The following is a 57,671-nucleotide window of genomic DNA, read 5'->3' as shown; positions in this document are numbered from 1 at the left end:
CGCACCTGAACTCGGCATTGATCATTGAAGCTATGCCAGAGGTTAAGGAAGCAAGAACTAAACTAGAAGCATTCGGTAAAACTAAACAAGCGGATGTAGAGAAAATGATCTCTGAATACCAAACTAAACTGGCGTCAGCTGAAGCAAAACAAAAAACGTTGAGCGAAGCTAACAAAGAAACTGTTGGTAAAGAACTTCAGGAATTAGGTGCTCAATTACAAGATCTTCAAAAACGTATCGAAGATGCAAGAGCAAAAGCTCAACAAGAAATGGAAGCTAAAAATGCGGAATTGTTTAACCCTATTCAAGTGAAAGCTGATGCAGCAATCAAAGCTGTTTCTAAAGAAAAAGGTTTCGCTTACGTATTTGATACTGCTAACCAGGCTTTAGTGTACTGGGATGGTGGTGATGATATTACTGCAGCTGTTAAAGCTAAATTGGGTATCTCTGCAACTGCAGCTCCAAAGAAATAATCAGAAATAAAATATATAAATTGCGGGATGGGGTGATCAAACTCCATCCCGCTTTTTTTTTACCATGAATACGACACAATCTATAGGCATTTTTGATTCTGGTTATGGTGGTTTAACCGTGTTTAAATCTATAGCCAGACAGCTGCCGCAATACAATTATATTTATCTGGGGGATAATGCCCGTTCTCCTTATGGAGATCATTCCTTTGAAACGGTTTACCAGTACACTTTAGAATGCGTAGAATGGTTGTTTGAGCAGGGATGCCCGCTGGTGATCCTCGCCTGTAATACGGCTTCTGCGAAAGCGCTACGCAGCATCCAGCAAAAGGTGCTTCCGCTAAAGTATCCCAATTACCGGGTATTGGGCGTCATCAGGCCAACCGCTGAGGTGGTAGGTCAGTATACTTCTAATCAAAAGATAGGGGTAATGGGAACCCGTGGTACGGTGAACTCGCTTTCCTATGTGTTGGAAATTAATAAGTTTTTTCCGGAGGTTGAAGTGCAACAGCAAAGCTGTCCGATGTGGGTGCCCTTGATCGAAAATAATGAACATCTCAATCCAGGTGCGGACTATTTTGTACAAAAGTACCTGGACGAGTTGCTGCAAAAAGACGCGGATATTGATTGCATTCTCCTTGCCTGTACACATTATCCTTTACTGATCCCTAAACTTCAGGCCATCCTGCCCCCGGGTATTGAACTGCTCGGACAAGCGGATATTGTAGCCAATAGCCTGGATTTATATTTGCAAAACCATCCGGAGATTGCCGCAAAGATTGCGCAGGAAGGTAGCCGGAAGTTTTTTACTTCGGGAGATACCGCTGCTTTTGATCAGCATGCCTCCATCTTCTTTGGGGAGGAAATCCAGTCGGATAAAATGCAGCTTAAACTTTTATAAAATACTTTGTTCAGGCAATATGAACATCTTCTATTGCCTGTTAAACGCTTTAAACAGTATTTAATTAGCCGATTATAATCTCAATGAAAGATTGTATTTCTTTCTAGGTTCTGAAAATTATTAACGGTAAATTTGCGGCTCAAATCACACACGAATGAGCGACTCGATTAAGCACGAATGCGGTATTGCCTTTATCCGCCTTTTAAAACCTCTCTCATACTACCAGGAAAAATACGGTACCACTCTTTACGGCCTTAATAAGCTTTACCTTTTAATGGAAAAGCAACACAACCGTGGACAAGATGGCGCAGGTATTGCCACCATTAAACTTGATGTTAAACCAGGACACCGCTACATCAGCAGGTACCGGTCTATGGCTCAAAATGCGGTTTCTGATATTTTTGGATATGTACAAAGTAAATTTGTAGACATTCAGAATGAAACGCCTGAGCTAATGCAAGATTCTGAATGGTTGAAAACCAATGTTAGTTTTATCGGAGAAGTTCTATTAGGTCACCTTCGCTATGGTACACATGGTCAGAATAGTATTGAAAATTGTCACCCTTTCCTACGTCAGAACAATTGGATGACCCGTAATCTTGTGATTGCAGGTAACTTCAACATGACGAATGTGGAAGAGTTGTTAGAGCAACTTTATGAGCTTGGACAACATCCGAAAGAAAAAGCGGATACGGTAACAGTTCTGGAGAAAATCGGTCATTTCCTTGACGATGAGAACCAGGAGCTTTTTGATGCTTACAAGAAAGAAGGATTAGATAACGTAGAAATTACCCACAAAATCTCTGAAGGTTTGGATATTGCTAAAATCCTTCGTCGTTCTGCAAAGAACTGGGATGGTGGTTATGCAATTTCTGGTATCGTTGGTAATGGTGATGCTTTTATCCTTCGTGATCCTTCGGGAATTCGTCCGGCATTCTATTATGCTGATGATGAGATCGTAGTTGCTGCTTCTGAAAGACCAGCTATTCAAACTGCTTTCAATATTCCATTTAAAGATGTGCAGGAAATTAAACCAGGGCATGCCTTGATCGTTAAGAAAAACGGTACGGTAACTCAGGAAGTTTTCAGAGAGCCTCAGGAAAAAAGAGCTTGTTCATTTGAGCGTATTTACTTCTCCAGAGGATCTGATGCAGATATCTATAAAGAAAGAAAACATTTAGGCGCATTATTGTGTGATCAGATTCTGAAAGCCGTTAGTGCAGACCTTAAAAATACCGTATTCTCTTTTATCCCGAATACTGCTGAAGTTTCTTTCTACGGTATGGTAGAAGGCTTACACAGCTATATCAGAGGTGTACAAAAAGATACCTTGCTGACTCGTAAAGAGCAATTAAGCGATGAAGAACTGAATGAATTGCTATCCATGAATCCAAGAGTGGAGAAACTGGCAATTAAGGATGTAAAACTAAGAACGTTCATTACTCAGGATGCTGACAGAGGTGATATGGTAGCGCACGTTTATGACACTACTTATGGTGTGATCAAGAACGGTACCGATACTTTAGTAGCTATTGATGACTCGATCGTTAGAGGAACAACCTTGAAACAGAGTATCATCAAGATCATCGACAGACTACACCCTAAGAAGATCATTATCGTTTCTTCTGCTCCACAAATCCGTTACCCTGATTGCTATGGTATCGATATGTCTAAAATGGGAGAATTTGTTGCTTTCGAAGCGGCAATTCAATTGTTGAAAGCGCGTGGTATGGAACACATCATCGAAGAGGTTTATCAGAAATGTAAAGCTTCTCTGTTGTTGCCAAAAGAAGAGATCGTGAACCATGTGAAAGACATCTACAGACCTTTCACCCAGGAAGAGATTTCTGCACAAATCACGAAGATCATTACCCCTGAAAATATCAATGCAGAGGTAGAAGTAATTTATCAGACTTTGGATAATCTACACGTAGCTTGTCCGGATCATACTGGTGATTGGTATTTCTCTGGAAATTACCCAACACCTGGTGGTAACAAAGTTGTGATTAAAGCTTTTGTGAACTGGAAAGAAGGAAACAACCAAAGAGCTTACTAATTAAGCGCTTTAATAAAATACAAATCCCCGCCTGGCTTATTGCCTGGCGGGGATTTTTTTATTTATAATGTTTTAATAAGACTTCTATAAATAAGCGGATGGCAAAGATGATGATGACCGCCCCCGCAATCCGGTTTAGGTTTTGTATGGTCTTCTCTTTGATGCGGTACCGGAGCTTGGCTGCATAATAAGTTTTGACGCCATCTACGGTTAGCTGTGTGGCCATGGCCACAATAAAGAAGACCACTTTCTCCGACATCGTTAAATGGAGCTGCACCGAAATGATGCCCCCCACCATAATCCAGAACATCAAGGTAGTAGGAGATAAGAGGCACATTAAAAAGCCTTTAAGGATGTAGCCGCGCTTTTTAATCTTCGCGATCTCGCCTACATCATAACTTACTTTTACCTTGTTGAAAAGGTAATACAGCCCGATCCCAAATAAAAAGAGGCCTCCAACGATGCCTATATATTGAAAGTATTCTGATTTATAGTCTACAAATTGCGCACTGAAAATGGTAAGCGTGATAAAAATTATGTCACTAAAAATCACACCCACCGCAAGAGAAAACCCGGCTTTGAAGCCTTTCTCAATGCTCGTTTTAATCATGGAAAAGAATACAGGACCCGTTAAAAACGAAAATAATATACCTGCACCCACCCCCTGTAATATTGCTTCAAACATTCACCTAACTTCTAAAATTATGCTAATATGCGATTTTATGAATAAACCCCGCCTTATTATTTTTATAGATTCCCCGGCATAGCCCGCCAATATCCCCCTTGAAAGGCGGCCGGGAAAGTACCAGTGTGTAAACATTACACTTTAGCAAACAGTTTTTTTTATTTAAGTTTAGCGCACCAAAATAAGTTACTTACGATTATATGGAACAACAATCTAAAAAAAATTATGGCACCGCTTTGTACACAATTATTACTGTGTTCTTTTTCTGGGGCTTTGTTGCTGCTTCAAATGGTATTTTTATCCCATTCTGCAAAGCGCATTTTAATCTGACTCAATTCGAGTCTCAACTTATTGACTTTACATTTTACGGTGGATACTTTATTGGGTCGCTGTTGTTGTACTTCGCTTCTCAAGCCAGTAAAGTAGATATTCTGAATAAAATCGGTTACAAAAAAGGGATTATCGCCGGATTGCTTATCTCTGCAATTGGTGCATTGATCATGATTCCCGCGGTTCATTCCGGATCTTTCATCTTTATACTATTTACCTTTTTCGTGATTGCCCTGGGTTTCTCCCTTCAGCAAACTGCGGCTAACCCTTTTGTGGTGGCTTTAGGTGCGCCTGAAAGTGGTACACACCGTTTAAACCTTGCCGGTGGGATCAATAACCTTGGTGGTTTAATGGGCCCTGTGATCGTGAGTGTGGTTTTATTCGGTACAGCAAATGATGCCATCCCGAAAGCAGTAGAAATCAGCTCTATTAATAACTTATACCTGATTCTTGCGGGTCTGTTTATCGCCGTAGCGATTTTCTTCGCACTGTCTAAGTTGCCTAAAGTAACGAGTGATGAAAAAGTAGAAGCAAGTCCTAAACCTAACGGTCCATTGGTCGTGATGATCCTGGGTTTCTTAATGGTTGCCGCTGCAGGTCCTTTAGCAAATGCTACTTGTATTCCTTCTCCGGTATTTGTGTACTCTTCTTTAGCCATCATTCTTGGTGCTTTACTGTTTGCTTATACCGTTAAAAAAGATAACCCTGAGAAATGGGGTGCCATGCAATATCCACAATTGGTATTGGGAATGCTGGCGATCTTCATGTATGTAGGTACAGAAGTAACGATTCAAAGTAACCTGGGTGCTTTATTAAACCTGAAAGAATTTGGTGGTTTAGCAGAATCTGAGATCAAACAATACATTTCTCTATACTGGGGAAGTATGATGATTGGTCGTTGGACAGGTGCGATATCGGCTTTTAGCATGTCTAAAACCTTAAGAAATATCCTGACTGTAATTGTGCCTTTCGTGGCTTTCGGTGTGATCTTAGTGGTAAACCATTTCACCGGAACTGATGTAGGTAACTTATATGTATATGGAATCTGTATCGCGGTAATGATTGTTGCCTTTTACCTTGGACAAGAGAAACCGGCTAAAACACTGGCGATTTTCGGAACTTTAGGTGCGATTTCTATGGCTATCGGTTTATTAACCACTGGTCATGTTGCGATCTTTGCTTTCGTAAGTGGTGGCTTGTGCTGTTCAATCATGTGGCCTTCGATCTTTGCTTTGTCGATCACCGGACTAAACAAATACACCAGTCAGGGTTCTTCATTCCTGATCATGATGATTTTAGGTGGTGCGATTATTCCGCCAATTCAAGGTGAACTTGCTGATGCGATTGGTATCCACAGTTCTTATATTGTTCCTGCAATCGGCTTTGCTTACCTGGTATTCTTTGCCTGGAGAGTGAGTGCAGTGCTGAAAAGCCAGGGTATTAATGTAGAAAATATTGAGGCCGAAGGAGGTCACTAATTATATTTAACCGGAAAGCTTCCCATTTATTCAATGGGAAGCTTTTTATTTATACCTATATGAGTAAAAAGAGTTTCGATCAGATTTATATGAATTTAGCAGTAGATCTTGCTGCCCGTTCCCATTGCGTAAAGGCGCATGTTGGTGCGGTGCTGACAAAAGATACACGCATTATCTCTATCGGTTATAACGGGCCACCCCCCGAAACACACAATTGTGATGAAGAATGGCCGGAGACGGGCTGCGACAGAGATTCGAGAGGCAGTTGTTCTCTTGCCCTTCACGCTGAGGAAAACGCGATTTTATACGCTTCCAAAAACGGAGCTAAAGTAGAAGGCGCTACCTTATATACCACACTTTCCCCTTGTATCGCCTGTGCGAGATTGATTTTATCCTCCGGAATTAAGAAGGTTTTATTCAAAGATTCTTATGCAGAATACAAAGGATTGGCTAGTGATGAGGGCGTAGATTTTCTAAGAAGGTTCGGCGTGGAGGTAATTAAGTACCAAATCGAGGTTAATTGACATTCTGTCTTGTACCAGCAGGTAACTTTTCTTAACTTTGGCCATGCTAGAAAAAATCATAATTCTCGATTTTGGTTCCCAATACACGCAGCTAATTGCCCGCAGGGTACGTGAGCTTAATGTGTATTGCGAAATTCATCCTTTCAATAATATTCCTGAAATCACATCAGACGTAAAAGGTGTTATCTTTTCAGGTAGTCCTTTTTCGGTTCGTCAAGCAGACGCTCCACAGATTGACCTGACTAAATTCCACCTTAAATTCCCTGTATTGGGCGTTTGTTATGGTGCGCAATATATGGCGCAACAACTTGGTGGTGAGGTTCAGGCTTCATCAACTCGTGAATACGGCAGGGCTAACCTGAATTTCGTTGCTAGCGGAAGTAAATTACTTAAGAATATCAATCTGGATTCTCAGGTATGGATGTCTCATGGAGATACCATCACTAAGATTCCTGAAAACTTTGAACTGATTGCAAGTACCGACAGCGTAAAAGTTGCGGCTTATCAGATTAAAGATAGCGAGACCTATGGCATTCAGTTCCACCCGGAAGTGACTCATAGTACTGACGGAAAGCAATTATTAGAAAACTTCCTGGTAGATATCTGTGGATGTCAGCAGAACTGGACTTCTGAAGCTTTCGTTGAAACGATCATTGCAGATTTAAAAGAAACTATTGGCGACGATAAAGTTGTACTAGGCCTTTCAGGCGGTGTAGACTCTAGTGTTGCTGCGGTATTATTGCACAAAGCAATCGGTACTAACTTACACTGTATTTTTGTTGACAACGGTTTACTTCGTAAAGACGAATATGAAAGTGTATTAGAGCAATACAAACACCTTGGTTTAAATATCAAAGGCGTAGATGCTAAGGACCGTTTTTTAAGCCAATTGGCTGGTGTTACTGATCCTGAGTTGAAACGTAAAGCAATCGGACGTGTATTTATCGAAGTTTTCGATACAGAAGCACACCTGGTTGAAGATGTGAAATGGTTGGCTCAAGGTACCATTTACCCTGACGTAATTGAATCGATCTCTGTAAACGGAGGCCCTTCAGCTACGATTAAATCTCACCATAATGTTGGTGGATTGCCTGATTTCATGAAACTAAAAGTAGTGGAACCATTGAAAACTTTATTTAAAGATGAAGTGAGAAGAGTGGGTACTTCATTAGGTTTGGAGCATTTCATCATTGGCCGTCACCCTTTCCCTGGTCCGGGATTAGCCATCAGGATTCTTGGTGAGGTAACTCCTGAGAAGGTAGCTATCCTTCAGGAAGCGGATGCAATTTATATCAATAACTTAAAAGAAGCAGGTTTATACGATAAAGTATGGCAGGCAGGAGCAATCTTCCTTCCGGTTCAATCTGTAGGCGTAATGGGTGATGAACGTACTTACGAGAATGCCATCTGTCTTCGTGCAGTGGAATCTGTAGACGGTATGACTGCCGATTGGTGTCATTTACCATATAACGTACTCGCCAAAATTTCTAATGAAATTATTAACAAAGTAAAAGGAATAAACCGCGTAGTATATGATATCAGTTCAAAACCACCCGCTACAATTGAGTGGGAATAAGTATTGGCTGATCATTTGTATTGCTTTCTTATTTTCGGCATGTTCGCCGAAAATAAGAAAGTCTGCAAATAAAAAACCCGATGGCCAGGGTAAAGATAAAGAAATAGAAAAGCCTACTGAGCGGTTTACACAGGCTAATATTTCTTTGCTGATCCCTTTCCGTCTCAATGAAATTAACCTGAAGTCGGCTACCAAAGCCGGGGTTGATAAAGCAGCAATGGCCATAGACTTTTACCAGGGTTTTAAACTGGGAATAGATTCTGCGGCAAGTTTGGGCTTAAACTTCAAACTAAGTGTCTTCGATACCCGTGATAACAATACGCAGATTGATGCGCTGATCGACAGGGGTACTTTAACCTACAGTAATCTGGTAGTCGGACCTGTGTTTCCTCAGGGAGTTAAGCACATTACTCCTTATTCTATTGCCAGAAATATGCCGGTACTATCACCACTGGCTGCTACGCATCCTTCTGAATTTAACAATCCTAACCTGATCTCGGTAGTCAATAATATAGACCTGCATGCAGCGAAAATTGTGAATTATGTGGCTAAAACATTTCAGCCGGAAAACACGATTGTGGTGTTGATCAATCCGAAATCAAGTAGTGATGAAGTGCTGGCTAAGCCTTTAAGAGAGGCTTTTGCTGCCCATAAAAAGGCTTTTACGCTACAGGAATATCCTTCGGTGTATAGCCTGGAAACGAAGATGCAGAAAGGTAAAAAGTACGTGATCATCGTGACTACTTCTGATCGTAAGTTTGTGGTTCCTACTCTGGACAGGTTGGTAAAGATTAAAAACAAGGGTTTTGATATTGATTTATTCGGACATCCGGACTGGATCAAACAGAATTATAATGTGGATAGGTTACAGGCTTTGAATACGAGTATCACCGCCTCTTATCATGTCAATTACCGGAGTCCGGCAACCATACAGTTTATTAAAAAATACAGGTCAGCATTCAGATTCGAACCTTCTGAATATTCTTTTAAAGGGTTTGATATTGGCTTTTATTTCGGTAAATTATTTGCTGAACACGGGGCTGATTACTTAAAGTACCTGACTAAAGAGAAATACGAAGGACTACACAATTCCTTTGATTTTTACCACGATGAAAAACTCGGTTATATCAATACCAGTTTAATGCTTTTACGCTATAAGAATTTTGCTATAAATATTGTAGAATGAGAATAGAACACCAGATCCGGGCATTTGAGCAGATTTTTAAAAGCTACGATGGGCTTTTGCCATTACATCGGTTTTTACACCTCTATTTCAAACAGAATAAAAAGATGGGCTCTTCGGATAGAAGATGGTCCAGCCGTTATATATATAGTTTTTTCAGACTGGGAAAGGCCCTGATGAAAGAACCGCAGGTATTGCGTTTGGCAATTGCTGATTTTCTATGCAATAATACCCCTGGCCTGGTGGTGGATACGCATCTGCCAAAATTGGCTGATCAAATCGAATTGCCATTGAAAGCGAAGCTGGCGCTGATTCAAGACGCTTTTCCGGCCTTCAAACTGGCAGATGTTTTTTCTTTCCATCAAAATTTAAGTGCCGCAGTAGAACAGGAAGATTTCTTTGAATCTTTCTTTATACAGCCGGATTTATTTTTAAGGGTAACGAAAGGACACATGAAGGCTTTACTAACCGCTTTGAACGCACATGAAGTGCCGGTAAAAGAGCTTAGTGAAACGACTTTAATGCTGCCAAATGGCACGAAACTGGAAAACGTATTCCCCAATCAGAAGTTTTATCAGGTTCAGGATCTTTCTTCTCAAAAGACAGGTTTATTTTTTGAACCTAAAGCGTATGATCGCTGGTGGGATTGTTGTGCCGCCTCAGGGGGTAAATCCCTGCTGCTACACGATCTGGAACCTACGGTGCAGCTCGTGGTGAGTGATGTTAGAGAAAACAGCTTAAACAACCTGGATGATCGTTTTCATGAAGCAGGAATTAAGAAGTATCAAAAGAAAGTATTAGACCTGTTGCAAAACAACGATCTGGACTTACATGATTATGAATTTGATGGGATTGTACTTGATGCTCCTTGTTCCGGATCAGGTACCTGGGGACGTACACCAGAAATGTTGTTCTACTTCGATGAACATAAAATCAATATGTATACCCGTTTACAGAAGGGAATTGCCGCCAATGTGGTCAAATACCTGAAGGTGGGGAAACCATTGATCTACATCACCTGTTCTGTTTTTAAACAGGAAAATGAAGAAGTAGTCCGCTTTCTGGAAGAAACGCTTCCGCTGAAACTGGAGAAAATGGAAGTCATTAAAGGATATAAAGATGCTGCGGATACGATGTTTGTAGCTCGTTTGATTAAAACGGAAACCATATAACACTCAATATAAAATGGCCCCTGAATTGTTTAAATTCAGGGGCCATTTTTATGTCTGGAGGTTTGGTTACTTACAAGCCTGTATTGTTTCTGAATAGTTTAATGGCAATGGCCAGTAAGATGATTCCAAATGCTTTTCTCAACACATTTAGTCCGGCTTTACCAAGCAGGCGCTCTAAACGGTTGGTGTTTTTCAATACGAAATAGACAAATATCATATTGATCATAATGCCCGCAATGATGTTTTGTGTGGCATATTCTGTTTTTAATGACAATAAGGTAGTCATGGTTCCTGCACCTGCAATTAATGGGAAGGCTAGCGGGACGATCGATATGGTTTCCGGAACATCTTCCTTAAAAATGGTGAGTCCAAGGACCATTTCCATCGCAATGACGAAGATCACAAAGGAACCGGCAATTGCGAAGGATTCTACATCCAGACCGATTACTTTTAATAAGGTTTCTCCCGCAAAAAGAAAGATAATCATCAATGCTGTAGCCACAATAGTTGCTTTTTCAGATTGAATATGACCGGCTTTTTTTCTAAGTTCTATGACTACCGGGATGGCACCAAGGATATCAATAATCGCGAACATGATCATTGAACAAGAGAGGATTTGACTGAAATTAAATTCCATAGCAGCTGATTTATGCTGCAAAGGTATAGTATTTTGTAATAAAATGGTGACCTGCTGTGAAAACAAAAAGTCCCGGGTTCCTTTGCGGAAACCCGGGACTTTTGTTTATAAATGCCTGTCCTTTTAGTAAAGGAGGCTTATACTTTGGCTTTCACGTTTTTAGAAGTGGCCGCACGGTATACGTAAATGAAGATATGTACCACAGCAAATATCAGGGAGAAGTAGTACAATCCAGTATCAGTTCCGTTGGTGGTATGGTGGTGAATGATCGCCACAATAATCAACAAGACCGCTAAGGCCAAACCGATGTAAGAAACTACTTTATTACTTCTGGCCAGCGTTACCGGATTATTGTCGGACAATAAACTGTTTTTGATTCCGTAGAACAAATACACGTTTACACCGATAATCATCCATACCAATAAACGAACCCAGGTATCCAATGGAAGGAAAATCATCATTCCCAAACAAACCACTACACCTAAGATCGGGATAAGCGGTACCATTGGTACTTTAAATGCTCTTGGAAGATCCGGCATACGTTTTCTCAGGATAATGATACCAATACATACCAGAATAAAGGCAAACAGGGTACCGATACTGGTCATTTCACCCACAACTCTTGCCGGAACAAAAGCAGCGAATAAACTTACAAATACCATGAATAAGAGATTGCTCTTCGCAGGAGTACTGAATTTAGGGTGAACTTTAGAGAAAACAGCTGGCAATAAACCATCTCTACTCATCGAGAAGAATACTCTGGATTGTCCAAGTAACATCACCAGGATGACAGAAGAATAACCACCTAAAATGGCAAGGATAATCGCTTTGTTTAACCATGGATATGCTGGCGTTACAATTCCTGCTGCATTTTTAACACCCATATTGTCAATCGCTACAGCAACCGGAGCAATACCATCCTGACCTTTGAATAGGTCGTAGTTGGCAACACCTGTCATTACGTGTGCAAATAAGATATAAAGAATAGTACAGATGAATAGCGAAACAAGGATACCGATTGGCATATCTTTCTTCGGATTTTTAGCTTCCTGTGCTGCAGTAGATACTGCATCGAAACCTATATAAGCGAAGAACACAATACCCGCTGCTCTGATGACACCACCCCATCCGTTTTCAAAGAAACTGGCATGACCTGGTTTATCCGCAGGGATAAAATATGGAGAATAATTGTCTGCATTGATGTATTTCCAGCCTAAGAAGATAAAGATGAATACGATCACCACCTTAACGGCTACAATAACACCATTGATGATGGCCGATTCTTTAGTTCCTCTGATTAATACCATTGACATTAATACGATGATAAATACGGCAGGTAAGTTGAACATACCATTAACGATCGTTCCATCGGCAAGTGTAGCGGTGTCAAATGGCGACATCACTACCTGTGCGGGTAGGTGAAGGTCATAATATTCGAGAAACTTGACCAGGTATCTGCTCCAGCTAATAGAAACTGTAGCGGCACCAACCGCATATTCCAATACTAAATCCCAACCAATAATCCAGGCTACTAACTCGCCCATGGTGGCATAAGAATAGGTATATGCACTTCCTGCAACAGGGATCATGGAAGCAAATTCTGCATAGCATAATCCTGCAAATCCGCAACCTATTGCTGCAATAATAAAGGAAATGGTGATTGCCGGGCCGGCATTATTGGCCGCTGCTGAACCTGTAATGGAAAATAATCCAGCACCGATAATGGCCCCAATACCCAAAGCAACCAGATTTACGGGGCCAAGGGTCCTTTTCAGTGCCCCTTCTCCGCTTTCGGAAGCTTCTTTTGTAAGTAAGTCGATTGACTTTCTAAAATTCATAGTTTAAAGTTTAGTAAAAGGTTGTCTATAGTCTTTTTGGTTTGTAATCTGATTGTCAAACCTAAATAAAGATGTTTAAAAATAAAAGGGATTTTTATTCAAAATCCCTTTTATTAGTAACAATCGTGAAATTATGGTTTGACCGGGATCGTATCCAGCAGGTTCTTTAAAGTGTCAATCTGCTCTAATCCGTTCCCATCTATCGTTTTCATCACCCGGATTTCTTTGATGACTTCCTGTTGCGCTTTAATTTTTGGCATACCACTTATCGCAATATAAGGAGCAATAACAAGCGATACAATAGACATTAGCTTAATTAAAATGTTCATAGAAGGTCCTGAGGTATCTTTGAAGGGGTCACCTACCGTATCACCGGTAACAGAGGCTTTATGTGGTTCAGATTTTTTATAGAACATCTCCCCGTTAATTTCTACTCCTTTTTCGAAAGACTTTTTAGCATTGTCCCAGGCACCACCTGCATTACTCTGGAAAATTCCCATCAGTACACCGGAAACGGTAACACCTGCCAGTAAACCACCCAACATTTCTGCGGAACTCACTGAAGGAAACACCCCTTTAAAGCCGAAACCTACTATGATCGGTACCAATAAAGCAATTGCACCCGGCAACATCATTTCACGAATAGAGGCTTTGGTAGAAATGGCTACGCATTTTTCATACTCAGGTTTGGCTTTGTATTCCATAATCCCGGGGATTTCGCGGAACTGACGACGCACTTCCTGAACCATTTCCATCGCTGCTTTTCCTACCGCTGCAATACATAAGGCAGAAAAGATAAATGGAATCATGGCCCCAACAAACAAGGCGGCCAGTACCGGTGCTTTGTAAATGTCGATGGCATCAATGCCTGCAACACCCACAAAAGCGGCAAACAAGGCCAGTGAGGTTAGTGCAGCCGAAGCAATAGCAAATCCCTTACCCGTGGCGGCAGTGGTGTTTCCTACGGCATCCAGGTTGTCTGTACGCTCACGAACCTTTGGAGGAAGCTGGCTCATCTCTGCAATTCCACCGGCATTGTCGGCAATCGGGCCAAAGGCATCAATGGCAAGTTGCATGGCTGTAGTGGCCATCATACCGGCAGCAGCAATAGCCACACCATATAAACCGGCAAAAGCATAAGAGAAGATAATTCCGCCTGCCAGTACCAGGATAGGGGCTACGGTAGATTTCATCCCGACCGATAATCCGGCAATAATATTAGTAGCATGTCCTGTTCCGGACTGTTGAATAATTGATTTGACAGGGCCTTTACCCATTGCGGTGTAATATTCTGTAATGATACTCATGAGTGTACCCACCACCAGACCGACCAGAATGGCACAATAAACATCCATTTTAGTGAAATCTACGCCACGAAGGTGCAATTTTGGAGGCAGCATAAACATCACGATGAAGTAACAGGCAATCGCCGTAAGGACGATAGAACTCCAGTTGCCCAGATTTAAGGCGGTTTGTACATTAGAATCTTCGCCTTTAATACGTACAAACCAAGTGCCTACGATAGAGAAGAGGATCCCCAAGCCGCAGATGACCATCGGCAACAAAACCGGTGAAAAGCCATTCAGCTGATCCAGGGCCAGGCCATTTAGTTTGTCTACTACAATTTCCTGTCCCAATACCATAGTTGCCAGGATGGTGGCCACATAAGAACCGAATAAATCGGCACCCATACCCGCTACGTCACCAACATTATCACCTACATTATCGGCAATGGTAGCCGGGTTCCTGACATCATCTTCCGGAATTCCCGCTTCTACTTTACCCACTAAATCTGCACCAACATCGGCCGCTTTGGTATAAATACCACCACCAACACGGGCAAATAAAGCGATAGATTCTGCGCCTAAGGAAAAGCCGGTCAGTACTTCAATCGCTGTTTTCATTTCTGTACTGTTGGCAGAAACGACATTAAATACCTGTAGAAAAACGATAAATAAACCTCCTAAACCTAATATTGCCAATCCGGCAACGCCTAATCCCATCACTGTTCCGCCGGTAAAGGATACCTTTAAGGCCATAGATAAACTGGTTCTGGCGGCTTGTGTAGTCCTCACATTGGCTTTAGTGGCGGCTTTCATACCGATATATCCTGCAGTAGCAGAAAATACAGCACCAATAATGAAAGCAACCGCAATGATCCAGCTGGAATGTAAGGGAACGCCATTGATCTCATGAATGTTTCCGGACCAGGCGAGTAATGCGGCAGTAAAGACCACGAAAATGCTGAGTACTTTCCACTCGGCTTTCAGAAAGGCCATGGCGCCATCGGCTATATAGCCGGCAAGTTCCTGCATTTTCGCATCACCAGCATCTTGTTTGTTCACCCAGGCACTTTTTATGGCCATTACGAGGATGCCAATTAAACCCAGCAAGGGAATAAAGTAAATTAGATTTTTTTGTAAGAACTCCATACTTAGTTTAAGTTTATTTGGTTATTTAGTTGATTTACTGGGTATAGATTACTCCCTAGGATGGAGTTGCGCGTTCACAGATCAGATAGAGCTACGTAAAATTAACAGTGTTCCTTTAAAAAGCAAATTTTTAATGAACTGATTATTAAGGTTTTTTTATGAAAAATAATTTAATGTTTCGAAAGGCTTTACACCTCACCGCTTTTTAATTTTTTTAAATATATTAGCACAAACTAACCAAACAAAATGAAAGCATCAAATTGAACCACAATTAATTGTATGCCTGAATTTTGAAAACCAACAACCAAACCCTAAGGACTCTTCGAAGGGGTTAAGAACAAAAAAATGGAAAAAGAAAGTCAAGATGGCTCTTTCAAAAGAGAACTTGGATTATTAGATGGTACCATGCTGGTCGTAGGATCAATGATCGGCTCCGGTATTTTTATTGTCAGTGCGGATATTGCCAGACAAGTAGGCTCTGCGGGATGGCTGATCCTGATCTGGGTACTAACCGGACTGGTTACGGTAATCGCTGCCGTGAGTTACGGGGAGCTGAGTGCCATGTTTCCGAAAGCAGGTGGGCAATATGTGTACCTGAAAGAAGCTTACAATAAACTCATTGCTTTTCTCTATGGCTGGAGCTTTTTTGCGGTGATACAGACCGGAACGATTGCCGCGGTAGGTGTGGCTTTTTCTAAGTTTTCCGCCTATTTATATGAACCTTTAAGTGATACTAATATTCTCTGGCAATTACAAACGGGAACGGCTGCTAACGGAACACCGGAGTATTTTGCGTTGAATGCCGCACAGCTCGTCTCTATTGTGACCATTGTTTTCCTGACTTATCTCAACAGTCGTGGGGTAAAAGACAGCAAAACCTTGCAGACTTTCCTAACCATCATTAAAATATTATCATTAGCTGGCTTAATTGTTTTTGGTTTTACCCTGGGGGCAAAAACAGAAATATGGAATGCCAACTGGGCTGATGCCTGGAGCCTGAGGTCTATGAACGTAGAAACCGGTTCCTGGGTAACTATTGGTGGTTCTGTGCTTTTTGCCGCTATTTCTGCTTCTTTAGTCGGTTCTTTGTTTTCCAGTGATGCCTGGAATGGCGTTACTTTTATTGCAGGGGAGATCAAAAACCCGAAACGCAATGTCGGACTTAGCTTGTTTCTGGGGACTTTCATTGTTAGTGTGATTTATGTATTGGCCAATTTGATGTATGTGGCCGTGATTCCTATGAATGATATTGCCACCGCCAAATCTGATCGTGTAGCCGTAGTTGCTGCCCAGCATATTTTTGGAAATGCCGGAACCATCATCATCGCTTTGATGATCATGATTTCTACGTTTGCCTGTAATAACGGGCTGATTATGGCAGGAGCGAGGGTGTATTATACGATGGCTAAGGATGGTCTTTTCTTTAAGAAAGCCGCCGGCTTAAATAAGGCGGGCGTGCCTGCCTGGGCCTTATGGATTCAGTGTTTTTGGGCTTCAGCCTTATGCCTGACCGGTAAATATGGCGCACTCCTTGATTTTGTCATGATCATCGTGATGATCTTTTATATCCTGACGATTCTGGGTATTTTCATCCTGAGAAGAAAGATGCCCAATGCCGAACGTCCATACCGTGCTTTCGGTTATCCCGTATTACCAATGTTGTACATCATCTTCGCGACCGTTTTTTGTGTGTCTTTACTGATCACCAAAATGAGTACCTGCGGTTGGGGTGTAGTCATTATGCTGGCTGGAATTCCGGTGTATTATCTTACGAAACAAAAGCATAAAGACCTTGATCTGGTAAATTAAAACGATAAGATACTGTTGCTGCGGGTAGAATTTGATATTTTTGGACAATAATTAAGTACTATGGAAGAGGATGTAATCCTGAAAATCAGTTACCGGATAAAAGAAATCAGAAAAGAAAGAGGCATCACCATTCAGGAGTTAGCAGATCGTGCAGGAGTAAGCAAGGGCTTGATTTCTCAGATTGAAAATAACCGGACTGTGCCTTCCCTGATGGTTTTGATTGACATCATCAAATCACTTGATGTGGATTTAAACCAGTTTTTTAAAGATATTTCCGATAGAGCGAATAAAGCACCGGTAATAGTCAAAAGAAAGTCTGAATATGAATCATTTGAAAAGGAGCAGGCGCTGGGATTTTTATACCAGCGGATCCTCACTAAATCTATCAAAAATTCTACGGTAGATATTGTATTGCTGGAGCTGGAACCAAATGCTTCGAGGCCTATGGTGAGGACCGAGGCTTTTGAATACAAATACATCCTGGCAGGAAGTGTGAAATACCATTTTGAAGATCAGGATATTGAATTGTCAGCAGGCGATTCTTTACTTTTTGACGGCCGCTTAGCCCATACCCCAACAAATATCGGGAAGGATAAAGCGATCATGCTCATCGTTTACTTCTTTGAGGAAGTAAAGGCTTAATCTCCTGCTAAATCTGGCCCCTTCTTTAGCTCCCTCTGATTAGATTATGGGAGATAAAGAAGGGTATAGACAAACAGGATACTTATGGCCAGTAAAATGAGTATATTCATTTTATGCGCAAAGTTCAGCGTGTAGCCCATCGATCTTTCACGTTTAGGTACAATTAACCGGGAGTCTTGTGGGTTCCAATAGATGAATCCCATCTTATAATTTACCAGATTGTCTACAGGGTCTAAGTCCATTTTTGAGCAGGTTTTTAAGTGTTATCTTATAAATATATGGTTTTCAGTTAATTTATAAAACTCTGCTATAAAAATAATTACAATTTTTAAAAATAAATATACTCCTGTTTATTTCATTATTTCTCCTTCCTTACCTTAGTCTTTGTTTTTTTTATAAGAACCTTTTTCGCGTCTTTTGCGGAGGTCTGGTTCTCAGGCGCTGCTCCTTTTGCTTTTCGATCGGATTCGGCCATTTCTTTCTCCCTGGTTTTCTCTTCGCGATTTTTCATAACGGTATTTTTTAGTGTCAAATCTTTATAGATAAACAAGTGAAAAATAATTTGGTTTATTTCGGGTCCCCGGCAAAATTCAGTAGAACACGCAAAATCGGAGGAAGACAGTCTTGTATCAAAACAAAATATCTGCTGATTTGTAGTTATATCACGTAATTAAGAACAAAATACATTTCCATGGAAAAAATGATTCAAGCCCTATTCAATACAGAAGTAGAGGCATTTAAAGGTTTAAAGGCGTTGCAGGAATTAAACCTGACCAACGATATTTCAGTTGGTGAAACCTATATATTAACACGTGATGAAGATGGAAAAGTAAATATCCGTTCGGCAAAGAATGAGTCGACAGGAAATGGAGCCCTTACTGGTGGCGTGATTGGTGGTTTAATAGGGTTATTGGCTGGTCCGCTTGGATTTATCGTTGGCCTGGCTGGTGGAATGATTGCCGGCTCTGCAGGAGAAACCCTGAAAGCTGAGGGCGTATCAGATTACCTGGATCAGATTTCTGCGAATATTCCTGATGGTAAGTCTGTTTTGATTGCCCACGTTTGGGAAAATTGGGAAACACCTGTGGATGCTTTATTAGGTCCATTGAGTGTAGAGCTGAAACGTTATAATCTGGACGAGAAAGTTTTTGTTCCGGCAAGAACTGAACTGGATAAACTGAAAGCAGATATAGAGGCCGCAGAAGCTAAACTGAAAGAAGTAACGGAAGCTGAAAAAGCCGATTGGGAAAAGACGCTGGCGAATTTGAAAGCCAAACGTGCCGCTTTGGAAGATAAATTAAAAACCCATAACGAACATCAGGAGAAACAGTACGAAGAGTGGATCAACACATCTCCTGCAGAACAGCAAACAGAAGATGCGGAGAAACAAGCAAGACTTGAAACTAGAATTAAGGAGCAGAAAACGCGCCTTGATGCGATAAAAAAAGATAAATAAGTATTAAAAGCGGGCTTTAAGCGGCCCGCTTTGGTTTTTCTATATTCATTAATACGACTGCAAAAAGGATCAGGACTATGCCCCCGAACTGCATTAGATTAACCGGTTCTTTTAAGATAAAATGCGCCATTAGTACCGAAACCGGTATTTCCACGGCTGCGATAATAGTGCCCAGTCCGACTCCGGTAAGGGGCATCCCCATGGTAAAAAGTAAGGGTGGAAGGATGGTTCCGAAAAGTGCAAGAACGATTCCCCATCGCCAAAAGATGTCAAAGGAGAAATCCATGTTCAGGGAAGCATGGAAAATCAGCATAATGATGATCAGGCCACCAATGACCAGATACAGACTTCTTCTAATCACCGGCAAATGAAGCGCAATCCCATTAGACGCGTAAACGGTAATGGTGTAAGCTAATGCCGCCAGCATGCCGAAACCTACACCACGCCAGTCTAAAGTAACCGAAGATTGTAATAGGTTGGTTGCCAGTATCGTTCCGCCGATGATGATCAGGACGGAAATAATCTTTCGGTTTCCAGGTCGCTTTTTATGTAGGAACATTTCCAGAATCACCCCCATCCATACCGTTTGCATCAATAAAACAATGCCCACACTAACGGGGATATACTGAACAGATAAGTAATAGAACATGCTGGTTAGCCCCATGGCCGTGCCGGCAAACATTAATTTCAAGAGACTTTTCCAGTTGGATGTTGGCTTGCTTCCTGCTGTGGCTGCTACGCTGGACGCAGAGGCGGCTGCGTTTGTGGCTTGCTCCTTACTAAACAGCTTGCTGAACATACTGATGAGTAATAAACCAATCACGCCTATGGTAAACTGCGAGATGGTCACTTCTGCTGTGGTAAAACCTTCCTTATAAGACATTTTGACAAATGTTGCCAACATTCCATAACTCGCTGAACCCAGCCCCACTAAAATACTTCCTTTAATTAAGTTGTTTTTCATCAGATCCCTCTACTAATTGCTGCAAAGGAAGGGCTTTTTTAACCAGGAAATGTCAACATAGGTTGAGACTTTTACAATTCTGCTCTGATCCTGCTAAGTTGTGTTGGGGTAATGCCAAGATAGGAGGCGATATGGTGCAGTTTTAGTCGCTGTAATAAGAGCGGATGACTTTGTTTAAATTCTGCATACCGTAATCCGGCAGTTTCATGTTTCAGGCTGATTTCTCCGATTTCTTTTTCAATTACCCAATGTTGTTCCAGGTAATGGATATAAAACCTGGCGATGTCCGGAAACGCTATGGTTAGCAGACGAAAACCTTCAAAAGGGTAGCTGATGATTTCGGTAGGCTCTAAGGCCTGGATAGTAAATTTACCAGGTTCCTTTAAGAGCATGGCACTGGTGGAGGCCACCAGCGTTTGTTCAGGGAAGAATTTCTTGATGACGGTAGCGCCTTCTTTATCGGTATAGAAATAAGATAACAGTCCTTTTTGTACGAAAGAAACCCTTTTAGGGATACTGCCTTCCATCAACAAATATTCCTGTCTGGCTAGTTTCTGCGTACTCAGCAATTGCTGCCAGGCCTCCTTTGCAGCAGTTGAAATCGGCGTATAGCTGTTGATATATTTCCAGAATTCTTCCATCTTTTTATGCTTCGTTTAGCAGTTTCTGGAAGCGTTCCACAAACTGACCAACATGAAAACCATCCATTAAACCATGGTGAACATGGATCGATACTGACATGGTCTTTTTTCCTTCAGATTCCATCATTTTACCAAAGGAGATCTTCGGATTACTATCTGCCAGGGTAAAGCTTCTGGCATGCGACATGGATGTAAAATCTAGCCATGGCAGGGCCGAATAATGGATCACGCATTCTCCCGAGCCGGCAGGGAATAGTGAGGTGCTGTTTTTTACGGTTTCTATTTCTTTTTCCGCGATCACCTGGAACTCAGAAAAATCTTCGCGGTAATCCATATAAGAGAAGCCGAAAGATCCGTCCGCTCTGCCAACTGTTGGCGAGGCATTGACCTGATCAAAGATCCAAACCTGATCTTCCACAATACGGTAACGGAAGCAAGGAATCTGATTTGCGGCAAGTAATGATTTATGCAGGTAATGTAGGAAAAAAGAAATGCCTTTTGCTTTTGCTGTGGCATAGGCAATAGTACAGTCAACTTTGACGGTTACGCCAAAAAAGGGCTCTTCAAACTGGCTGAAGAAATGAAAATGGTCTTTTCTTGACCAGGTATTTAAGTCTAAAATTTGTGTCATGGTACTCAGGGAATAAAACGCTGATGCTTTAAAACAGGTCAAATATCGGTGTTTTGTCCAAAACATCCGGATTGTCATGCGGAATTAAGTTTATAGTTTGTTTAATGTCAAATTAGGTTCTAAAACCATTGTTCCTATGCTGATCAATGAAACTATTAGTTAATTTACGGATAACCTATATATTAATATCTTATGATTACAATCATTGTCGCAACAGATTTTTCCGATGTCGCAGAGAATGCAGTAGCTTATGCTGCAGCTGCCGCAAAACACAGCAAGGCCAGGCTGATTTTATTCAATTCTTATGCCCTTCCTCACCATGCTTCAAATACGATTTTAGCAGCTTCCAGTGTTCAGAAGTTAATTGACGATAACAATAGCCATTTGCAGGAGCGCGCATTTGATATCGCCAAAAACTACGGGATAGAAGTTGGTTTTGAAACCCGGTTTTCTTTTGTTAGGGATGAGTTGAGTGATGTGATTAAAAAGTATGAGGCTGACCTGCTCATTCTTGGAATGGGCTCTAAAACCCTGGAACAAGACCTGATTGGAAATACCACAACTGCCGCAATTAAGCAATTGAAGTTTCCGGTGATCGCCGTTCCGATCGGAGCAAAATTTGAAGGATTGAAAAAAATCTTATTTGCCTGTGATGTGCTTCGTGGTGTACCCGCGCAAATTCTGAAACGAATTCAGGAATTAGCCATCAGCCTGAATGCAGAGGTAGAAGTATTCCATGTGAATACTGCGATTCAAGAGTTACAATCCGGAGAACGTAACTTAACAGAAAAAGATGCCATTGGAAATGGCTTGGCGGGAGTGAGTTATTACTATAAAAACGTGAAGTCTAATGCCGTAATTAAGGAGATTGCAAAAGAAATTAAGGCATTTGATGCGGACCTTCTGATCATGATCCCTAATAAATATGGTTTCTGGGCCTCATTGGTACACCGTAGTAAAACGAGGGTAATGGCTTCCGGACTGGAAATTCCACTGTTCTCTATTCCACTTTAATTTTCATCAAACCAGCTGGTTTTAAAATAGAAATATATTCATACCCTACATAGATATGATGCAAATATTTTGCATCATATCTATGTAGGGTTTATTGTGTAGCTTAATTTCTTAGAAGCCTGAAATTTAAACCGCTTATTTGTGCAAAATTTATGCAAATTACTCCGGGATTGATATATTTGGTAAATTAGTATATTAATCAATTTCTCATGACAACATCTGCTCAAGACCGCTTTATAAAGTTAGGCTTAACCTTACCACCTGCCCCAAAACCTTTGGGAATCTATAAACCTTACCTGATTGATGGTAAATATTTGTACCTCTCTGGTCATGGTCCTGTCCAGAATGATGGTTCTTTAATTATCGGACGTGTTGGCGACGATATGGATAAAGATCAGGGAAAACTAGCTGCCCGTCAGGTTGGCTTAACCATGCTTTCTACCATTGTAACCAATCTTGGAAGTCTAAACTCCATCAAACGTGTCATTAAAGTATTGGGAATGGTAGGCTGTACTCCGGATTTCGGAAGTCATCCTTACGTGATCAATGGCTGTAGCGAACTGTTTGAATCGGTATGGGGTGCTGAAAATGGAATCGGTGTAAGAAGTGCAGTAGGGATGGGTTCTCTTCCTGATCATATTCCTGTAGAAATAGAAGCTTTATTTGAATTGGTTTAAGCTAATTTAGTACTCATGAATGCGACTCCACGTATTACCTGTTTTGGCGAACTTTTACTGCGTTTCAATACGCAAATGGGTTTGCGCTTTGTACAATCTAACGCTTTAAACATCCATGTTGCCGGTGCAGAAGCAAATGTTGCCGTGTTATTGGCCAGGTTAGGCCTGGACAGTAGGATGGTGAGCAGGGTTCCTGATCATGACCTGGCAGAAATGGCGCTTGGAGAATTGCGCAAGTATGGCGTAAATACCAGCGGAGTAGCTAAAGGAGGAGAACGATTGGGTACTTATTATGTAGAAAATGGCAATCATCTGCGCCCAACGCAAGTCATTTATGACCGTTCCGGTTCTGCTTACGCCCAATTGAAAACAGGTATGATCGATTGGGAAAAACAATTCGCAGAGACTACTTTATTTCATTGGTCGGGCATCGCGGCAGCATTATCTGGTAGCGCTGCGGAGGTTTGTAATGAGGCCATCGAACTCGCGTATAAAAAAGGAATCACCATTTCTGCAGATTTCAATTACCGCAGGAAGCTTTGGAATTATGGACTGGAACCAAAAGAAGTGATGCCGGATTTACTCCGCTATTGTAAAGTAGCAGTCGCAGATCTCGACAGTGTGGCCATTTATTTTGGCATCGATACGAAAGAAGGCCTGACTTACCGCGCCCGCTTTGAGCATTGCTTTTCACTTATCAAAGAAAAAATGCCCTTGCTCAACACGTTTGCCATGAGCTTTAGAGTGGTAGAGGGATTAAACCATGTTTATTTTGCCGGTGTAGCCCATGAAGGGGAATTTTATTATTCTACCATTCATGCCCTGCCATTCGTAACTGATCAGATTGGTACGGGTGATGCCTTTACTGCCGGATTGCTTTATGGGCTTTCTTCCGGTTTTAGTCCGGAAAAAATGATCGAATGGGCAACAGCATGTGGCGTCATGAAACAAAGTATTCATGGAGATTGGGCGCTGATCAATAAAGAAGAAATTGAAGCGTTTATAAAGAGTGGAATCTCCACAAAAATCAATAGGTAGAATAGCTATCAAACCTTAAAATATGGAAAACTGGCAGGAAATCTCTAATCTGGATCAATACGACACCCCCTTATTTGTGGTGTATGAAGACCGTGTTAAATATAATATTGAAATGGCACTTGCCTTGGTCTCCGGAGATTTATCCAGATTCCGACCGCACATCAAGACGCACAAAATGGGGGAGATGTTACAGATTTTCTCCGGCTATGGCATTCATAAAATCAAGTGTGCCACCATTGCCGAAGCAGAACTGGCCGCTTTAAATGGGATGACAGATATCATGATCGCTTATCAGCCGGTTGGATTTAAAATCCATAGAATGATGAACCTGATTAATACTTTTCCGGACTGTACATTTTCCTGTCTGGTAGACAACCTGGAGACCGCAAAAGAAATTGCTGCGGTAGCAAAAGAGGCAGGGTCTGTAGAAAATAAGGAAATACGCGTTTACCTGGACCTCAATACCGGGATGAACAGAACTGGTTTTCCGGTAGCAGAAAATGTGGTTGCTTTTGTGATGGCCTTAAAAGAAATCAGCGGCTTAAAGTTTATGGGCTTACACATTTATGATGGCCATATCCATGACCCTGATCCGGCTGTTCGTGCCGCGCGGGCAAAACCAGCGATGGATAAAGTGCTTGCCGATGCGGATGAACTGATCAAAAGCGGCTTTGCTGATCTAAAGATCGTGGCTGGTGGTTCCAATACCTTTTCTTTTTATTCGGGAATAGAAAGCGTAGAATGCAGCCCCGGAACCTTCGTTTTTTGGGATGAGAACTATAACAGGTTAATCCCTGAACTGAACTTTAAACCTGCTGCGGTATTGGTATGCAGCGTAATTTCTCTACCTGCACCTGGAATTTTATGTGTAGACCTGGGCTATAAATCAGTTTCCTCGGAAAATCCGATAGAGAAGCGGGTGGTTTTTCCATGGAATGATGACCTGACGCCAATCGGGCATTCTGAGGAACACCTCACTTTGAAACATATCGGACCAACCGATTATAAGGTCGGGGACCGGATTTACGGCCTCCCTTACCATGTATGTCCTTCCTGTGCGCTATATGAAGAAGCACAGGTGGTCAATGATCATCATCAGATCGAAAAAAGCTGGAGAATTAAAGCCAGGGATAAAAAGATCTCTATTTAACTATAGAAAAGTCAGGTTCGGATTAGTCCTTTTATAAGGGTCAAGTAATGGGGCATTCGGTGGAAGCTCCGTTACAATATAATCCACTTCTGATAAGTTGGCAATTTTGATCTTCATCGTAGAATTCAGTTTCTCGGAGATAGACACGATGGCCACCTTATCAGAAGAAGCCAGCATGGCTTTCTTTACCTGTACTGTATCCCAGTCAGAATCTGAAAAACCACCTTCAATATCCAATGCGTTGGTGCCCAGGATGCAAAGGTCGGTTTTAAGGTGTGAGAGCTGATTGAATACATCCCCGCTAAAGCACATCTGGCTATACGTAGAAATTTGTCCGCCAAGCATAATCGTCCTTACATTCGGTTTGTCCAGCAATTCTACCGCAGATAAAACACTCGCAGTTACAATCGTGATCCTCAGGTTTCCCGGAATCAGTTTAATAAATTCTCTGATCGTGGTGCCGCCACCCAGCAACAGCAACATGTCTTTTTTCAATAAAGGCAAGAGCTTCTGTGCAATGGTGATCTTATCGTCCTGCGAATAGGCTTTTTGCTCAGAAGTATGGTGATAAGCACTGGCCATCGCCCCACCTTTTACCTTGATCACCAAATTTTCTTTTTCCAGCTCATTAATGTCTCTTCTGATGGTATCTTCGGAGACATTGACGATCAATGCCAGGTGTTCAAATGTGGCGCGGGTATGGATGTTAATTTCTTTAACAATGAGCTGCTTGCGCTGTGCTTTTGTTAGTGGGGCTGCTTGTTGGTCGGTAGTCATTACTGATGGTATAATTACAATAATACGTCTTAATTATAAAAAACAAATAATTTTATGCCTATGGCAATTGCTTCGGGCTTGCTGTCCAGTTCTCGTTAGGCTGGATAGAACCGGATTTTCCGCCCCTTCCTTTGCTGTCGAATGTGCGGAACCTGATCAATCCTTTAGCCGGAATAGGTTTGGTATAAACGGGACTGTCTTTTGTAGGTTCCGTCTGATCTGTGGTATAGCGAATCGTTAGTCCCGGAAACTGTATATTCAGGTGTACCAGGCCATCTTTAACCACAGCACCAGGAGTAGGGAGTCTGTAGTTCAAATCCTCAAATGCGGCATCAATTCTAGGCAGTTCTTTTTTACCAACCACATTGACAAACTGAGACCAGGCACGGTTATACAACTGTTTTCTTTTGATAGAATCCGGCTCATTTGCCCAATCAGGGTCAGTAGCCCAGGCTCTTTCGGCCAATCCCAGCAGTTTAGGCATAATCATATATTCCAGATCTTTAGGACCTTTGATGGTTTCGCTCCATAACAGGCCTTGTAAACCAACGATATTTGCCTTTCCTTTAGCCGTTAAGCGTTCTTTGGAATCGTAAAATCCTTCTTTTAAGGTGTTTCCGAATTTGTCTTTATTGGAATTCAGGAAAGAATTGAAAGGGATAAAGTTGAAAGCTTTGTCGATATCAGCATATTCTCCCCAATAATAACCAGGTTCATCGAAAGACTTTTGGTAGGCCATGTCGAAATAGAAATTACTAACACCACCCAAAATCACCTTATAGCCAACATTAGCCAGGCGGTAAGCCAGATCTTCTGCACCCCATCCGATGATGTTATTCCATACATTGAGGTGGATGTTTTTATCGGCAAGACCAGGGTTTACGACATAAGATTTCTTTCCGGCGGTCACTACAGGCTGCATACCTACTTCTTCCCAGCCGGATAAATACAAATTCCTTTGTTTTAACATCTCGTATAACCGGGTGTAGAAATACGCCCATAAACCATTCACATCTTTCAGTTCGGGATGCGCTTTTACAAAAGCTAAGCTTGTTGGAGAGGCTTCCCATGCACCATCAGGAACCTCATCGCCACCAAAATGTATGGTTTGTAATGGGGCATCTGCCGCTTTATACATGGCGATGATCTCATCACTTACTTTTTCCATGAAATTATAGGCAGAAGGAAGTGCCGGATCAATCACATTGTCCTTCCAGTTTTGCACCGAACGGTAAGTAGAGCGGTCGTTCAGGTCTTGTAAAAGATATTCGGTAGCGGCTTTTGGGTCACCGGCTTTCATGAGTCTGTGGTAACGTGCTTCCATCGAACGGATGGCTGCCCTGGCGTGTCCAGGGGCTTCAATTTCTGTGATCACTCTGATGTGACGTGAATTGGCGTGTTTTAGAATCGCGATAAAATCAGCAGTACTATAATGACCAGTGCCATGTGGATTGTTCAGAAAGGGGCCAGAGCCAAAGGAAGGAATCAAATGATTGGCATTACTATCTACCGGATGTGCTCTTTTTGAACCCAGTTCAGTAAGCTCAGGTAAACCTTTAATTTCGAGTCTCCAACCCTCATCATCATTTAAATGGAAGTGTAAAACATTGAGTTTATACATGCCCATTAAGTCCAGCAATTTGATGATTTCTTCTTTTGTCTGGAAGTTTCTCGCTACATCAATCATCAATCCTCTGAAAGAGAAACGGGGATGATCCTCGATCAGCGCGTTCTGTACCTGGATATTGGCAACTTTTACGCCTCTTTTTTGAGGAGGAAACATACTGAATAAGGACTGAATCCCATAAAATATACCAGTAGGATCAGCAGCACTGATGGTCAGGTTGTTTTGGTCGATTTTCATCGCATAACCTTCTTTTGCCAAGGATTTATCCAGCTTTAACAGGATCAATTTTCCGGCAGGAAGTTTAGCATTTACTGCTTTCTTCGGACTCAATAATAGACCTAGTTTCTCTTTTAAAAAGCTGTTTTCTTTGCTGAATAAAGGATCTGATGATATTTTTACGGTTCCATCAAGAATAAAAGTACCGGATTTTTTCTCATAAGCAACCGGAGTAGGGAAGACTTTTTGAAGTTCCTTTTCCGGAAGATTAGCGATGCTTTTATTCTCTTCATAGATGAGTTGAGGCGTGATGGCAGGAACACGATCCTGTTTATTTCTGGCAAATTGTGCCGGACTGGTAGAAGGAATAGCCTTTACATTGGTGATAGGGATTGGTTTTTTCGGATCATTATCGTAGACCAGGTAAAAACCTTCAGGAGCATCCGTGAAATTTACCGCCCAGTCGCTGGAAGCAAATTCAATATTTACGGAAGCCCCGTTACTAATAGGAACGAATTTAGTAGTTGGGCGGAAATAATATAAATCACCATTCACATGAACGAGCTCTACTTCTCCGCTTACTGTTTTCGCGATAATCCTTCTTGCAAAATTGAAATATAACTTCCAGTTTTTGTTCGCTAAAGGAACCGGACCGTTATTTTGAACGTTCAGTACCGATAGGAACTGACCTGCACCAGCATGGCTGTTTTCTATTATCTGCCAATTAATTGCAATGTTTTTTGCATTTACGGCGTCTTTTTGAACTTGCGCAGTAGCGAAGAAAGCCAATAAAAGCATTGGCAATTGTAACAGTAGTCGTCTCATTTTTGTGCCTATTAATTAGCCTAATATAGAGTTTCCATCATTAATTTGCAAACAGAAGAACTTCTTGTGAATAAATTAATTGAGGAGCAGAAAGTTAATTATTTAATTGTTATGTTTGAAACGCGTGTTTTGTTGCAAAAAATATGCAAACCAAATGTACAGGTATGATTTTCGGAAACAAACGGAATGATCAGGGTAGCTATTTAAAGTCATGCTTTAAAATGACCCTGGTATTAGGATTACTTTTTTCAGGTACGGCGATATATGCCCAGGATTCTCTGTTTCAAGTGATTCCAGAACCGGTGTATGCTAAAAGTACCGGGCAGAAAATGATTATCCGCCCGGAAATGACCATGGAGTATCCGGAATCTTTGGCAGCTAATGCAGCCTTGATCAACGAAGCCATTCGCTCTTATACCGGTTACCTGCTCCCTTTAAAGCCCTTGTCCGAAAATGCGCTGGCATCGACCAACAAACTCGCAGAGAGCAACAAACCAGGAAAAAAACAGCGCAGTCCCCAACAGTTGATATTGTCGGTAGATTCTGTACAAGTTAAAATGAAAAGTGGTTACCAGCTTTCTATTCAGAAAGATCAGATTTTTATTATTGGTCATGATCCTGCCGGTGTGTTTTATGGCATACAATCGCTGATCCAGTTATTGTCCCGCTCTGAAAATAATGTTTTGTCTCTGCCTCAGGGAATAATCAGGGATTATCCGCGTTTTAACTATAGAGGTATGCACCTCGATGTGGGCAGACATCTCTATACGGTTGATTTCCTGAAAAAGTTTATCGACCTCCTCTCGCTGTATAAATTCAATGTTTTTCACTGGCACCTGACGGAAGATCAGGGCTGGCGGATAGAAATAAAAAAATATCCTAAGTTGCAATCTGTGGCTGCCTGGCGGTCGGGAACAATTATCGGCCATAAAAAAGAAACGCCACACACTTTTGACGGCCAGAAATATGGTGGATATTATACGCAGGAGCAGATCAAAGAAGTGGTGGCCTATGCGGGTTCTAAATATGTAAACGTATTGCCGGAGATTGAAATGCCGGGTCATGCATTGGCCGCGCTTACTGCTTATCCCGAGTTAGGCTGTACTGGCGGACCTTACCAGACTGCACAGTTCTGGGGAGTGTTTGATGATGTTTTTTGTGCCGGTAATGAACAGGTTTACCAATTTATGGAAGATGTGCTGGATGAGGTAATCAGTCTCTTTCCTTATGCTTATATCCACATTGGTGGCGATGAATGCCCGAAATTGAAATGGGAACATTGTCCGAAATGCCAGCAGCGCATTAAAACCGAAGGCCTTAAAGATGAGCATGAGCTCCAGGGTTATTTTATGAAGCGCATAGAACGCTACCTGGCCGGTAAAAATAAAAAAGCCATTGGCTGGGATGAGGTATTGGAAGGTGGGGTTTCTAAAAATACCACCATTATGAACTGGCGCGGAGAACAAAGCGGTATTGCTGCGGCAAAAGCCGGTTACGAGGTGATCATGACTCCCGAAAACCTGCTTTACCTGGATTATTACCAGAGTTTAAATAAAAACGAGCCGGTGGCTGCGGGTAATTATACGCCTTTATCAAAGGTGTATGCGTATGAACCGATCCCTGATGCCCTGACTGAGGAAGAAGCAGGATTTGTTAAAGGGATTCAGGCAGGGGTCTGGACAGAATACATGAGTGACGAGAAACACCTGGAATACATGGTTTTCCCGCGTGCATTGGCGGTATCAGAAATCGCCTGGTCGCAAAGAGGCCGGAAAAATTACCCCTGGTTTCTACAGAAATTACGTCAGCAGGAAGCCTTGCTTAAAAAGAAAAAGGTCAATTACTATCCTTATTTTGAGGAGATAACCGCTGAATGGAGCGATAAAAATGGAAAGACCCTGTCTTTAAAAAGTACTTTGCCCAATGCAGAGATTAGGTATACGATAGATGGGACGCTTCCGGGAGTAGGGAGCAAACTTTACCAGCAACCGATCTCTTCAGAATTAGCGCAATCTATGGAACTAAATGCGCAGTTATTTGTTGGAGGCCAGCCTAAGGGCAGGGTGTTTAATCAGAAATTCCAGCATCACCTTGGACTGGAAAAGGAAATAAAAATTGCAAATCCGGGCAGCGGGAAATATAATTTTCCGGCAAATCTGCTCTTGAATGGTTTTGAAGGGCATCACCGTTTCAATGACAGTCAATGGTTGGGCTTTAGTGAAAAGGATCTGGACGCGGTAGTAGATTTAGGAAAAGCAACAGCTGTTTCCGAAATTGGGATCAATATCCTCAATTACCATTGGCAAAGGATGTGGGCACCAAAACGAATACGTTTCCTTGTATCCATGGATGGCCTGACTTTTAAAGAAATTTATAGTCAGGAAAAATTCGATATTAATGGGATCAATAAAGTGCGGGCGCAGTTTCCAACACAGCAAGTGAGGTATGTGAAGGTCATAGGAGAAAATATAGGAATCATTCCGAAAGGAGCATATGGAGAAGGAGAAAAGGCCTGGCTGATGGCAGATGAAATTTTAATCAATTAAAATCCGTTTATTCATGACCATATTTATCGTTGTAGGTTGTATTTTATTACTTGTTTTACTCACTACCTGGGGGAAAGTGAACGCTTTCATTGCTTTTCTTTTAGTATCAATCCTAGCCGGATTATTATTGGGCATTCCCTTATCAGGCATTACTAAATCTTTGCAAAAAGGGGTAGGAGATATCCTTGGATCTCTGGTGATGGTGATCGTATTTGGTGCCATGCTGGGTAAACTGGTTGCCGCAAGTGGGGCTGCGCAAAAAATAGCCTCGGTTATGATGAAGATTTTTGGGCGTAAATACATCCAATGGGGATTAATGACCACAGGGTTTATCATCGGGATTCCCTTGTTTTATAATGTAGGTTTTGTATTGATGGTACCCCTGATATTTTCGGTGGTTTACAAGTATAAACTGCCTGCAGTGTATCTGGGGCTACCGATGCTGGCGGCTTTATCGGTAACACATGGCTTTTTACCGCCTCATCCTTCTCCGGCCGCATTGGTGCTACAGTTTCATGCCAATATGGGTATGACTATGCTTTACGGAATTCTACTGGCTATCCCTGCAATCGTAATTGCCGGACCTTTATACGCCAGGACTTTAAAAGGTATCGTCGCCATACCTTTAAAAACTTTTCAATCTGAAGACCTGCCGGAAGATCAGCTTCCTGGTGCCTGGAACAGTTTCATTTCCGCTTTATTACCGGTCATTGTCATGGCCATTACCACGGTATGTGTCTTGCTGTTTAAAGATTCACCAAGCCTCACAAGCTTTGCCGGATTTTTAGCAGAACCTTCTATCGTGATGTTGCTCACCCTTTGTGTAACCACCTTTACGCTGGGAATTAAAACGGGGAAAAAGATGAAAGAAGTGATGGGGATTTACGGGGATGCGGTAAAAGATATTGCCATGATTCTGTTGATTATAGCGGGTTCAGGCGCATTAAAACAAATCCTTTCAGATAGTGGAATGAGTCAGGAAATTGGAGACGTATTGGCTGGATTGTCTATAGAACCCTTGTTTTTGGGTTGGCTGATTGCTGCGGTGATCCGTGTTTGTCTGGGTTCAGCTACGGTGGCAGGCCTAACAGCGGCAGGGATTATTGCACCGCTCATGATCAACTCTAATGTAAACCCTGAATTGATGGTGTTATCCATTGGTGCCGGAAGTCTCATGTTTTCTCATGTCAATGACCCCGGGTTCTGGATGTTTAAGGAATATTTTAACCTGAGTATTAAAGAGACCATTCGCTCCTGGTCGGTCATGGAAACACTGGTCGCGGTAATTGGCTTAATTGGCGTGTTGATCCTGAACCAGATTATTTAAGGCAGATTGTGGTTCCTGTTTTTCCGGAATTTCCTGCAATTGGAAATATAAAATAAGCACTTTACTCAGCCAGGAGAAGAAGATCAGCAGGTAAGCGCAGAGTAATACGGCAATGAGGTAAAAAGTCCAGATGAAATCATTTGGAATGATAAAGAAAAATATCTCCAGCAGGAAGATTTGTAGCAGATACCTTACATAATGAATGGCATTGATGGCGGGGTTTTTCTCCCGGTTAGTCCAGTAGAAATAAGCAATATTGCAGAGGGTATAACCCAATGCTGCTGCGTACCAATATTTCAGATTGAGTGTTTCTAATGCGACAAATAGTTGGGAAAGACAAAATAAAGCCAATAGCTGCGGGAAATACTGCCATGGATTGGGTGCTTTCGACGACTGCTTTACCTGTTCCTGCATCACCCATTCCTGTAAAATCAGCAACAAGGTCAGGAGCAGAAACAGCAACCTGAAAAATGAGGCACTGGTTAGAGAATTGACTAACTCAGTATAAGAATTGACTAGTCTCAGATCGCCGGGGATGGCTAATGCCAATCTAAAAAAGCTCAGGGCGATTACAGTACCATACATTACCTGTATTAATACAGGTATTTTCTCTTTCCTCGTCCTCATGTAAGTGTGGTTGGTATTGATTTCTCCTTTAGCGGTATACAAAATTACATTAATTGCAAAATACTTCCAAATCAATTGGTTGCCAGGTAGTTTGTTGCCTAAGTTTTTGCCGGATATTATTTTCTAACCAGGCTCTACCGGACTACTCGCTGTAACCACAGGATTGCTGATTATGCTGACTTTTCTTTTTTTCAAAATATACTTCAAAAGAATGGCGGCCACGATCAGGAAGATGATCGCATTTAGATAACCCCAGAAAACGAGAAGCACCAAAATTCCGGTCGCATACGGAAACCATAAATACGTGTTTTTAATCAGTTCCCGGTAATGGTATATCGCTACCAGAATCAGACTACCAATCATCAGGAATAAATTAAGCCTTGTATTGAAATAGCGGGTTAAAATATCGAACCAGGCAGGCTGAATGGTCTTTTCTGACGTACTGATTCCATAAAACCGATCCGATCCTTTTTTCTTGTAAACGCTGATAAGGGTTCCGGATTTTAAGTCCTTTGCTGTCGGATGGGGTGCATACCACCACATCGGATAATCTTGTTGCAGCTGGCTTTCTTTTTCGCGCAACCTTATAGAAATAGTGTGGTTGTTTTGATAATAACCCATACCAATCTTTGCGGTATCAATTATTCCCGTTTCTTTTTCATAAAACAGGTCCGGTGCGGCGGCTTTAAAGAAGCCGAATAATAGGCAAAAGCCGAAAATGAGCATGAATATCAATCCCGGCCAGCTGGTCTTATAAAATAATATGGCTTGTTTATACATTTAATTATTTCCTTGTTAATGTACAAATAACACTATAGATTAGGACAAGTAACAGTTTTAAACTCAGAAAGTTCTATTTTAGGTAAAGATAGAAAGATTTGGATGGTATCGTAAAAATGTTACATTTGAATTAACCAAAGTAAACCAAACTAAACCAGCATGTCCAAACATTCATCCGACTTAAATAACCTGATTAGTCACATTGCCTTGTATGATAGTGAAATCGCCTACAAGCAGTTCTTCAAGTGTTTATTTCCGGTATTATACCGTTTCAGTTATTGTCTGTTGAAATCTAAAGAATTGTCGGAAGAAGTGGCTAGTGATGTCATGATTACGCTTTGGAAAAACAGAAAGACCTTAACGGAAGTAGAGAATGTAAAAGTTTATGCCCTGGTGATTGCACGCAACCTCTCTTTGAATGTACTCAACAAGCATTCGCGGCATGAAATCGTTTCTATTGATGATATTGAGGTTGAAGTGGTACTGGATTCTTTGAACCCGGAACAGTTGCTGATCAATGGCGAGCTTAAGAAAAGATTGGAACGGGCTACCCAATCCCTGCCTGATAAATGTAAAATGGTGTTCAAATTGATCAAAGAAGATGGGCTCAGCTATAAAGAAACGGCCACTCTTTTAAAGATTTCCGTCAAAACTGTTGACGCCCATTTGGTAACCGCATTAAAAAAACTGGCGGTTGTCTTACAGATGGAAACGTACCTCCTTTAATTTATTTTATTTTTTTTTGCGAATCGACTAGGGAGTTTTCTGAAAAATATTGTCCTATACCTACAACCAATATAAACTTCAGAACGAACCATCCTTATGGATAATAACAGAATCATAGAACTGTTGGCCCGGAAACAGGCCAATGAGGCTACGCCGCGTGAACTGGAAGAGTTACAGAAACTCCTGACTTCCTTTCCCGATGCGCAGTATTTTGACGAAGTTGTTGCTGAAATCTGGGCTCAACGCGAAGATATAGCAGGTATGGACGAGGGCGCATTAGATGCTTTTTACCTGGCTCATAAACTGAAATTCAAGGAAGAACTTGGATTTAAACCCCCGGTAATCAGAAGCGATGCCGCTGATCTTCCAAATGTATCTGCTAAAGAAAAGGCAGCCGCCGCCAATGACACATCCATCGTTCCGAAAATGGAACGGAATCTCAACTCCTGGATTAAAAACAACTATAGCCTTCTTGGTATTGCCTGTGGAGTTTTCATCATTGCCATGGCTTCCTTTTTTTACCTGAAAAATAATGCAAAGGAATTTGATACTCAGGTAGTCAATGGCAAAGGGACTCGTAAAAAGATTTTACTGCCTGATGGTACACTGGTATGGCTCAATGGGGAAAGCAGCCTTTCTTATGACAGTCAGCTCGATGATGAACAACAAAGACTGGTTTATCTGGAGGGAGAAGCCTTTTTCGATGTATCGCACCGCCGCAACAAACCCTTTATTGTACGTACCAGAGAGCTATCCGTAAAAGTATTGGGAACGGCTTTCAATGTAAAAGCCTATGCTAAAGAGGCTGGAACGGAGGCCACACTGCTGAGAGGTTCTATAGAATTGTGTATGAACAACCAGCCAGCAAAAAAGGTCATCCTGAAACCTTCAGAAAAGTTTGCTACGGCCACACAGCATAAAAACAACCTCAATAAAAAAGGAAATCAGCCGGAGAACGTTGCGCCAGACTTAATCGTGGAGCACATTGTACCTGTCCGCATCGCCGGATCAGAATATATAGAAGAAACTTCCTGGAAAGACAATATGCTGGTGTTTCAGAATGAATCCCTGCAAGACTTAAAACCTCGTTTAGAGCGCTGGTTTAATGTACATATTGAACTAGGTTCAACCATTCCTAAAGATTACCGCTTTACCGGAGTACTTAAAAATGAAAATATTAAAGAGGCCTTAACCGCCATGCAATTAATCAAACCATTTCACTTTAAACAAAAAGCAGATGACGTAATTATTTACTAACAAAAAAAGGGAGTAAATGCGCCAACATTTTCCCCCTTTCCCAACCTTCAAGCGGTAGTTAAAACTACCATTATCAGATTTTTAACTTTGAAATTGACAAATCTATGAAAAAAAAAGAACTGTGCAATAAAGTTCTATGTACCGGATTTTCCCGAAAAAAAATTCTATTGATGTTAAACTGGAGCTTTGTTTTGTCGTTCGTCTTGTGTTTGCAAGTTTCGGCATCTACTTATTCACAATATACTAAGGTCGATCTCGACCTGAAAAAGGTGAAGTTAAAGGATGCCTTGAGCATCCTCCAAAAGAAAGGTAATTTCAGACTGTTATACAGCGAAGCTGACCTTCCCCTTCATAAAAGTATTACCATGGTTAAAAGTGATATCCTCGTAGCCGATGCCTTGAGGATATTTTTAGAAGGTACAGGCTTGAAATTTCAAACGCTGGAAAATCAACTGGTAGTCATCCGTACACAAAATTCAGAAATGGCAGAAGTGATCGTTAAAGGAACGGTTTCTGATGCAAAAGGAGGGGGTGTTCCGGGGGTGAGTATCAAGCTTAAAGGCGGAGCAGCCGGTGCTACTACCGATGCAAACGGAAGATATAGCATTAAAGTTCCGGATAATGGAACACTTGTATTTAGCTATATGGGTTATGTAACTCAGGAAATTCCGGTAAATAACAGACCGGTCATCAATGTGACCATGTCTGAAAAAGCTGAAGACCTTTCAGAAGTTGTAGTTGTTGGTTATGGTACGCAAAAGAAAGCGACCGTATCTGGTGCAATTGCCTCTGTAAAAGGTTCTGAACTGGCAAAATCGCCAACAGCAAATCTTTCCAACTCCTTAGCGGGACGTATGCCGGGGGTAACCGCCATTCAATCTAGTGGTGAACCTGGATTTGACGGTTCTTCCATCCGTATTCGTGGGATCAACTCCTTAGGAAATAATGAAGCCCTGGTTGTAATTGACGGGGTGCCAAACCGGACTGGTGGATTAGAGCGACTAAACCCTAACGACATCGAAAGTGTTTCCGTTTTGAAGGATGCTTCTGCTGCCATTTATGGTTCCAGAGCTGCGAATGGGGTTATTCTTGTCACTACTAAACAAGGAAAATCGGGTAAACCACAGTTCTCCTACGACTATTCTTATGGTTTGCAACAACCAACACGGACACCAAAAATGTCTACTTCCCCTCAATATGCGGAGATTTTAAATGAGTTTAAGATCTCGGGTTCTGATTTACCGGTCGATCAATGGGGAGCTGCATGGCAAGCCCTGAAAAATACGGGTGTTTACAACAGAACTGATGGTAAACCTGCTATTAATGCGGCCTATCTTCCAGCTGAAATGCAGGCTTTCCGTGATGGATCTGATCCCTTACGCTACCCAAATACAGATTGGTTTGACACTACGCTTAAACAATGGTCGCCACAACAAAGACACAATGTACAGTTAACCGGAGGTGGAGAAAATATGAGATTCCTCGTTTCTATGGGCTACCTGGATCAGGATGGTTACTATAAGAAATCTGCTACCGGCTACAAACAATACGACATGAGGATTAACCTCGAAGCCAATCTGAATAAATATATCACCACCACATTGGGGATTACCGCAAGAGAGGAATTGAGAAATTTCCCTACCGTAGGTGCCGGAGATATCTTTAGAATGATCATGCGTGGGAAACCTACAGAGATTGAAGTCTGGCCAAATGGATTACCAGGGCCAGCAATTGAGTACGGTTATAACCCTTATGTGACCACAACCGATCAAACGGGCTATTTAAAAGATAAAAGAGATTATTTCCAGACTAATGGTAAGGTGGAGATCAGAATCCCGGGCATTGAAGGCTTGAAAGTAACAGGAATGGCAGCTATTGATAAATTTGCCGGTCGTGTAAAAAGATGGCAAACTCCATGGACGCTTTATTCCTGGGATAAACGTTCCTTCGAAGCTGATGGGGTAACACCAGTATTAGTTGGTACAGTAAGTTCTGAACGTTTAGATCCTAGTTTATCTGAAACGGCTGGCGGACAAACCGCTATCAATTTAACTTCGATGGTCAACTACGACAAGAAATTTGGTGAGCATAGTCTGGCTTTAATGGCAGGTGTGACCAGCGAAAAAGTCAATAATGATGGGTTTAATGCTTCGAGAAGGTATTTTATTTCTACTGCTTTAGAAGAATTACTGGCGGGTGGAGATCAGGAGCAGACTGTTGGAAATCCAACGGCTGAACCTAATAACCTTTACAAAAGAGCACGTTTAAGTTATTTTGGTCGTGTAGGTTACAACTATAAGGAAAAGTATCTGGCAGAATTTCTTTGGAGAGTAGATGGTTCTTACATCTTCCCACCGGAAAAACGTTTCGGATTCTTCCCTGGGGTATCTGTAGGCTGGCGTATGTCTGAAGAGTCTTTCTTCAAAGATAATGTGAGCTTTGTAAACAACTTGAAATTTAGAGCTTCATGGGGACAAATGGGTGCAGAAGCTTATATTAATTCCGCATTGGCAGAATATCAATACCTGAGTACAGCTGGCTTTTCAAATTATGTGATCAACGACAAGTTTACCCAGACTATATATGAGGCAAGCGTACCCAATCCTAACTTTACCTGGGAAGTGGCAAATAACCTGAATGTTGGTTTAGATGCTTCCTTCCTGGATAATAAGCTGGCCTTCGAATTTGATTATTTCTATAACAAAAGAACCAAAATTCTGATCAACAAAAGTAATTCGGTACCTGAAAGTTCAGGAATCTCTGAGAAATTGCCACCGGTAAATCTGGGGAAAGTAGACAACAGAGGTTTTGAATTTAAGTTGAGCTATAATGACCAGGTTGGTGAATTTGGATATGGTGTAAGTGTAAACGGAGGATATGCGAAAAACAAAATCGTGTATTGGGATGAAACTCCGGGAGCTCCCGAATGGCAACGTTCTACCGGACGCCCAACCGGAACTCAACTGGCCTATAAATACGCTGGTGTGTTTAGAGATCAGGCAGAAATTAATGCCAATAAAATCAGCTATAGCGACATTACCCAGGCCTTATTGCCAGGCGACATGAAATTCGAAGATGTCAATGGTGATGGTGTCATCAATGCAGACGATAAGGTGAGGCTAGACCAAACCAATGTTCCAACCTTTACCGGTGGATTAAACTTAAACCTGCAATATAAAAACTTCGACCTTTCGGTGCTGATACAAGGTGCTACTGGTGGTGTTCAGATTGTAGGCTTAACGGAGTCTGGTGAAATTGGAAACTTCCTGGAATGGTCTTATAAAAACCGCTGGACGATTGACAATCCAAGTTCTGAATTCCCACGTTTATCCGACCGTGGAAAGACTTATTATACCGATACCAACAAAGCAGCCAATAATACCTACTGGATTCGCAGTAACAATTATATCCGCCTGAAAAACGTGGAATTAGGTTACTCTTTGACAGAGCAAACCACTAAAAAGCTAGGCCTAATCGGCTTAAGGTTTTACGTAAGCGGATTGAACCTGGCTACCCTGGATAAGATTAAAATCTGGGATCCGGAATCTACCAATTCCAGCTCACAATATTACCCACAGGCAAGGGTAATCAGTGCCGGTGTTAAAGTTACTTTTTAATGGATCAGGACCAAAAAATATAGAACGATGAAATCAACAATCAGAAATAAATATATACTCACAGTTGCAGTAATGGCAATCCTGGCATCAGGTTGCAAGAAGGATTTCCTGACGGTAGATCCACCAGATAAGATTGATTCTGAACTGATATGGAAAGATGGTGCTTTAGCTCAGGCTTTCGTAACCGATATTTACAGTGGCTTAAATGACGGTGGTTTTTCAGAGCAAATGCTCTCTTCAGTGTCTGATGAGTCTATGTTTACCCACCCAACAAGGGGGATTGACCTGGTCAATTCCAGTACCATTAACCCATCCACACTAGGTTGGGTAGACGATACCTGGAAGTATGTGAAAATGTACAACCGAATCCGTTCCTGTAACATGACTATCGAAAGATTAGGCGCCGCAGATAACGGGATCACTGATAAAGCTTTAAAAGACAGGTTGCTGGGAGAAGCACATTTTATGCGTGCCTATTTCTATCATCAGCTGCTAAGATATTATGGCGGTGTTCCTTTGATTACCAAAGTGTATGTACTTACAGATGATTTTAATGTGAAAAGAGCATCTTATAAAGAATGTACTGACTTTATCATCAAAGATTGTGATGACGCACAGCGATTATTAGGTACTACACTGATGGATAAAGGAAGAAGTAGCGCATTGGCTGCTTTAGCCTTGAAATCAAGGGTATTACTCTATGCGGCCAGTGATTTACACACCACAGTAGGACTTCAGTCCCTGCAGATAAGTGGTGGACAACCGCTGACTCCAGCGATATTGCCATTATTGGCTTATGAGGATGATGCCAACCAATCTCAACGATGGCTACTGGCTCAGAATGCGGCAAAAGCAGTAATGGATGCCGGACATGGCTACAAATTAGATCTTGTTGCTCCGGCAACCGCTGCACAGGGTCGTATCAATTATAAAAGTCTTGCCATGGGCGGAGGTAGTAAAGCACTAAATATGGATGCTGCTGCGGCCTCAGAGTTAATTCTGGCAAGGTATTTTGTAGACCGTAGTGACATGCGTTTAGGCAGAGCAAATGGCCCGAATGGTTACCGTAACTGGGCCGGAAATACGCCAATCGGCCTGTTGGTAGATGATTATGAAATGACCGATGGTTCAAAGTTCAGCTGGTCAAACTCTGCTCAAAAAGCGAATCCTTATGTGAATCGTGATCCACGCTTTTATGCAACAGTCTTGTATGATGGCGCTGATTGGAAACCAAGGAATAAAATATCCGGTGATGTTGATCCTGCAAGCCAGATTCAAACCGGTGAGTATGACCTGATCGTGGATGGTAAGACAATCACCGCTAAAGGTTTGGATACGCGTTCCGGTCCTATTGAAAGCTGGAATGGTAGCTGGACGGGTTATTACTTCCATAAATTCACAGACCCTGATCCGAATATTATCGATGCCAATATGCCTCAGTTTATCCCATGGCCTTTCTTTAGATATACCGAAGCCGTGATGAACTATATTGAAGCAAGTATCGAACTGAATCAATTGGGGATTGCCACACAATGGTTAAACAAAATCCGTTTCAGATCGGGAATGCCTGCAGTAACGGCAACAGATAAAGATGGGTTAAAAGCAGTTTACCGTCATGAGCGTAGAATTGAAATGGTGTACGAAGAACAACGTTACCATGATGCGCGTCGCTGGTTGATCGGTAAAGCTACCCTGGGTAGAAAAACTGATTACATCAAGGTAAAAGGTACCTTTAAACCAGGTAAGACCCTGGCTGGTAAGTACAAATATGATCCTACAATTTATGATTATACCTACACGCCAACGATAGAGACGGCGCAGGAAAATCGCATCTGGCTGGATAAAATCTATTTCAGACCTTTCAGTAGAGATGAAATGAATAAGAACACCTCCCTGGTACAAAATCCAGGCTATTAATCGTAAACAAACTTTGTTTAATATCTGAAGGCTGTGCCGGTTGTTTCCAACAACCGGTACGGTCTTTTTTTATGCCCTGTCTTTTCATTGGGATCTTTGCAGGATTATTGGGCTGGTTTTTCTAGCTTTGCCTCAAATAACAAAGAGATTTAATGGAAGTCAAAAATTTAGAACCTCAGGAACTTTGGAGTAATTTTGCTGCTTTGAATGCAGTGCCCCGCGCTTCAAAAAAAGAAGAACGTGTGATTGAATTCATGGTTCAGTATGGCCACAGCTTAGGGCTGGAGACCATTCAGGACAAAACAGGTAATGTGGTGATCAAGAAACCGGCTACTCCAGGTATGGAGAACAGACAAACGGTGATCATGCAATCACACCTGGACATGGTTCACCAGAAAAATGGCGACCGCAACTTTGATTTTGCTACTCAGGGTATCGAAATGTTTGTGGATGGCGATTGGGTACGTGCTAATGGAACAACTTTAGGTGCCGATAATGGGATTGGCGTAGCAACGATCATGGCGATCCTTGGCTCTTCAACCATTGTTCATCCGGCAATTGAAGCGATGTTTACCATCGATGAAGAAACCGGCATGACGGGCGCTAAAGAATTAGATCCTTCGAACTTTACAGGAACCATTTTATTGAACCTGGATACCGAAGAAGACGATGAGTTAACAATCGGCTGTGCAGGTGGTATCGACACCAACAGCATTTATAATTATAAACAAATCCCGGTAGCTAAAGATCATCTGGCTTACCAGATCACGATCAAAGGATTATTAGGCGGCCACTCCGGAATGGATATCCATAAAGGTAGAGGAAACGCAAATAAACTGATGAACCGTATCTTCAATACAGCCCTTAAAGCCGCAGACGTACAATTGTGTACCGTTGATGGAGGTAGTTTAAGAAACGCAATTCCACGCGAGTCTAAATCGGTTGTCGCAGTTCCTGCAGCACAAAAAGAAATCTTCCTGGCTTGTATCGCTGATTTTTCTGCGGTATTAACAGAAGAATATAAAAGTATTGAAACGGCAATGAACATCAGCATCGAAGAAACTGAGCTTCCGGAACATGGGATGGCTAAACAGGATTTCGTAAAAATCGTGAATGCGGTTTATGCCTTGCCAAATGGCGTGTTCAGAATGAGCCCTGACATTAAAGACCTGGTAGAAGCCTCTTCTAACCTGGCCAGAGTGATCATCAAAGGCGGTGAATTTATCACACAATCGCTGCAACGCAGTAGTGTGGAAAGTACCAAAGATGATGTCGCTTTTGCAGTAGGAGCAGCCCTGGAAAACATGGACTGTGATGTTTCCCGTAGCGGAGATTATCCGGGATGGAAACCAAATGCAGACTCCGATATTTTAAGGTTAATGACCAAATTATATCAGACTACTTTTAACGCTGAACCAAATGTAAATGCTTGTCATGCCGGGTTAGAATGTGGTATTTTAGGTGCCCATCTTCCAGGTATGGATATGATTTCTTTTGGACCAACCATTCATGGCGCTCACTCACCAGATGAGTGTGTGAAAATCTCTTCAGTACAGAAGTTCTGGGGATATTTGCTACAGGTTCTTCAGGAGATTCCCTTAAAGAAATAAATCATTATAACTGATGTTGTAAAACTCCCTGCTTTCCTTAAAAAGGATTCAGGGAGTTTTTTTATATCCCTGATTAAAGCGTATTTTACTGGCTGAGACAGAGCCTTTAGCGCTAAAAAGAAATCGTACGTTAAGAATGGTAATTATTGCATTGTTTAGCATATTTGCATAGGTCCGGGAATACAAAAACAGGAATGAAAAATCAGTAATTAATCACCATTAGAATGGAAGAGTTGAATTTTAAATATTTTGATGAAATCAACGAATATTACTTCAATCAGCTAACGAATGAGGATAAAACCCTGTTTGAAGCCAAATTGATTCTAGACACTGATTTAAAACGGGAGTATGCTGTATTTCTTGCGATGATTTCTACGATGAAGGAAGAGAATGAATCAGCGCTGATGCGGGCTTTTGCCGATGCCGATCCTATTCTTGATCAACCCTTATTGAGTAAACCAGCAAAAAATAAAAAAATAATCTTTTTAATTGCAGCAACGATAGTTGTACTCTGTATGGTGATGCTATTCTGGTGGAAGCAGGCTATGGCTATTTTAGAAACGATCTTCAAATAAGTAACTGCTTTTCTTACCCGTATCTTTTTACCAAAAAACTCCCCTTACATATAAATAAACCAAGATTATTTAATCGATTGGTAATTTTCCCTTAACATGGAAAAGGCCATATTTGTATCATTAAATATTTGGTTAGTATTTAAAGTTTAGGTTTAGTTGAAACAAAAGCCCCGATGGATGTCGGGGCTTTTGTTCTTTACTTACTTTTTGGTAAACTGTTGATCCAGTCCCTGATTAAACTGACTCCTTCTTTATGGGTTAAGGTACGTGCAAGCTCCGGCATGGCCGTTCCTGCCTCTGTACTATTCATTCGGTAATAGAGAATTGACTGCGCTGCATTTCCTGGAATAATATCATAATCCAGGCCACCAGCACCACCACCAGCAGAAACCGGTGCTTTTTTAAAGCCGAGATGATCCGGGTTCTTTTCGGTATAATCCAGAAATAGTCCGGTATTGTAAGCATCACCACCTTTAGTATGACAATGCGCACAGTTAATGTCCAGATAAGCCCTTGCCCTTTGGTCCAGGGTAAAGTTTTTGGTATCCGTCCATACCGGCAACTGATGTACTTTACTTAGCGCTGGTAAGCCGGTTAACTGCCCATGTGCTGCCCAACTGCTCAACTGGTTTTCCTTTTGCCCCGGAACTGTGAAGTTCAGATTTCTGGCTTTCGGACCAATCGGTGTTAAAACGCCATCCTTAATGTGACAACGTTTACAATCGTTAGTATTTGGGACCTGATAATTAGTGAAATACTCTTTTCCCTGATCATCTAATAAAGTAATAGGAACCTTAGTTCCGATAATGTGTTTCTTTGCTTCTGTCTGCTCTTTATTCCACAAATAATTCATCACCTTCCAGTTTTTATCCTTCGGATCTTTAACGAGCAGGCGTGTTTCAATCATGACCTTTTGATGCGCGACATTGGTATAAGCGAAGTTTTTAACGATAATGGTCGAATCAGGAAAATCCAGTGCGCCATCTTCCGTATACTTGATTTTAGTACCCTTTGGCAAGACGATAAAACGGTCTTTAACCGCGTAATCGGTAAACAGGGGCGTAGTCAGGTCATAATGAATGATCCCGGAATCCGGCTGTAGCGATGCCAGCTTACCTTTAAAAAAGCCATAATCAGACAACTTATCTTTAAACTGAAATTCTGTTGATGCTGCGGGAGTCGTAGTCGTTGTTTTGTTCTTGCATCCCTGCTCCGTCAGTACCGATAAAGCGATACCGAACAGAATCAGGGAGCCAAAAATATAGGTCTTTCGCATTATTATTTACATTGGAATGGGCTGATATTTGTATTCGGTTTCCATTTCGCAGGATTGGCAATATTCAGGAAATCTGCATTTACAAAAACATTGTCGCCAGGCTGTTTGATACAGATAGAATCTGGATTAAGCGCTGTTCCCTGAGTCAGGATATTACTGGTAATACCATCATACATGATCAAAGGAATCCTTTTGTTTTTACGCGCAGGATCAAGCTGATTCAGTTTCGCCTCTGTAGCGACCAACAGCTGACCGATGCGATGCTCATAAGCGGGTTTCGGAAATTCCGGTCCCATGCTGATCGTATTGTCGTGGATATTGATATTTTTAGGAATAGGAGAGTAGTTCGCATTGATCTTTTCTCCGGCTTTCTCATCCACTGCAAAACCCGAGGCAATGGTAATAGAAGAGGTATTATTATTGGTAATCTTGTTGTTGTAAATTTCAATATCCGAAGCCGCCAGAATAATAATCCCGCTACCCGGAGAAGCGTTTCCTACACCCCAGGTGGTTCCAAAACTTCCCGCCTTGGCGAAATTTCTGAAATTATTGTCATGGATATTGTTGTTATATACCTTCACGTGACCACCTCTTTTCGAAAGATCCGGTAAATCAAAGATTAAGAAACCAGCCGTGTTATTGTAAAACTCATTGTCATAAACCAAGGCATTGGAAGTGTTTTCAATCTCACAACCGGCCACATTTTTCGCTGCTTTACAATTTCTAACGATGGCACTATCCGTCTGACCTACATAAATCCCTGCATCAGAAGAACCTTCGGTATAGCAGTTTTCGATCAGTACGTTTTTACACATTACAGGGTAAATCGCATACCCGCCACTGGTAGAATCAGCCTTGCTCCATACCGCATGAAGATTCGTCACCGTCACATGGCTACTTTTATTAATTTTCAAAAGATCGCCTTTAGAATCTTTAATCGTCATCGCATCAATGGTGAAACCTTTCACATCGGTTACGCGAATTCCTTCACCTCCCTGACTCTGACTAGAAAAATCAAGGATAGTCTTATCATGGCCTTCCCCCTGAATTAAAATATGGTTAACCTGGGCAATACTCAGGTTGTCGAACTTGTAATTTCCGGCTTTCAGCATAATGCTGGTGCTGTCTTTCAGCGATAAAAAGGCCTCTTCGATTTTAGCTTCCTCGCCGGGATTAAAGCTGAGGACGGTTTTGTACTGGTTCTGCGGGCCTGTTTTCTGAGTACAGGAACTCCATACTCCTGTTGCCAGGAGTAAGAGGAATACCGCGCGGATGGATTGTTTCATATTTGGTTTTTTGTGTTTAGGCGATTAAAAAATATTGTAAGCATAGGTCACATAATAAACGGCTCCGATATTTGGATTTGCAATACCGGTAGAGTAATATTTATTAGTGATATTGGTTGCCCCTAATCTGATACCAGAGCGGGCTTTGATCAATTTATAACTAACCTGAGCATCGATTACTGCTGAACTAGGTACATTACCTGTTGCCAGACCACCGGAAACTACATATAGGTAACCTGGTTTATAGCGCAGACTGGTGTTGAACGACCATACTTGTCTTTTTCCAAAACCACTGTTGCCAAATTCCAGGTTCACATGGTAACTTGGGGTATTGAAATTGTTCACCTGGCTGTTGTTTTTGTTTTTAAGGTGATCGGAGAAATAATTCACTTTCGTCATGAAATTATAGCCAAGATCCACACTTAAGCTGGCCGCATAACCATAGGTATTTACGGTCTGTCCGCCATTAAAAGCAATATTGTATTGCGTATAAGTGCTGTGGTCTTTGAAAGCATTCGGATCATCAGTACCAGGTGTATTGGCCACATTGGCATAGCCGATAAAATTCTTCCAGGTAGAGAAATAACCCAATACATCAAAAATCACCCTTTTACCAATCAGTGCGGCATAGCCCAGCTCAAAAGCGTTCACCGATTGTGGTTTAATGTCGTTGTATTCGAAGCGCTCCAAAACTCCCGGATCTCCGCTTTGCTGATATTTTTCTACACTTTCCAGGGTATAAGGAGGATATTTATCGAACTCATATTTACCGTTCAATAAGAGCGAAGAACCGCCGGAAGAATAGCTGTTAAGGCCATTCATCGTGCTTTGCAAAGCCTGAATATTGGAAGGGAAACTGTAGGCATTCTGGTAAGAGAAGCGGATAAAGTGTTCTTTGGCAACCTCATAAACCATCGAAGCTCTCGATGTTATTTTCGGATCAGAGAACAACGTGTTTTTGTCGAAACGGAAGGAAGTACTTAAGCTCAGTTTATCATCCAGTACTCTTTTTGCCAGTTGTACATAAGCACTATATTCTTTAACATTAATCGGCTTATTTTTATCAGGGAAAAGTGTGTTTTTACTGTTTAAACTGTATAATCTCCAGTTTACTCCTGCAATCACACTCATAAATTTGATCTCTTCCGCAAAATTGTATTGTGCTTCTGCATTATACAGCTTACTACGGTCTAAAAACAACGTGCCACCATCAGGGATTGGAGTACTACTGATGCTATCTCTCAGGTGATTAAAACGCGGAGAACCCAGCACCGGACGGCCCTGATCGGCAAAACCACGGGCAGCAAGATTGGCGTCCTGCAAAGAAGCGCCACCCGCAAGTGCAGTAAGTAGTCCCGTCGTATATTCCGGGTACCAGCCACCAACATTACCATCATAACTAGGCTTCCAGGCTTCATTCATCAACTGTGCAGTAGGGCCGGCGATAACGGTATTACCCGAGTTTTCGGAAGTCGTATACGCACGTATAAACCAGTTGTCGCTTTTTACTTCTGCACGATACTGACCTACTTTAAAGTTTTTCAATTGATATCTCGTATCATTGGTATACACGATATTTCCTGTACCATAAGTACCGGATAGGATACCCTCTACTTTTGAATTGAATTTATACCTTAATTCTGCATTGGCTTTAAAAAGCTTGGCTTTATTGTCCAGGAATCCATATTCCGGATAACCTGTTCTGGCCACATAGTTTTCTTTGCTCAGCAAAGGCTCGATTAAAGGGGCAAGATCAGGGTTTCCTGCCAATGCAGCCTGTAAAAATGGATTGATATTTACGGAAGTTGCACTCCCATACATATTGACGCCATTGTAATTTGGATCAGTTTCCGCATTGCCCGGGCCGTTTTTATTGTCCATATTATTGGCTACCCAGTCTTTTGCCTGCGTATATTGCATATTCACCTTAAAGGCGAACTTTTCATTTACTTTCTTTGCATAGCGAACTGCCCAGTCGTAATAAGGAGAAGCCGGAACAGGATCATTGTTGTTCTTACCGTTTACATGGTTTACACCCTGGGTAACGAGTACACTTAAACCCTGGTATTTAAAAGGATTTTTACCCGTCATGACCATGGTGCCATTCAGTCCACGGGAGCCGTAAAGCGCAGAAGAAGCACCGGAAAGCACCTCTATATTGTCTACATCCAGTTGTGTTAAACTAATGGCAGAACCTAATGGAAAATTCAGACCAGGGGCCTGATTGTCCATTCCATCCACAATTTGCGTGAAATTCGTATTACCACTCGTGTTAAATCCACGGGTAGAGATACTGGTAAAACCGATACTGGATACGGTAACATCCACACCTTTCAGTCCCTGAATCATATCCATATAATTCAGCTGCGGGGAATTGACAATGTCTTTACTGGAGATTTGCTCAATGGTGACGGGGGAAGCCAGCTTCTTTTGTACCGTCCTGCTGGCAGACACCACGACCTCCTGGCCCAACATAGAGGCGGGTTCGAGATTGACATCCAAAGGCTCCGAAAAACTAGTAACGGCCACTTCTTTGGGTTCAAAACCAATGGAGGAAATGAGTAGGGTAAGGGGGAGTTTTTTAGAAGTTTTCAATTGAAATCTTCCACGGTCGTCGGTATAAGTACCTTCATTGCCGTTTTTGATGCGTACAGAAACCGCATACGCAGCTTCCTTTGTCACATTGTTTTTAACGCTTCCCTTGATCAGGTTTTGTGCCCTGACGGAATCGGGCATAAAAAAGTAAAGCATCAGGCTGAGTAACATGATCTTGTTCATATTTGGTTGGTTTGGTTGTCTTAAAAAACTTCAACGTAATGCGGTGCAAGCACCCATACTCCAATAGAACTACTCATGTTAATCAGCGCTAATCTTGATGAACCTGTTCTATCTTTTTATCCCTTTAAATATCAGCGAAACCAGAAACTTAATGTCCTGAAGACTCTGTGTATAATCAATTTCTGTCTCTCCTTTTAAAATCGCCTGTTGCTCCACACTGTGTTTCAAGGCATCTGTGAGGTTAATCAATACGGAAGCTGTGTTTTCCAAATCCGTCATATACACTTCTCCATCTTCGACGGCCTTTCCCAGCAACTGCGTTACAAATACTTTTTCCCTTTTCATCAGGGCATTGTACAACTCAAAGAATCGCGGTAAGATCTTGTTCAGCGTATCCACAGATACACGATTCATATTCAATACGTTCTTATAGTAGTTAAACCTCGATTCCAGATAAAAAGCAATCCGGTTTTCTATCCCTTCTTTAAGCAAGGTGGCCTCCTGCAAAGAGTTGATAAAATCTTCTCCTTCTTTGAGTGCCACTTCAATGAAAATATCTTCTTTATTCTTATAATAATAATATAGCGATGCTTTATTAAGTCCAACTGCCTGAGCAATATCATCAAGCGTAGTTTTATCTAATCCGAATTTTGCAAAGCATTGCATGGCTGATCTTCCGATCTTTTGTTTTACCAGTTCTTTTTTACTCATGTTCCTTACCTTAAAACTATAAACATATTTTCAATAATCCAAATGTTTTAACAAAACGTTTGAAAATTGAAAAATACCGTGTTCAAAGGTGTAAACTTAAAGTATTCAGGGGAATAAGAATGGGGTTTTCGGAGGGAAATAAGGAGCCGGAGGAGAATCCCCCGGCATTATGGTGTGGAAATCCGGTTGGATCTTATGGTTTTAACAAGATAATTTCTACCCTGCGGTTCTTTAATCTTCCTTCGGGAGTTTTGTTATCGGCAACAGGTTTGGTATCCCCAAGACCGGCAGTTTTGATTTTGTTGGCTGGAATTCCCTGACTAACCAAAAAGTTTTTCACGGATACGGCGCGTTTTTCTGACAACCATTTGTTGTAGGTGGCGGTTCCTGTTTTGTCAGAATGTCCTTCAACCAGGATGTTATTCGCCTGCTCATCTTTGATCACATTGGTAACCGCAGTAATTCTCTTTTTCGCAGCTTCACTTAAGTAAGAAGAATTGGTTGGGAATAAAACTTCAGAGCTAAAAGTAAATTTGATGCCATCATCGGTACGTTCAATCTGATCGTCCGGTAAATCTTTTTTCATTTTATCCAGTGCGGCATCTTTATTTTGTGCAACCGGAGCTGGAGTAGTTACGATGTTCTTTTTTGTCTTACAAGAAAGGGTAACGGTAAGCAATAATGCTAAAATGAGGTTTGTTTTGTGTGTCATTAAGAAAAAAATTAACCGTAAATATAGCCATTAATCAGCCCAATATTCCTTTACCTTTGTATCAAGTTTAAGGTATCAGGAATTAACAGCTTTATCTATTATATGAATTGGGAAAAATTATTGTCGGCAAAACGCTGGGGAAATGAAGATAGATTTGCTGGAAATCAAAAAGAAGCAAGGTCAGAATTTCAAAGAGATTACGACCGGATCATTTTCTCTTCACCCTTCCGCAGGTTACAGAACAAGACGCAGGTATTTCCGCTTCCCGGAAGTGTTTTTGTCCACAACAGGTTAACGCATAGTCTGGAAGTAGCCAGTGTTGGTCGTTCTTTAGGTACTATATTCTATAACAGGTACAAAGCAAATGATCCGGAAGTAGACGAAAACTGTCCGCTGTTATGCGAAATCGGAAACATTATCGCCTCTGCCTGTCTGGCCCATGATCTTGGGAATCCCGCTTTCGGTCATTCCGGAGAAGCAGCCATTTCCCATTACTTCACCAATGGCGATGGAAAAGCATACCAGAACCAGGTAACAGCAGCAGAATGGGAAGACCTCATTAATTTTGAAGGAAATGCCAATGCACTCCGGATTCTGACCCATCCCTTTGCCGGAAAAGGAACAGGAGGCTTTGCTTTAACTTATGCCACATTGGCTGCAATTGCCAAATATCCTTGTGCTTCCCTTGCCGGACACAACAAAGCGAATATCTACACTAAAAAATATGGCTTCTTTCAATCGGAGCAAAGTGGTTTTGAAAAGATTGCAGTAGAAATGGACCTGATCAAGGTGCAGGACGAGCCGATGGTTTATAAAAGACACCCACTGGTTTACCTGGTAGAGGCGGCCGACGATATCTGCTACAACATCATCGATCTGGAAGATGCCCACCGACTGAAAATCCTTTCCTATGCTGAGGTAGAAACTTTACTTGTGCCTTTATGTAATGATCCTAAATTGCAGGAGCGTTTGGCAACCATAGAAGACGATGACGCTAAAATCACGCTAATGCGGGCGAAATCTATCAGTACCTTGATTGGCTTATGCTCTAATGTGTTTTCTGAGCAGCAGGAAGCCATCCTGAATGGTGATTTCAACCAAAGTCTGATGGATGCCATTGAAGAGCCTTATCTTGCTGTGATGAAAGAAATCGAAAAGATTTCTTATAAAAAGATTTACAATTACGCTTCAGTCGTGCAGATTGAAGTAGCCGGTTATAAAGTAATGGGTGGTTTGCTGGAAGAATTTATCCCGGCCTATTTAGAAAACGAATCAAAATACCATAAAAAGCTGGTAGAATTGATCCCCAAGCAGTTTTTGACACAAGAAACGGATACGTATACAAAGATTCAATCGGTACTGGATTTTATTTCCGGTATGACCGATATCTATGCTGTAGAACTATTCAGGAAGATTAAGGGAATTTCCTTTCCTTCCATGAGCTAAATAAAAAAGGTTCCCAAAATGCTAAACACTTTTTGGGAACCTTTTGATAGATACTTAGATGCTTTTCAGCAAACGAACTTTAAGAGCTACAAGATAAGGTGGCACTGCCGGGTTGCTCATTGGCCCATTGTGGTCTCAAGGCAAAAAACTCGTCATGTGTCTTACTGTATGGTGTTGCTAAAGCTTTCTGTAGTTTTTTGAATAATTGATCATTCCCCTTTTCCAATTCCTGAATCGCTTCATACAACAGGTAATTCCTAAGGATAAACCTCGGATTACTTGCTCTCATTTTTGATTTGGAAACAGCTCTGGAGATGGTGTTCTTACCCAATCTTTCTTGATAAATACTGATGTTTTTAGCCAGTAAATCCTGTTGAATTTCTGATAAATCATAGTAGAATGAAGGTGTAAAATGAGTGTGAATCGCTGTCGGGTCGGTTAAGCCATCAGGAAGGTCGCCTAGCAACTGATAAAAAATTGTCATATCCGGTTGAATCTCCGCCATTAGATTTTCAAAATCATCGATCAGGTTAATATCACCGGTTACCAGCTCATCTAAGCCCATTTTATCTGCTTTCATCGAATAGAATTTTTCGTAGAAAACAGGACCAAAGCTTTCCACTGTACTGATCAGTTCTTTTGGATCTTCAAATAACGGAGAAATCGCATTGGCCAGACAGCTTAGGTTCCAGTAAGCGATGGAATGTTGTTTGCCGTAAGCATAACGGAGTCCGGGATGATCTGTTGTATTCGGACTGAAGTTGAGATCGTAGGCATCCAGAAAAGAGAAAGGCCCGTAATCGATCGTCAGACCAAGGATAGACATATTATCTGTATTCATGACACCATGTACAAATCCTACCCTCAGCCATTCTACCACCATCGTGGCAGTGCTTTCCATTACTTTTTTGAACCATTGTAAGGTTTTATCAGCACCTGTAAGTTCCGGATAGAATCTTTCAATCGTCCAGTCGACCAGCTTTTGCAGGTTTTCATATTCTTTCCTGGCGGATAACATTTCGAAATTGCCGAAACGTAAAAAGCTTGGTGCCGCGCGCATCACAATTGCACCTGGTTCAGGAGCAGGGCGACCGTCGTAAAACATGTCTCTTCTCACCTGATCACCCGTTGCAACCAGACTAAGCGCTCTGGTGGTGGGTACGCCCAGGTGAAACATCGCTTCACTCATCAGGTATTCTCTGACAGAAGACCTCAATACAGCTCGTCCATCCGCCCTGCGCGAGTAGGGGGTAAGACCAGCACCTTTTAATTGTAACTCCCAGGTTTTACCATCTGGTAATGGCCATTCGCCAAGTGTGATCGCTCTGCCATCACCCAGCTGTCCGGCCCAGTTTCCAAACTGATGACCAGCATAACAAGCGGCATAAGGTTTCATACTCGGATTAACCGCGTTACCACCAAGAATATTCAGGTCATTTTCATCCGGTTCTGCGATGCCAAGGTCGGCAGCAAGATCGGTTGTCCAGGCCAATAGTTTCGGCGCCTTAACCGGGCTGGGTAAAACCCTGCTATATAAAACTCCGGGTGTTTGACGAGGTTGCGTATCGCCGCTTTGGTCTCCGTCAAAAGCTTCCGTAAAATCATTGACAAATTTATGAGTGCTCAGGTGTTGCATAGTTGAATCGGGGTATTAGTTGTTGTATACAAATATCGGGTAAATTCAGGAGTTCGCATTCTGCCTTTGTATCCTGACTAAGTAATTTTTTGTTGTAGGGCAGTTGTTATTGATATCTATATGTATTTGCATCAACATATATCTATATATAGATGTCTGTTGATGGTTTTAATAATGCGGTTTAAGCAGTCAGCAAGGCGGATAATTTGTCCAGCATTTTAATCCAGCTTTGGTAAGCGCCATTTTCTTTGGCAGAAGCTTCAGGCACAGTTTGATGAATCGATAGTTTGGTTTGTTGTCCAACCGCAGTAAATAATACGGTAGTTAAGATCTCCAAAGGCCAGTCGCCGGGTTTTCCTGCCTCAGTTGCGGCCAAAGTATCTCCGGCTTCATTGCTTAAAGTCATCGAGAAAACCAGTTTTTCGGGTGCTTTTACTTCCAGATATTGGCCCTTTACCCAGCAATCTCCATGAACAGGGTCTTGAATGCAGGAATGAAAACTGCCATTTTCAGTGAGGTTGAGTGCTTTGTAAATAATGCTGCAACCATCGGGCGCATACCATTGTGTTAGTTGTTGCGGATCTGTCCAGGCTTGAAATACCATTTCAACCGGGGCATTAAAAAGATGCGTGAGGTACAGCTCCTTTTCTTTGTTTTTAGTGATTTCCATTGTCTTGGGTTTTAGTTTTTAAATCCTGTAGATAATGATCAAGTTTTTCGAATCTATGTAGCCATTGTTTCTTAGATTGTGATACCCAGTCGGACACTTCGTCCAGCTGTTCCAAACGGACTTCGCAATATCTTTCCCTGCCTTTTTGAGTCACCACAATTAAACCGCATTCGGTTAAAATCTGAATGTGTTTGGAAATGGCCTGCCTGCTGCTATCGAAGCTTTCCGCTATGGCGTTTAAATTCATTGGGCCTGCGGCAATCTTTTCGATAATCTGCCGGCGGGTAGGATCGGCTATGGCCTGAAATACATCTCTTCTAATGATCATAATGAAAAATATAATAGTAAAGATAAATGCAATCATATGGTTGCGCAAGTGTTTTAGTGATTATTTTTCATTAACCTGTTGAAATACAGCTTTAAGTAGTTTTTTTGTGGTGGGGTTAATAATTAAGTCTTAATGGGCTTGTGCTATGTTTTGTCGGGTGGTAATGGCAAACGGTATTAAATCTTATGAACTCCTGATGATCTCTCTAAATTTTTGACTGATCCTATGGTTATCTAATACGGTGATTGTTCCGTGTTTTTAGGCAATTTAGCCCAGTAAGGCCCTAGAAGAACACAGGATAATGCTTTAAAGAGCCTACAATCTTATACTGACATTTTAACGTGTGTTCCTGTGTTGGCCGATACCGGTTCGTCTTAAAATAGGAGCAGACAAAGGGAATTGCCCCCTTTGTATTTTATACCTTTGCAAGAAAAGAGTTTTGATGGCGAAATTGAACCGGTTCCTATATAAGTATGTGTTATTATTGTCGGTATTTATACTGAATGGATTTTCTGCGATTGCTCAGGAAGCGATAGACTGTGAAAAGACTTTAGATCAGGAGCCTTATTTTGTGCGGCATAAATCCGGGGCTAAAGACCAGGCTTTACAGCGGGATATTGAAATTTTAAAACGCTGCGGTAATTTTAATCCGGTAGATAGTGCCTTTCTTAAAGGTAATATGCTGGGAATGCTGATGCTTCAGGAAGTAAGGGCTGGAAAACCGGCTACTTATCGCACCCTCGTGGAGTTTTTCCAGAATTTCAGGAAAACAGCCGAGTATAAGGATTTCTCTTATGGATTGGCCTTATACCGTAAAATAGGCGACAAGAAGGTAAATCTGGCCGATTGGCCTGCCGATCAGGAGCTGTTTGTCAGGATGGGGTTCACAGTGAATGATCTGGAAGATTTTAAAGACTTTATTTCCCGACCGGAACATGCAGAAATGAGTTATTTGCAGGTTTTTTCTAAGTATATGAATGAAATTGAGGGCATGCGGGTAGATAAAGATTAGAATTTACTCCAGCCCTTAGAAAAGGTATTAAAAATAAAAGCCGTACTTTTGTGAAAAATTAAAGCAATTGGGAACTCTACTGGACTTAGGAATAAAGGGATATAATAATTACGGAACGCACTTGAAAGAGAAGTATAAGGGGCAGCGCGTATTCAAAGTAATCGTTGATGGTGGTTTCACCTGCCCGAATCGTGATGGCAGCAAAGGCTATGGCGGTTGTACCTATTGTAACGTAGATTCATTTACACCGGAGCTTTCCAGAAGACTACCAACCATCCGCGAACAGCTGGAACAAGGTATAGAAAGAGGTAAAGGTTTTTATAAAGCAGACAAATTCATTGTCTATTTTCAACCGAATACCAATACCTATGCACCGGTTCATTATCTGAAAATGATGTATGATGAAGCACTTTCTATCAATACGGAAGATGTAGTAGGTTTTTCTGTAGGTACGCGTCCGGATTGTATCGATGCGGAGAAAGTAGCGCTTTTAGAAAGCTATTCAGATCGCTTTGATGTTGATTTAGAAATGGGAATGGAGTCAATCTATGACGAAACCCTGGACCAGATCAACCGTGGTTGTAGTCATGCGGAATTTGTAGCAGCAGTTAAATTGCTGGATAATTCTAAGCTTGACCTATGCGTACACACTATTTTTGGCTTCCCATGGGAAACAGAAGAAATGATGCTGGGTTACATCCATGAGATCAACAAATTCCCTAAAATCAAATTTGTAAAATTCCACCACCTTCACGTTGTAGAAGGATCTATTATGGGGGCAAAATATAAAAAAGAACCGTTCAAATTATTCACTTTAGAAGAGTACACGGATTTCCTTTGTAAGGCAATTCCATTGTTACGTCCGGATGTAGTGATTCAGCGCCTGTTTGGTATTTCCGACTGGGATTTACTAATCGCACCAAACTGGGGACTAAACAAATCTTCTATCCAGACCTATATCGATAAAGAAATCGAGCGCAGAGGGATAGTACAAGGATCTGCTTACGTTTCTGTAGCGGAATAATCACCGAACAGTTCGATCACCTTCTTTTTTCTAAATTCAAATATTTGTTGCAGTTCTGCTGCAACAAATAAACTATTGGCCATTCTTCCGAAAATGCCCATGGGTAGGCCGTAGGTTAAAATGTCATTCATCTCTACACCGCGATCAATTGCGCGGAAATGATGCTGATGGTGCCAGAATTGGTAAGGACCAAAGCGCTGCTCATCTATGAAATACTCCTGATCTTTTACCTGGGTGATTTCTGTCATCCAGTTCAGCTTAATCCCTAACAGGGGTGATACCTTATAAGTAATGATCATTCCCGGATACATCTTTTTCTGATCATTAGAGTCTGAGGTAACCTGAAAAGCCATTTCTGGCGGAGTAATCTTCGCTAAATTCATTGGAGAAGAGAAAAAATCCCAGGCTTCTGCAAGGCTAACCGGTAACTGCTGACTAAATTTTAATTGGTATGCTTTCATAGGTATATAAAGGTACGTTATTTCTCTATTTCCAGTTTTCTTCCCCTAAAAATCTGTTAATCATGTTATTTTTATCTGTTTATCTATAAAAACACCTATTTATTTCTATTATTTCATTTTCAATCCTATGTTTTGTAGTGTATTTGTGATTTTAATATAAAATTGCATCTGTTTATTGTGTTTTTGTTTGGCTTTGTCTTGTTTTATTGGAATTTAAGTAATGTTTTTCTGTTTTTGTGTTGGTTTTGTTTCGATAAATTCCAATTTTTCACTAGTTTTATGAAAAAATAAGAGTAAAACCAATTATAAATTTTAAAAACCGAGAATCATGGCCAAAATTTTATTAAAACAGGTAGGACCTTTTGCAGTTTTAGCAATAATTGCAATTTTAGCCCTTTTTGTACCCCTACATCCGAACTTTGATGAGGGAAAGTACAATACTTCAGACATTGCATTCATTTTACTGGCTACTGCACTGGTATTTTTGATGACTCCAGGCCTTGCTTTCTTCTATGGAGGGATGGTTCACCGTAAAAATGTACTTTCTACGATGATTAAAAGTGTGGTTGCCGCAGGAGTAATCAGCGTTTTATGGGTAAC

At 41.5% G+C, this 57,671-nt stretch carries 49 protein-coding genes (2 of these 49 cut by a window edge); 27 read left to right on the top strand and 22 right to left on the bottom strand.

The features are described from left to right. The 3 genes from R2Q66_RS00415 to R2Q66_RS00405 all read left to right on the top strand — a co-directional run. A protein-coding gene (locus tag R2Q66_RS00415) for an OmpH family outer membrane protein (RefSeq protein WP_316745806.1) crosses the window boundary here: on the top strand, positions 1-473 show its 3' portion. It extends 82 nt beyond the left edge of the window; 473 of the gene's 555 nt are visible here — the last part of the coding sequence; its start codon lies beyond the left edge, outside the window; the stop codon is at positions 471-473. Positions 474-537: 64 nt separating this feature from the next. Further along, positions 538-1,371, top strand: coding sequence for a glutamate racemase (gene murI / locus R2Q66_RS00410; RefSeq protein WP_316745804.1), 834 nt, complete (start codon positions 538-540; stop codon positions 1,369-1,371). Between the two features lie 154 nt (positions 1,372-1,525). Then, positions 1,526-3,427: an amidophosphoribosyltransferase gene (locus R2Q66_RS00405; protein WP_316745802.1), complete on the top strand. Its 1,902-nt coding sequence runs from the start codon at positions 1,526-1,528 to the stop codon at positions 3,425-3,427. A gap of 58 nt (positions 3,428-3,485) precedes the next feature. On the opposite strand, the gene R2Q66_RS00400 is transcribed toward R2Q66_RS00405, so the two are convergent. Then, positions 3,486-4,112, bottom strand: coding sequence for a LysE family translocator (locus R2Q66_RS00400; RefSeq protein ID WP_316745800.1), 627 nt, complete (start codon positions 4,110-4,112; stop codon positions 3,486-3,488). A gap of 200 nt (positions 4,113-4,312) precedes the next feature. On the opposite strand from R2Q66_RS00400, the gene R2Q66_RS00395 reads away from it, so the two are divergent. The 5 genes from R2Q66_RS00395 to R2Q66_RS00375 are packed head-to-tail and all read left to right on the top strand — an operon-like array spanning position 4,313 to position 10,375. Next, positions 4,313-5,920: an MFS transporter gene (locus R2Q66_RS00395; RefSeq protein WP_316745799.1), complete on the top strand. Its 1,608-nt coding sequence runs from the start codon at positions 4,313-4,315 to the stop codon at positions 5,918-5,920. Positions 5,921-5,979: 59 nt separating this feature from the next. Continuing rightward, a complete protein-coding gene (locus R2Q66_RS00390; protein WP_316745797.1) occupies positions 5,980-6,444 on the top strand; it encodes a dCMP deaminase family protein in 465 nt (154 codons plus the stop codon). A gap of 43 nt (positions 6,445-6,487) precedes the next feature. Continuing rightward, positions 6,488-8,020, top strand: a complete 1,533-nt coding sequence (gene guaA / locus R2Q66_RS00385) for a glutamine-hydrolyzing GMP synthase (protein ID WP_316745795.1) — start codon at positions 6,488-6,490, stop codon at positions 8,018-8,020. Further along, entirely contained in the window at positions 7,977-9,206 is a 1,230-nt protein-coding gene (locus R2Q66_RS00380) for an ABC transporter substrate-binding protein (protein WP_316745793.1), read from the top strand. Before guaA ends, R2Q66_RS00380 begins: the two co-directional genes overlap by 44 nt. Next, on the top strand, positions 9,203-10,375 hold the full coding sequence (locus tag R2Q66_RS00375; protein ID WP_316745792.1) for an RsmB/NOP family class I SAM-dependent RNA methyltransferase: 1,173 nt from the start codon (positions 9,203-9,205) through the stop codon (positions 10,373-10,375). Before R2Q66_RS00380 ends, R2Q66_RS00375 begins: the two co-directional genes overlap by 4 nt. Positions 10,376-10,445: 70 nt before the next feature. Here the strand turns inward: R2Q66_RS00375 and R2Q66_RS00370 are convergent, their stop codons facing one another. From R2Q66_RS00370 to R2Q66_RS00360, 3 genes are all read right to left on the bottom strand, one after another. Beyond that, on the bottom strand, positions 10,446-11,012 hold the full coding sequence (locus R2Q66_RS00370; protein ID WP_316745791.1) for a MarC family protein: 567 nt from the start codon (positions 11,010-11,012) through the stop codon (positions 10,446-10,448). A 137-nt stretch (positions 11,013-11,149) separates the two neighbouring features. Beyond that, on the bottom strand, positions 11,150-12,850 hold the full coding sequence (locus tag R2Q66_RS00365) for an amino acid permease (protein WP_316745790.1): 1,701 nt from the start codon (positions 12,848-12,850) through the stop codon (positions 11,150-11,152). 131 nt (positions 12,851-12,981) lie between these two features. Continuing rightward, a complete protein-coding gene (locus R2Q66_RS00360) occupies positions 12,982-15,282 on the bottom strand; it encodes a sodium-translocating pyrophosphatase (protein ID WP_316745789.1) in 2,301 nt (766 codons plus the stop codon). A gap of 345 nt (positions 15,283-15,627) precedes the next feature. Between R2Q66_RS00360 and R2Q66_RS00355 the strand changes: the two genes are divergently transcribed. Together R2Q66_RS00355 and R2Q66_RS00350 are read left to right on the top strand one after the other, a co-directional pair. Further along, on the top strand, positions 15,628-17,091 hold the full coding sequence (locus R2Q66_RS00355; RefSeq protein WP_316745788.1) for an APC family permease: 1,464 nt from the start codon (positions 15,628-15,630) through the stop codon (positions 17,089-17,091). Between the two features lie 60 nt (positions 17,092-17,151). Continuing rightward, positions 17,152-17,733 carry an XRE family transcriptional regulator gene (locus tag R2Q66_RS00350; protein ID WP_316745786.1) on the top strand — a complete coding sequence of 194 codons (582 nt, stop codon included), beginning with the start codon at positions 17,152-17,154 and terminating at the stop codon, positions 17,731-17,733. Positions 17,734-17,777: 44 nt separating this feature from the next. On the opposite strand, the gene R2Q66_RS00345 is transcribed toward R2Q66_RS00350, so the two are convergent. Together R2Q66_RS00345 and R2Q66_RS00340 are read right to left on the bottom strand one after the other, a co-directional pair. Then, entirely contained in the window at positions 17,778-17,975 is a 198-nt protein-coding gene (locus R2Q66_RS00345) for a DUF5808 domain-containing protein (RefSeq protein WP_316745785.1), read from the bottom strand. A 116-nt stretch (positions 17,976-18,091) separates the two neighbouring features. Then, positions 18,092-18,244, bottom strand: coding sequence for a hypothetical protein (locus R2Q66_RS00340; RefSeq protein WP_316745783.1), 153 nt, complete (start codon positions 18,242-18,244; stop codon positions 18,092-18,094). A 180-nt stretch (positions 18,245-18,424) separates the two neighbouring features. Between R2Q66_RS00340 and R2Q66_RS00335 the strand changes: the two genes are divergently transcribed. Beyond that, entirely contained in the window at positions 18,425-19,189 is a 765-nt protein-coding gene (locus tag R2Q66_RS00335) for a DUF1269 domain-containing protein (protein ID WP_316745782.1), read from the top strand. A 16-nt stretch (positions 19,190-19,205) separates the two neighbouring features. On the opposite strand, the gene R2Q66_RS00330 is transcribed toward R2Q66_RS00335, so the two are convergent. From R2Q66_RS00330 to R2Q66_RS00320, 3 genes are all read right to left on the bottom strand, one after another. Beyond that, entirely contained in the window at positions 19,206-20,153 is a 948-nt protein-coding gene (locus R2Q66_RS00330; protein ID WP_316745781.1) for a DMT family transporter, read from the bottom strand. A 71-nt stretch (positions 20,154-20,224) separates the two neighbouring features. Next, entirely contained in the window at positions 20,225-20,794 is a 570-nt protein-coding gene (locus R2Q66_RS00325) for a Crp/Fnr family transcriptional regulator (RefSeq protein WP_316745780.1), read from the bottom strand. A 4-nt stretch (positions 20,795-20,798) separates the two neighbouring features. Then, positions 20,799-21,425 carry a chloramphenicol acetyltransferase gene (locus tag R2Q66_RS00320; protein WP_316745778.1) on the bottom strand — a complete coding sequence of 209 codons (627 nt, stop codon included), beginning with the start codon at positions 21,423-21,425 and terminating at the stop codon, positions 20,799-20,801. 192 nt (positions 21,426-21,617) lie between these two features. Here R2Q66_RS00320 and R2Q66_RS00315 point away from each other — a divergent pair, with 192 nt between their 5' ends. The 4 genes from R2Q66_RS00315 to R2Q66_RS00300 all read left to right on the top strand — a co-directional run bounded on the left by R2Q66_RS00315 (position 21,618) and on the right by R2Q66_RS00300 (position 25,304). Then, entirely contained in the window at positions 21,618-22,439 is an 822-nt protein-coding gene (locus R2Q66_RS00315) for a universal stress protein (protein WP_316745776.1), read from the top strand. Positions 22,440-22,648: 209 nt separating this feature from the next. After that, positions 22,649-23,116, top strand: a complete 468-nt coding sequence (locus R2Q66_RS00310; protein WP_316745774.1) for a RidA family protein — start codon at positions 22,649-22,651, stop codon at positions 23,114-23,116. 15 nt (positions 23,117-23,131) lie between these two features. Continuing rightward, positions 23,132-24,154: a sugar kinase gene (locus R2Q66_RS00305; protein ID WP_316745773.1), complete on the top strand. Its 1,023-nt coding sequence runs from the start codon at positions 23,132-23,134 to the stop codon at positions 24,152-24,154. A 22-nt stretch (positions 24,155-24,176) separates the two neighbouring features. Beyond that, positions 24,177-25,304, top strand: a complete 1,128-nt coding sequence (locus R2Q66_RS00300; RefSeq protein ID WP_316745770.1) for a D-TA family PLP-dependent enzyme — start codon at positions 24,177-24,179, stop codon at positions 25,302-25,304. On the opposite strand, the gene R2Q66_RS00295 is transcribed toward R2Q66_RS00300, so the two are convergent. Together R2Q66_RS00295 and R2Q66_RS00290 are read right to left on the bottom strand one after the other, a co-directional pair. Then, entirely contained in the window at positions 25,305-26,081 is a 777-nt protein-coding gene (locus R2Q66_RS00295) for a DeoR/GlpR family DNA-binding transcription regulator (protein WP_316745769.1), read from the bottom strand. A 58-nt stretch (positions 26,082-26,139) separates the two neighbouring features. Further along, positions 26,140-28,749: a family 20 glycosylhydrolase gene (locus tag R2Q66_RS00290; RefSeq protein WP_316745767.1), complete on the bottom strand. Its 2,610-nt coding sequence runs from the start codon at positions 28,747-28,749 to the stop codon at positions 26,140-26,142. Between the two features lie 143 nt (positions 28,750-28,892). Here R2Q66_RS00290 and R2Q66_RS00285 point away from each other — a divergent pair, with 143 nt between their 5' ends. Together R2Q66_RS00285 and R2Q66_RS00280 are read left to right on the top strand one after the other, a co-directional pair. After that, positions 28,893-31,295: a family 20 glycosylhydrolase gene (locus R2Q66_RS00285; protein ID WP_316745765.1), complete on the top strand. Its 2,403-nt coding sequence runs from the start codon at positions 28,893-28,895 to the stop codon at positions 31,293-31,295. 13 nt (positions 31,296-31,308) lie between these two features. Continuing rightward, entirely contained in the window at positions 31,309-32,622 is a 1,314-nt protein-coding gene (locus R2Q66_RS00280) for a gluconate:H+ symporter (protein ID WP_316745763.1), read from the top strand. Here the strand turns inward: R2Q66_RS00280 and R2Q66_RS00275 are convergent. Continuing rightward, positions 32,587-33,324, bottom strand: a complete 738-nt coding sequence (locus R2Q66_RS00275) for a hypothetical protein (protein ID WP_316745761.1) — start codon at positions 33,322-33,324, stop codon at positions 32,587-32,589. The two genes, R2Q66_RS00280 and R2Q66_RS00275, sit on opposite strands and share 36 nt — an antisense overlap. A 48-nt stretch (positions 33,325-33,372) precedes the next feature. Then, positions 33,373-34,029 carry a hypothetical protein gene (locus R2Q66_RS00270; RefSeq protein ID WP_316745760.1) on the bottom strand — a complete coding sequence of 219 codons (657 nt, stop codon included), beginning with the start codon at positions 34,027-34,029 and terminating at the stop codon, positions 33,373-33,375. A 159-nt stretch (positions 34,030-34,188) separates the two neighbouring features. Here R2Q66_RS00270 and R2Q66_RS00265 point away from each other — a divergent pair, with 159 nt between their 5' ends. From R2Q66_RS00265 to R2Q66_RS00240, 6 genes are all read left to right on the top strand, one after another. Continuing rightward, positions 34,189-34,755, top strand: a complete 567-nt coding sequence (locus R2Q66_RS00265) for an RNA polymerase sigma-70 factor (RefSeq protein ID WP_316745758.1) — start codon at positions 34,189-34,191, stop codon at positions 34,753-34,755. Between the two features lie 96 nt (positions 34,756-34,851). Then, entirely contained in the window at positions 34,852-36,012 is a 1,161-nt protein-coding gene (locus R2Q66_RS00260; RefSeq protein ID WP_316745756.1) for a FecR family protein, read from the top strand. A gap of 104 nt (positions 36,013-36,116) precedes the next feature. Further along, positions 36,117-39,629 carry a TonB-dependent receptor gene (locus R2Q66_RS00255; protein WP_316745755.1) on the top strand — a complete coding sequence of 1,171 codons (3,513 nt, stop codon included), beginning with the start codon at positions 36,117-36,119 and terminating at the stop codon, positions 39,627-39,629. A gap of 27 nt (positions 39,630-39,656) precedes the next feature. After that, a complete protein-coding gene (locus R2Q66_RS00250; RefSeq protein ID WP_316745753.1) occupies positions 39,657-41,546 on the top strand; it encodes a RagB/SusD family nutrient uptake outer membrane protein in 1,890 nt (629 codons plus the stop codon). 152 nt (positions 41,547-41,698) lie between these two features. Further along, positions 41,699-43,156 (top strand): aminoacyl-histidine dipeptidase, encoded by a 1,458-nt coding sequence (locus R2Q66_RS00245; protein ID WP_316745751.1) that lies wholly within the window; start codon positions 41,699-41,701, stop codon positions 43,154-43,156. A 224-nt stretch (positions 43,157-43,380) separates the two neighbouring features. Next, positions 43,381-43,731, top strand: a complete 351-nt coding sequence (locus R2Q66_RS00240) for a hypothetical protein (protein WP_316745747.1) — start codon at positions 43,381-43,383, stop codon at positions 43,729-43,731. 196 nt (positions 43,732-43,927) lie between these two features. Here the strand turns inward: R2Q66_RS00240 and R2Q66_RS00235 are convergent, their stop codons facing one another. The 5 genes from R2Q66_RS00235 to R2Q66_RS00215 all read right to left on the bottom strand — a co-directional run bounded on the left by R2Q66_RS00235 (position 43,928) and on the right by R2Q66_RS00215 (position 50,494). Then, complete coding sequence (locus R2Q66_RS00235) at positions 43,928-45,007, bottom strand: SO2930 family diheme c-type cytochrome (RefSeq protein ID WP_316745745.1); 1,080 nt, start codon at positions 45,005-45,007, stop codon at positions 43,928-43,930. A gap of 2 nt (positions 45,008-45,009) precedes the next feature. Then, a complete protein-coding gene (locus R2Q66_RS00230) occupies positions 45,010-46,293 on the bottom strand; it encodes a parallel beta-helix domain-containing protein (protein ID WP_316745743.1) in 1,284 nt (427 codons plus the stop codon). Between the two features lie 24 nt (positions 46,294-46,317). Next, entirely contained in the window at positions 46,318-49,071 is a 2,754-nt protein-coding gene (locus R2Q66_RS00225; RefSeq protein ID WP_316745741.1) for a TonB-dependent receptor, read from the bottom strand. 108 nt (positions 49,072-49,179) lie between these two features. Further along, positions 49,180-49,782 (bottom strand): TetR/AcrR family transcriptional regulator, encoded by a 603-nt coding sequence (locus tag R2Q66_RS00220; protein WP_316745739.1) that lies wholly within the window; start codon positions 49,780-49,782, stop codon positions 49,180-49,182. A 193-nt stretch (positions 49,783-49,975) separates the two neighbouring features. Next, positions 49,976-50,494: an OmpA family protein gene (locus R2Q66_RS00215; protein ID WP_316745737.1), complete on the bottom strand. Its 519-nt coding sequence runs from the start codon at positions 50,492-50,494 to the stop codon at positions 49,976-49,978. Positions 50,495-50,596: 102 nt separating this feature from the next. Here R2Q66_RS00215 and R2Q66_RS00210 point away from each other — a divergent pair, with 102 nt between their 5' ends. Next, complete coding sequence (locus R2Q66_RS00210; RefSeq protein WP_316745735.1) at positions 50,597-51,940, top strand: deoxyguanosinetriphosphate triphosphohydrolase; 1,344 nt, start codon at positions 50,597-50,599, stop codon at positions 51,938-51,940. Positions 51,941-52,019: 79 nt separating this feature from the next. Here the strand turns inward: R2Q66_RS00210 and R2Q66_RS00205 are convergent, their stop codons facing one another. The 3 genes from R2Q66_RS00205 to R2Q66_RS00195 form a co-directional block, all read right to left on the bottom strand. Beyond that, positions 52,020-53,576, bottom strand: coding sequence for a protein adenylyltransferase SelO (locus R2Q66_RS00205; protein ID WP_316745733.1), 1,557 nt, complete (start codon positions 53,574-53,576; stop codon positions 52,020-52,022). A gap of 181 nt (positions 53,577-53,757) precedes the next feature. After that, on the bottom strand, positions 53,758-54,246 hold the full coding sequence (locus R2Q66_RS00200; protein ID WP_316745731.1) for an SRPBCC domain-containing protein: 489 nt from the start codon (positions 54,244-54,246) through the stop codon (positions 53,758-53,760). Continuing rightward, a complete protein-coding gene (locus tag R2Q66_RS00195; protein WP_316745728.1) occupies positions 54,233-54,574 on the bottom strand; it encodes a metalloregulator ArsR/SmtB family transcription factor in 342 nt (113 codons plus the stop codon). Before R2Q66_RS00195 ends, R2Q66_RS00200 begins: the two co-directional genes overlap by 14 nt. A 442-nt stretch (positions 54,575-55,016) precedes the next feature. Between R2Q66_RS00195 and R2Q66_RS00190 the strand changes: the two genes are divergently transcribed. Both R2Q66_RS00190 and R2Q66_RS00185 read left to right on the top strand, forming a co-directional pair. Beyond that, positions 55,017-55,586 (top strand): hypothetical protein, encoded by a 570-nt coding sequence (locus tag R2Q66_RS00190; protein ID WP_316745726.1) that lies wholly within the window; start codon positions 55,017-55,019, stop codon positions 55,584-55,586. A gap of 67 nt (positions 55,587-55,653) precedes the next feature. After that, complete coding sequence (locus R2Q66_RS00185) at positions 55,654-56,610, top strand: TIGR01212 family radical SAM protein (protein WP_316745723.1); 957 nt, start codon at positions 55,654-55,656, stop codon at positions 56,608-56,610. Here the strand turns inward: R2Q66_RS00185 and R2Q66_RS00180 are convergent. Continuing rightward, positions 56,589-57,071 (bottom strand): SRPBCC family protein, encoded by a 483-nt coding sequence (locus tag R2Q66_RS00180; protein ID WP_316745720.1) that lies wholly within the window; start codon positions 57,069-57,071, stop codon positions 56,589-56,591. The genes R2Q66_RS00185 and R2Q66_RS00180 overlap by 22 nt on opposite strands. A gap of 328 nt (positions 57,072-57,399) precedes the next feature. Between R2Q66_RS00180 and R2Q66_RS00175 the strand changes: the two genes are divergently transcribed. Next, on the top strand, positions 57,400-57,671 hold the 5' portion of the coding sequence (locus R2Q66_RS00175; RefSeq protein ID WP_316745719.1) for an ammonium transporter. Its footprint extends 1,105 nt past the window's final position; 272 of the gene's 1,377 nt are visible here — the first part of the coding sequence; its start codon is at positions 57,400-57,402; the stop codon falls past the right edge of the window.

The sequence above is a fragment of the Pedobacter gandavensis genome (assembly GCF_032677645.1).
Classification (GTDB): Bacteria; Bacteroidota; Bacteroidia; order Sphingobacteriales; family Sphingobacteriaceae; genus Pedobacter; species Pedobacter gandavensis_A.
The sequence above is the reverse complement of the archived record's forward strand: the minus strand, read 5'-3'. Positions and strand labels throughout refer to the sequence as shown.

Coding starts and splice junctions, on each gene's coding strand:
- R2Q66_RS00255 (WP_316745755.1), top strand. CDS start 36,117: ATGAAAAAAAAAGAACTGTGCAATAAAGTTCTATGTACCGGATTTTCC.
- R2Q66_RS00240 (WP_316745747.1), top strand. CDS start 43,381: ATGGAAGAGTTGAATTTTAAATATTTTGATGAAATCAACGAATATTAC.
- R2Q66_RS00195 (WP_316745728.1), bottom strand. CDS start 54,574: ATGATCATTAGAAGAGATGTATTTCAGGCCATAGCCGATCCTACCCGC.
- R2Q66_RS00345 (WP_316745785.1), bottom strand. CDS start 17,975: ATGGACTTAGACCCTGTAGACAATCTGGTAAATTATAAGATGGGATTC.
- R2Q66_RS00250 (WP_316745753.1), top strand. CDS start 39,657: ATGAAATCAACAATCAGAAATAAATATATACTCACAGTTGCAGTAATG.
- R2Q66_RS00380 (WP_316745793.1), top strand. CDS start 7,977: ATGATATCAGTTCAAAACCACCCGCTACAATTGAGTGGGAATAAGTAT.
- R2Q66_RS00180 (WP_316745720.1), bottom strand. CDS start 57,071: ATGAAAGCATACCAATTAAAATTTAGTCAGCAGTTACCGGTTAGCCTT.
- R2Q66_RS00205 (WP_316745733.1), bottom strand. CDS start 53,576: ATGCAACACCTGAGCACTCATAAATTTGTCAATGATTTTACGGAAGCT.
- R2Q66_RS00335 (WP_316745782.1), top strand. CDS start 18,425: ATGGAAAAAATGATTCAAGCCCTATTCAATACAGAAGTAGAGGCATTT.
- guaA (WP_316745795.1), top strand. CDS start 6,488: ATGCTAGAAAAAATCATAATTCTCGATTTTGGTTCCCAATACACGCAG.
- R2Q66_RS00360 (WP_316745789.1), bottom strand. CDS start 15,282: ATGGAGTTCTTACAAAAAAATCTAATTTACTTTATTCCCTTGCTGGGT.
- R2Q66_RS00260 (WP_316745756.1), top strand. CDS start 34,852: ATGGATAATAACAGAATCATAGAACTGTTGGCCCGGAAACAGGCCAAT.
- R2Q66_RS00320 (WP_316745778.1), bottom strand. CDS start 21,425: ATGACACAAATTTTAGACTTAAATACCTGGTCAAGAAAAGACCATTTT.
- R2Q66_RS00285 (WP_316745765.1), top strand. CDS start 28,893: ATGCAAACCAAATGTACAGGTATGATTTTCGGAAACAAACGGAATGAT.
- R2Q66_RS00375 (WP_316745792.1), top strand. CDS start 9,203: ATGAGAATAGAACACCAGATCCGGGCATTTGAGCAGATTTTTAAAAGC.
- R2Q66_RS00325 (WP_316745780.1), bottom strand. CDS start 20,794: ATGGAAGAATTCTGGAAATATATCAACAGCTATACGCCGATTTCAACT.
- R2Q66_RS00395 (WP_316745799.1), top strand. CDS start 4,313: ATGGAACAACAATCTAAAAAAAATTATGGCACCGCTTTGTACACAATT.
- R2Q66_RS00220 (WP_316745739.1), bottom strand. CDS start 49,782: ATGAGTAAAAAAGAACTGGTAAAACAAAAGATCGGAAGATCAGCCATG.
- R2Q66_RS00365 (WP_316745790.1), bottom strand. CDS start 12,850: ATGAATTTTAGAAAGTCAATCGACTTACTTACAAAAGAAGCTTCCGAA.
- R2Q66_RS00295 (WP_316745769.1), bottom strand. CDS start 26,081: ATGACTACCGACCAACAAGCAGCCCCACTAACAAAAGCACAGCGCAAG.
- R2Q66_RS00210 (WP_316745735.1), top strand. CDS start 50,597: ATGAATTGGGAAAAATTATTGTCGGCAAAACGCTGGGGAAATGAAGAT.
- R2Q66_RS00400 (WP_316745800.1), bottom strand. CDS start 4,112: ATGTTTGAAGCAATATTACAGGGGGTGGGTGCAGGTATATTATTTTCG.
- R2Q66_RS00300 (WP_316745770.1), top strand. CDS start 24,177: ATGGAAAACTGGCAGGAAATCTCTAATCTGGATCAATACGACACCCCC.
- R2Q66_RS00355 (WP_316745788.1), top strand. CDS start 15,628: ATGGAAAAAGAAAGTCAAGATGGCTCTTTCAAAAGAGAACTTGGATTA.
- murI (WP_316745804.1), top strand. CDS start 538: ATGAATACGACACAATCTATAGGCATTTTTGATTCTGGTTATGGTGGT.
- R2Q66_RS00265 (WP_316745758.1), top strand. CDS start 34,189: ATGTCCAAACATTCATCCGACTTAAATAACCTGATTAGTCACATTGCC.
- R2Q66_RS00235 (WP_316745745.1), bottom strand. CDS start 45,007: ATGCGAAAGACCTATATTTTTGGCTCCCTGATTCTGTTCGGTATCGCT.
- R2Q66_RS00350 (WP_316745786.1), top strand. CDS start 17,152: ATGGAAGAGGATGTAATCCTGAAAATCAGTTACCGGATAAAAGAAATC.
- R2Q66_RS00405 (WP_316745802.1), top strand. CDS start 1,526: ATGAGCGACTCGATTAAGCACGAATGCGGTATTGCCTTTATCCGCCTT.
- R2Q66_RS00315 (WP_316745776.1), top strand. CDS start 21,618: ATGATTACAATCATTGTCGCAACAGATTTTTCCGATGTCGCAGAGAAT.
- R2Q66_RS00270 (WP_316745760.1), bottom strand. CDS start 34,029: ATGTATAAACAAGCCATATTATTTTATAAGACCAGCTGGCCGGGATTG.
- R2Q66_RS00215 (WP_316745737.1), bottom strand. CDS start 50,494: ATGACACACAAAACAAACCTCATTTTAGCATTATTGCTTACCGTTACC.
- R2Q66_RS00390 (WP_316745797.1), top strand. CDS start 5,980: ATGAGTAAAAAGAGTTTCGATCAGATTTATATGAATTTAGCAGTAGAT.
- R2Q66_RS00305 (WP_316745773.1), top strand. CDS start 23,132: ATGAATGCGACTCCACGTATTACCTGTTTTGGCGAACTTTTACTGCGT.
- R2Q66_RS00230 (WP_316745743.1), bottom strand. CDS start 46,293: ATGAAACAATCCATCCGCGCGGTATTCCTCTTACTCCTGGCAACAGGA.
- R2Q66_RS00280 (WP_316745763.1), top strand. CDS start 31,309: ATGACCATATTTATCGTTGTAGGTTGTATTTTATTACTTGTTTTACTC.
- R2Q66_RS00200 (WP_316745731.1), bottom strand. CDS start 54,246: ATGGAAATCACTAAAAACAAAGAAAAGGAGCTGTACCTCACGCATCTT.
- R2Q66_RS00330 (WP_316745781.1), bottom strand. CDS start 20,153: ATGAAAAACAACTTAATTAAAGGAAGTATTTTAGTGGGGCTGGGTTCA.
- R2Q66_RS00225 (WP_316745741.1), bottom strand. CDS start 49,071: ATGAACAAGATCATGTTACTCAGCCTGATGCTTTACTTTTTTATGCCC.
- R2Q66_RS00190 (WP_316745726.1), top strand. CDS start 55,017: ATGGCGAAATTGAACCGGTTCCTATATAAGTATGTGTTATTATTGTCG.
- R2Q66_RS00340 (WP_316745783.1), bottom strand. CDS start 18,244: ATGAAAAATCGCGAAGAGAAAACCAGGGAGAAAGAAATGGCCGAATCC.
- R2Q66_RS00310 (WP_316745774.1), top strand. CDS start 22,649: ATGACAACATCTGCTCAAGACCGCTTTATAAAGTTAGGCTTAACCTTA.
- R2Q66_RS00370 (WP_316745791.1), bottom strand. CDS start 11,012: ATGGAATTTAATTTCAGTCAAATCCTCTCTTGTTCAATGATCATGTTC.
- R2Q66_RS00290 (WP_316745767.1), bottom strand. CDS start 28,749: ATGAGACGACTACTGTTACAATTGCCAATGCTTTTATTGGCTTTCTTC.
- R2Q66_RS00245 (WP_316745751.1), top strand. CDS start 41,699: ATGGAAGTCAAAAATTTAGAACCTCAGGAACTTTGGAGTAATTTTGCT.